Source organism: Methanoregula sp., from assembly GCF_041663825.1.
Lineage (GTDB): Archaea > Halobacteriota > Methanomicrobia > Methanomicrobiales > Methanospirillaceae > Methanoregula.
In genome coordinates this window covers 1-55,762 of sequence record NZ_JBAYLY010000006.1, presented here as the reverse complement: position 1 = coordinate 55,762, position 55,762 = coordinate 1, and the positions used below count along the sequence as shown (strand labels likewise).

General features: G+C 55.3%; 60 protein-coding genes and 1 pseudogene (1 of these 61 cut by a window edge). 43 read left to right on the top strand and 18 right to left on the bottom strand.

The window, feature by feature from the left end; translation table 11 throughout:
- The 7 genes from WCX19_RS04235 to WCX19_RS04205 all read left to right on the top strand — a co-directional run.
- Nucleotides 1-221 carry the 3' portion of a thioredoxin family protein gene (locus WCX19_RS04235; RefSeq protein ID WP_373005462.1) on the top strand. The gene continues 16 nt to the left of window position 1, outside the view, so the window shows 221 of its 237 coding nt (coding positions 17-237); its start codon lies off the left edge, out of view; its stop codon occupies nucleotides 219-221.
- A 4-nt stretch (nucleotides 222-225) separates the two neighbouring features.
- Complete coding sequence (locus WCX19_RS04230) at nucleotides 226-684, top strand: putative zinc-binding protein (protein ID WP_373005460.1); 459 nt, start codon at nucleotides 226-228, stop codon at nucleotides 682-684.
- A gap of 20 nt (nucleotides 685-704) precedes the next feature.
- Complete coding sequence (locus WCX19_RS04225; RefSeq protein ID WP_373005458.1) at nucleotides 705-1,004, top strand: ferredoxin-thioredoxin reductase catalytic domain-containing protein; 300 nt, start codon at nucleotides 705-707, stop codon at nucleotides 1,002-1,004.
- On the top strand, nucleotides 1,001-1,348 hold the full coding sequence (locus WCX19_RS04220; protein WP_373005456.1) for a putative zinc-binding protein: 348 nt from the start codon (nucleotides 1,001-1,003) through the stop codon (nucleotides 1,346-1,348). The genes WCX19_RS04225 and WCX19_RS04220 overlap by 4 nt, the downstream gene beginning before the upstream one ends.
- The gene (locus WCX19_RS04215) at nucleotides 1,345-2,034 is read left to right on the top strand and encodes a DUF166 family protein (protein ID WP_373005454.1); all 690 of its coding nucleotides are present in this window, start codon (nucleotides 1,345-1,347) and stop codon (nucleotides 2,032-2,034) included. The genes WCX19_RS04220 and WCX19_RS04215 overlap by 4 nt, the downstream gene beginning before the upstream one ends.
- 4 nt (nucleotides 2,035-2,038) lie before the next feature.
- Entirely contained in the window at nucleotides 2,039-2,998 is a 960-nt protein-coding gene (locus tag WCX19_RS04210) for a permease (RefSeq protein WP_373005452.1), read from the top strand.
- Nucleotides 2,999-3,105: 107 nt separating this feature from the next.
- Nucleotides 3,106-3,804: a tetrahydromethanopterin S-methyltransferase subunit A gene (locus tag WCX19_RS04205; protein WP_373005450.1), complete on the top strand. Its 699-nt coding sequence runs from the start codon at nucleotides 3,106-3,108 to the stop codon at nucleotides 3,802-3,804.
- Between the two features lie 444 nt (nucleotides 3,805-4,248).
- Here the strand turns inward: WCX19_RS04205 and WCX19_RS04200 are convergent, their stop codons facing one another.
- On the bottom strand, nucleotides 4,249-4,905 hold the full coding sequence (locus tag WCX19_RS04200; RefSeq protein ID WP_373005448.1) for an NAD(P)/FAD-dependent oxidoreductase: 657 nt from the start codon (nucleotides 4,903-4,905) through the stop codon (nucleotides 4,249-4,251).
- Nucleotides 4,906-5,012: 107 nt separating this feature from the next.
- Between WCX19_RS04200 and tsaA (WCX19_RS04195) the strand changes: the two genes are divergently transcribed.
- Nucleotides 5,013-5,423, top strand: coding sequence for a tRNA (N6-threonylcarbamoyladenosine(37)-N6)-methyltransferase TrmO (gene tsaA / locus WCX19_RS04195; RefSeq protein WP_373005446.1), 411 nt, complete (start codon nucleotides 5,013-5,015; stop codon nucleotides 5,421-5,423).
- Nucleotides 5,424-5,651: 228 nt separating this feature from the next.
- Here tsaA (WCX19_RS04195) and WCX19_RS04190 read toward each other — a convergent pair whose 3' ends face one another.
- A complete protein-coding gene (locus WCX19_RS04190; RefSeq protein ID WP_373005444.1) occupies nucleotides 5,652-6,923 on the bottom strand; it encodes a cation:proton antiporter in 1,272 nt (423 codons plus the stop codon).
- 629 nt (nucleotides 6,924-7,552) lie between these two features.
- Between WCX19_RS04190 and WCX19_RS04185 the strand changes: the two genes are divergently transcribed.
- Complete coding sequence (locus tag WCX19_RS04185; RefSeq protein ID WP_373005442.1) at nucleotides 7,553-9,367, top strand: KUP/HAK/KT family potassium transporter; 1,815 nt, start codon at nucleotides 7,553-7,555, stop codon at nucleotides 9,365-9,367.
- A 120-nt stretch (nucleotides 9,368-9,487) separates the two neighbouring features.
- Here the strand turns inward: WCX19_RS04185 and WCX19_RS04180 are convergent, their stop codons facing one another.
- Genes WCX19_RS04180 through WCX19_RS04155 form a run of 6 tightly spaced genes read right to left on the bottom strand, consistent with a single transcriptional unit; the run spans nucleotide 9,488 to nucleotide 15,607 of the window.
- A complete protein-coding gene (locus WCX19_RS04180) occupies nucleotides 9,488-10,222 on the bottom strand; it encodes a YkgJ family cysteine cluster protein (RefSeq protein ID WP_373005440.1) in 735 nt (244 codons plus the stop codon).
- On the bottom strand, nucleotides 10,216-11,079 hold the full coding sequence (locus WCX19_RS04175; protein WP_373005438.1) for a DUF6544 family protein: 864 nt from the start codon (nucleotides 11,077-11,079) through the stop codon (nucleotides 10,216-10,218). Before WCX19_RS04175 ends, WCX19_RS04180 begins: the two co-directional genes overlap by 7 nt.
- On the bottom strand, nucleotides 11,079-12,125 hold the full coding sequence (locus tag WCX19_RS04170; protein WP_373005436.1) for a mechanosensitive ion channel family protein: 1,047 nt from the start codon (nucleotides 12,123-12,125) through the stop codon (nucleotides 11,079-11,081). Before WCX19_RS04170 ends, WCX19_RS04175 begins: the two co-directional genes overlap by 1 nt.
- Nucleotides 12,126-12,165: 40 nt before the next feature.
- Nucleotides 12,166-13,017, bottom strand: coding sequence for a putative beta-lysine N-acetyltransferase (gene ablB, locus WCX19_RS04165; protein ID WP_373005434.1), 852 nt, complete (start codon nucleotides 13,015-13,017; stop codon nucleotides 12,166-12,168).
- Nucleotides 13,007-14,467, bottom strand: a complete 1,461-nt coding sequence (gene ablA / locus WCX19_RS04160; protein WP_373005432.1) for a lysine 2,3-aminomutase — start codon at nucleotides 14,465-14,467, stop codon at nucleotides 13,007-13,009. The genes ablB and ablA overlap by 11 nt, the downstream gene beginning before the upstream one ends.
- A 15-nt stretch (nucleotides 14,468-14,482) precedes the next feature.
- Nucleotides 14,483-15,607 (bottom strand): KamA family radical SAM protein, encoded by a 1,125-nt coding sequence (locus WCX19_RS04155; RefSeq protein WP_373005430.1) that lies wholly within the window; start codon nucleotides 15,605-15,607, stop codon nucleotides 14,483-14,485.
- 296 nt (nucleotides 15,608-15,903) lie between these two features.
- Between WCX19_RS04155 and WCX19_RS04150 the strand changes: the two genes are divergently transcribed.
- From WCX19_RS04150 to WCX19_RS04140, 3 genes are all read left to right on the top strand, one after another.
- Nucleotides 15,904-18,330 (top strand): plasma-membrane proton-efflux P-type ATPase, encoded by a 2,427-nt coding sequence (locus WCX19_RS04150; RefSeq protein ID WP_373005428.1) that lies wholly within the window; start codon nucleotides 15,904-15,906, stop codon nucleotides 18,328-18,330.
- A 108-nt stretch (nucleotides 18,331-18,438) separates the two neighbouring features.
- Entirely contained in the window at nucleotides 18,439-18,825 is a 387-nt protein-coding gene (locus WCX19_RS04145) for a cupredoxin domain-containing protein (RefSeq protein ID WP_373005426.1), read from the top strand.
- Between the two features lie 180 nt (nucleotides 18,826-19,005).
- Entirely contained in the window at nucleotides 19,006-20,832 is a 1,827-nt protein-coding gene (locus tag WCX19_RS04140) for a chloride channel protein (RefSeq protein ID WP_373005424.1), read from the top strand.
- Between the two features lie 68 nt (nucleotides 20,833-20,900).
- On the opposite strand, the gene WCX19_RS04135 is transcribed toward WCX19_RS04140, so the two are convergent.
- Both WCX19_RS04135 and WCX19_RS04130 read right to left on the bottom strand, forming a co-directional pair.
- Nucleotides 20,901-22,115, bottom strand: a complete 1,215-nt coding sequence (locus WCX19_RS04135; RefSeq protein WP_373005422.1) for a cation:proton antiporter — start codon at nucleotides 22,113-22,115, stop codon at nucleotides 20,901-20,903.
- A 448-nt stretch (nucleotides 22,116-22,563) separates the two neighbouring features.
- On the bottom strand, nucleotides 22,564-22,680 hold the full coding sequence (locus tag WCX19_RS04130) for a YHS domain-containing protein (protein WP_373005420.1): 117 nt from the start codon (nucleotides 22,678-22,680) through the stop codon (nucleotides 22,564-22,566).
- 217 nt (nucleotides 22,681-22,897) lie between these two features.
- On the opposite strand from WCX19_RS04130, the gene WCX19_RS04125 reads away from it, so the two are divergent.
- Entirely contained in the window at nucleotides 22,898-24,160 is a 1,263-nt protein-coding gene (locus WCX19_RS04125) for an APC family permease (protein WP_373005418.1), read from the top strand.
- A gap of 65 nt (nucleotides 24,161-24,225) precedes the next feature.
- Nucleotides 24,226-24,516: a DUF4405 domain-containing protein gene (locus WCX19_RS04120; protein WP_373005416.1), complete on the top strand. Its 291-nt coding sequence runs from the start codon at nucleotides 24,226-24,228 to the stop codon at nucleotides 24,514-24,516.
- 20 nt (nucleotides 24,517-24,536) lie between these two features.
- On the opposite strand, the gene WCX19_RS04115 is transcribed toward WCX19_RS04120, so the two are convergent.
- Nucleotides 24,537-25,388, bottom strand: a complete 852-nt coding sequence (locus tag WCX19_RS04115; protein ID WP_373005414.1) for an MBL fold metallo-hydrolase — start codon at nucleotides 25,386-25,388, stop codon at nucleotides 24,537-24,539.
- Nucleotides 25,389-25,526: 138 nt separating this feature from the next.
- Here WCX19_RS04115 and WCX19_RS04110 point away from each other — a divergent pair, with 138 nt between their 5' ends.
- Nucleotides 25,527-25,754, top strand: a complete 228-nt coding sequence (locus WCX19_RS04110; RefSeq protein ID WP_373005412.1) for a hypothetical protein — start codon at nucleotides 25,527-25,529, stop codon at nucleotides 25,752-25,754.
- A 124-nt stretch (nucleotides 25,755-25,878) separates the two neighbouring features.
- On the opposite strand, the gene WCX19_RS04105 is transcribed toward WCX19_RS04110, so the two are convergent.
- Nucleotides 25,879-26,544 (bottom strand): cytochrome c biogenesis CcdA family protein, encoded by a 666-nt coding sequence (locus tag WCX19_RS04105; protein WP_373005410.1) that lies wholly within the window; start codon nucleotides 26,542-26,544, stop codon nucleotides 25,879-25,881.
- 154 nt (nucleotides 26,545-26,698) lie between these two features.
- Complete coding sequence (gene hgcC, locus WCX19_RS04100; RefSeq protein ID WP_373005408.1) at nucleotides 26,699-26,989, bottom strand: HgcAB-associated protein HgcC; 291 nt, start codon at nucleotides 26,987-26,989, stop codon at nucleotides 26,699-26,701.
- A gap of 224 nt (nucleotides 26,990-27,213) precedes the next feature.
- Between hgcC and modA the strand changes: the two genes are divergently transcribed.
- The 14 genes from modA to WCX19_RS04030 all read left to right on the top strand — a co-directional run bounded on the left by modA (nucleotide 27,214) and on the right by WCX19_RS04030 (nucleotide 38,269).
- Nucleotides 27,214-28,056, top strand: a complete 843-nt coding sequence (gene modA / locus WCX19_RS04095; RefSeq protein ID WP_373005406.1) for a molybdate ABC transporter substrate-binding protein — start codon at nucleotides 27,214-27,216, stop codon at nucleotides 28,054-28,056.
- A gap of 26 nt (nucleotides 28,057-28,082) precedes the next feature.
- Complete coding sequence (gene tsaA / locus WCX19_RS04090; RefSeq protein WP_373005404.1) at nucleotides 28,083-28,589, top strand: tRNA (N6-threonylcarbamoyladenosine(37)-N6)-methyltransferase TrmO; 507 nt, start codon at nucleotides 28,083-28,085, stop codon at nucleotides 28,587-28,589.
- Nucleotides 28,590-28,609: 20 nt separating this feature from the next.
- A complete protein-coding gene (locus tag WCX19_RS04085; protein ID WP_373005402.1) occupies nucleotides 28,610-29,383 on the top strand; it encodes an ABC transporter permease in 774 nt (257 codons plus the stop codon).
- A 5-nt stretch (nucleotides 29,384-29,388) separates the two neighbouring features.
- On the top strand, nucleotides 29,389-30,456 hold the full coding sequence (locus WCX19_RS04080) for an ATP-binding cassette domain-containing protein (protein ID WP_373005400.1): 1,068 nt from the start codon (nucleotides 29,389-29,391) through the stop codon (nucleotides 30,454-30,456).
- Nucleotides 30,457-30,580: 124 nt separating this feature from the next.
- On the top strand, nucleotides 30,581-31,663 hold the full coding sequence (locus WCX19_RS04075) for a sensor histidine kinase (RefSeq protein WP_373005398.1): 1,083 nt from the start codon (nucleotides 30,581-30,583) through the stop codon (nucleotides 31,661-31,663).
- A 94-nt stretch (nucleotides 31,664-31,757) separates the two neighbouring features.
- Nucleotides 31,758-32,117: a hypothetical protein gene (locus tag WCX19_RS04070; protein WP_373005396.1), complete on the top strand. Its 360-nt coding sequence runs from the start codon at nucleotides 31,758-31,760 to the stop codon at nucleotides 32,115-32,117.
- On the top strand, nucleotides 32,114-32,494 hold the full coding sequence (locus WCX19_RS04065; RefSeq protein WP_373005394.1) for a DUF134 domain-containing protein: 381 nt from the start codon (nucleotides 32,114-32,116) through the stop codon (nucleotides 32,492-32,494). The genes WCX19_RS04070 and WCX19_RS04065 overlap by 4 nt, the downstream gene beginning before the upstream one ends.
- Nucleotides 32,495-32,588: 94 nt before the next feature.
- The gene (locus tag WCX19_RS04060; RefSeq protein WP_373005392.1) at nucleotides 32,589-33,305 is read left to right on the top strand and encodes a DUF169 domain-containing protein; all 717 of its coding nucleotides are present in this window, start codon (nucleotides 32,589-32,591) and stop codon (nucleotides 33,303-33,305) included.
- 176 nt (nucleotides 33,306-33,481) lie between these two features.
- On the top strand, nucleotides 33,482-33,628 hold the full coding sequence (locus WCX19_RS04055) for a DUF5320 family protein (RefSeq protein ID WP_373005390.1): 147 nt from the start codon (nucleotides 33,482-33,484) through the stop codon (nucleotides 33,626-33,628).
- Between the two features lie 23 nt (nucleotides 33,629-33,651).
- On the top strand, nucleotides 33,652-35,247 hold the full coding sequence (gene atwA, locus WCX19_RS04050; protein WP_373005618.1) for a methyl coenzyme M reductase system, component A2: 1,596 nt from the start codon (nucleotides 33,652-33,654) through the stop codon (nucleotides 35,245-35,247).
- Nucleotides 35,248-35,292: 45 nt separating this feature from the next.
- Complete coding sequence (locus tag WCX19_RS04045) at nucleotides 35,293-36,174, top strand: Mrp/NBP35 family ATP-binding protein (RefSeq protein ID WP_373005388.1); 882 nt, start codon at nucleotides 35,293-35,295, stop codon at nucleotides 36,172-36,174.
- A 47-nt stretch (nucleotides 36,175-36,221) separates the two neighbouring features.
- Nucleotides 36,222-36,569 (top strand): hypothetical protein, encoded by a 348-nt coding sequence (locus WCX19_RS04040; protein ID WP_373005386.1) that lies wholly within the window; start codon nucleotides 36,222-36,224, stop codon nucleotides 36,567-36,569.
- Between the two features lie 63 nt (nucleotides 36,570-36,632).
- Nucleotides 36,633-36,971: a cupin domain-containing protein gene (locus WCX19_RS04035; protein ID WP_373005384.1), complete on the top strand. Its 339-nt coding sequence runs from the start codon at nucleotides 36,633-36,635 to the stop codon at nucleotides 36,969-36,971.
- A gap of 128 nt (nucleotides 36,972-37,099) precedes the next feature.
- Nucleotides 37,100-38,269 carry a TIGR04083 family peptide-modifying radical SAM enzyme gene (locus WCX19_RS04030; RefSeq protein ID WP_373005380.1) on the top strand — a complete coding sequence of 390 codons (1,170 nt, stop codon included), beginning with the start codon at nucleotides 37,100-37,102 and terminating at the stop codon, nucleotides 38,267-38,269.
- A 41-nt stretch (nucleotides 38,270-38,310) separates the two neighbouring features.
- Here WCX19_RS04030 and WCX19_RS04025 read toward each other — a convergent pair whose 3' ends face one another.
- The gene (locus WCX19_RS04025; protein WP_373005377.1) at nucleotides 38,311-38,517 is read right to left on the bottom strand and encodes a hypothetical protein; all 207 of its coding nucleotides are present in this window, start codon (nucleotides 38,515-38,517) and stop codon (nucleotides 38,311-38,313) included.
- 135 nt (nucleotides 38,518-38,652) lie between these two features.
- Here WCX19_RS04025 and WCX19_RS04020 point away from each other — a divergent pair, with 135 nt between their 5' ends.
- Entirely contained in the window at nucleotides 38,653-40,719 is a 2,067-nt protein-coding gene (locus WCX19_RS04020; RefSeq protein ID WP_373005374.1) for a M13 family metallopeptidase, read from the top strand.
- A gap of 58 nt (nucleotides 40,720-40,777) precedes the next feature.
- Entirely contained in the window at nucleotides 40,778-42,265 is a 1,488-nt protein-coding gene (locus tag WCX19_RS04015; protein WP_373005371.1) for an MFS transporter, read from the top strand.
- A 92-nt stretch (nucleotides 42,266-42,357) separates the two neighbouring features.
- Here the strand turns inward: WCX19_RS04015 and WCX19_RS04010 are convergent, their stop codons facing one another.
- The 3 genes from WCX19_RS04010 to WCX19_RS04000 form a co-directional block, all read right to left on the bottom strand.
- Nucleotides 42,358-43,707: a cache domain-containing protein gene (locus WCX19_RS04010; protein ID WP_373005368.1), complete on the bottom strand. Its 1,350-nt coding sequence runs from the start codon at nucleotides 43,705-43,707 to the stop codon at nucleotides 42,358-42,360.
- Between the two features lie 313 nt (nucleotides 43,708-44,020).
- Complete coding sequence (locus tag WCX19_RS04005) at nucleotides 44,021-44,617, bottom strand: antibiotic biosynthesis monooxygenase (protein WP_373005365.1); 597 nt, start codon at nucleotides 44,615-44,617, stop codon at nucleotides 44,021-44,023.
- A 151-nt stretch (nucleotides 44,618-44,768) separates the two neighbouring features.
- Nucleotides 44,769-45,152, bottom strand: a complete 384-nt coding sequence (locus WCX19_RS04000; RefSeq protein WP_373005362.1) for a VOC family protein — start codon at nucleotides 45,150-45,152, stop codon at nucleotides 44,769-44,771.
- A 590-nt stretch (nucleotides 45,153-45,742) separates the two neighbouring features.
- On the opposite strand from WCX19_RS04000, the gene WCX19_RS03995 reads away from it, so the two are divergent.
- From WCX19_RS03995 to WCX19_RS03970, 6 genes are all read left to right on the top strand, one after another.
- A complete protein-coding gene (locus tag WCX19_RS03995) occupies nucleotides 45,743-46,840 on the top strand; it encodes an AAA family ATPase (protein WP_373005359.1) in 1,098 nt (365 codons plus the stop codon).
- Nucleotides 46,837-47,523, top strand: coding sequence for a DUF4276 family protein (locus WCX19_RS03990; protein WP_373005356.1), 687 nt, complete (start codon nucleotides 46,837-46,839; stop codon nucleotides 47,521-47,523). The genes WCX19_RS03995 and WCX19_RS03990 overlap by 4 nt, the downstream gene beginning before the upstream one ends.
- A 261-nt stretch (nucleotides 47,524-47,784) precedes the next feature.
- Nucleotides 47,785-48,021, top strand: a complete 237-nt coding sequence (locus tag WCX19_RS03985) for a hypothetical protein (protein ID WP_373005353.1) — start codon at nucleotides 47,785-47,787, stop codon at nucleotides 48,019-48,021.
- 220 nt (nucleotides 48,022-48,241) lie between these two features.
- On the top strand, nucleotides 48,242-48,970 hold the full coding sequence (locus WCX19_RS03980; protein ID WP_373005350.1) for a hypothetical protein: 729 nt from the start codon (nucleotides 48,242-48,244) through the stop codon (nucleotides 48,968-48,970).
- A 107-nt stretch (nucleotides 48,971-49,077) separates the two neighbouring features.
- Nucleotides 49,078-49,581 carry a hypothetical protein gene (locus WCX19_RS03975; RefSeq protein ID WP_373005347.1) on the top strand — a complete coding sequence of 168 codons (504 nt, stop codon included), beginning with the start codon at nucleotides 49,078-49,080 and terminating at the stop codon, nucleotides 49,579-49,581.
- Between the two features lie 14 nt (nucleotides 49,582-49,595).
- Nucleotides 49,596-49,727, top strand: a complete 132-nt coding sequence (locus WCX19_RS03970; RefSeq protein WP_373005344.1) for a hypothetical protein — start codon at nucleotides 49,596-49,598, stop codon at nucleotides 49,725-49,727.
- Between the two features lie 246 nt (nucleotides 49,728-49,973).
- On the opposite strand, the gene WCX19_RS03965 is transcribed toward WCX19_RS03970, so the two are convergent.
- Nucleotides 49,974-51,041 (bottom strand): hypothetical protein, encoded by a 1,068-nt coding sequence (locus tag WCX19_RS03965; RefSeq protein WP_373005341.1) that lies wholly within the window; start codon nucleotides 51,039-51,041, stop codon nucleotides 49,974-49,976.
- Nucleotides 51,042-51,270: 229 nt separating this feature from the next.
- Here WCX19_RS03965 and WCX19_RS03960 point away from each other — a divergent pair, with 229 nt between their 5' ends.
- The 6 genes and pseudogenes from WCX19_RS03960 to WCX19_RS03935 all read left to right on the top strand — a co-directional run.
- Nucleotides 51,271-51,483, top strand: a complete 213-nt coding sequence (locus tag WCX19_RS03960; RefSeq protein ID WP_373005338.1) for a hypothetical protein — start codon at nucleotides 51,271-51,273, stop codon at nucleotides 51,481-51,483.
- A 249-nt stretch (nucleotides 51,484-51,732) separates the two neighbouring features.
- Nucleotides 51,733-52,365, top strand: coding sequence for a LysE family translocator (locus WCX19_RS03955; protein ID WP_373005335.1), 633 nt, complete (start codon nucleotides 51,733-51,735; stop codon nucleotides 52,363-52,365).
- Between the two features lie 163 nt (nucleotides 52,366-52,528).
- Nucleotides 52,529-52,972 (top strand): MarR family winged helix-turn-helix transcriptional regulator, encoded by a 444-nt coding sequence (locus WCX19_RS03950; protein WP_373005333.1) that lies wholly within the window; start codon nucleotides 52,529-52,531, stop codon nucleotides 52,970-52,972.
- On the top strand, nucleotides 52,969-54,081 hold the full coding sequence (locus WCX19_RS03945; RefSeq protein ID WP_373005330.1) for an ABC transporter ATP-binding protein: 1,113 nt from the start codon (nucleotides 52,969-52,971) through the stop codon (nucleotides 54,079-54,081). The genes WCX19_RS03950 and WCX19_RS03945 overlap by 4 nt, the downstream gene beginning before the upstream one ends.
- Entirely contained in the window at nucleotides 54,081-55,166 is a 1,086-nt protein-coding gene (locus WCX19_RS03940; protein ID WP_373005616.1) for an ABC transporter permease, read from the top strand. Before WCX19_RS03945 ends, WCX19_RS03940 begins: the two co-directional genes overlap by 1 nt.
- A gap of 224 nt (nucleotides 55,167-55,390) precedes the next feature.
- Nucleotides 55,391-55,762 (top strand): annotated as a pseudogene (locus WCX19_RS03935) (hypothetical protein); the annotation flags it as partial.

Genomic DNA, 55,762 nt, shown 5'->3' with positions numbered 1-55,762 from the left:
TACTCGGGACCGGCTGCGCAAAGTGCAAACGGCTCTTTGCAAACGCCGAACAGGCAGTCAAGGACCTGAAGATCACAGCAGAGGTCGTCAAAGTGGAAGACCTTGCCGAAATTGTCGGGAGGGGCGTTATGCTCCCGCCGGCGCTCTTTATCAACGGCGAAGTGCGGTCGGAAGGCAGGATTCCGGACGTGAACGAGATCAGGAAAATGCTGACGGAGTAAAACAATGACAGAGACACCCAAATGTTCATGCGGAGCAAATGAACCAAAACGGATCATTATACCCTGTGCCGGGCAGGCAAATGTCGGACAACTGACCAACCTTGCCGCACTCCAGCTGACTGAGGAAGGGTATGGTAGTATTGCCTGCGCTTCGCTGCTCGCGATCGGTGCTGAAGGATTGGTGAAGAGCGCAAAGAATGTCGATGAAGTTCTCATCCTCGACGGCTGCCCGATGCAGTGCGGGAAGAAGATTGCAGAGGCGCAGGGGGTCCCGGCAGGGCAGTACCTGGTCATGACGGAACTCGGCATCACCAAGGGACCCTCAAAATCCTACACGAACGACGACATCGAGAAGATCGTCGCTGCGTGCTGGAAGGGAGAGGGCCGGATGACAGATGCAGCGACGCCGGGGAAAAAGACCGGCGGGAAAAACAGCGGGTGCGGCTGCGGCGGAACCTGCTGAGGGTGAACGGTACAGCTGCTATGACCAGTGAAGACGAGATCCGGGCGTGGGCACAGGAGTATGCCCAAAAGAACGGCTGGGTGCTGAACCCGGGTACTAAAATACTGGATACCGTTATTCGCGGTCTTGTCCGTAACAAGACAAAATTTGGGGAGCAATACTGCCCCTGCCGGCTCCGGTCCGGTGACAAGGAGAAGGACCGGGCAATTATCTGTCCCTGCATCTACCACAAAGACGAGATTGCAAAAGACGGGCACTGCCATTGCCAGCTCTATTACCGGAAGGATACCGCAGAGCCGGTGACCGGGGAAAAAGAATGACCGTTGCCCTTGTCACCTGTTCCGGCATCTCAAATACCGGCAAGCTCACCACACAGGCAGCCATACTGCTCATGCAGCGTCGGCCGGGGCACTATGTCTGGATGCATGCAAAGCAGTCCGCCGCAACGCTCGAAGCGGAGATCGGGGACGCCGAGAAGGTGATCGTGATCGACGGGTGCACGGACTGCTGTGCGAAGAAAAAACTCTCTGCCTCCCGGCTCGCACCCGACTGCCATATTATCGCTACCGATCTCGGGATCGAGAAGAAGGGCATGGGCGACGTGCAGTATGACGAGATCGAGAAAGTCGTCCGTGCGGTTATGGATACGGAGGCATCGTCATGAAAATCGGTATTGTATCTGACGGAAAATTCGGCGACCGGGCCTATGAGATTATCCGGGAACGATTCCCGACGGAATGGATTCTGGCGCCCTTCCCGCAGAGCATGGTCGTTGATGACCTCGAACTGACTCTTCCCGACTGCGATCTCTACATCTCGTACGTCCGCCATCCGGACGTAGCCCTCGCGATTATCGAGAAGCAGAAGCCGGTTATTCTCGGCGTCAGTTTCGGCCCCGGGTTTCTCCGGCAGGCAAAAGGGGTAAACGAGAACGTCATTGCGCCCGTAACCATGTGTTCGCTTGAGGACAATACCTGGGTGCCGGCAATCAACGAGTATGCGAAAGTGTTCGGGAAACCTTCGTTTGAAGTGAAGGTGCAGGACGATGGCACCCTCGAAAGCCTCCGGGTGATCCGGGGATCTCCCTGCGGTTCGACCGTTGAAGCAAGCGCGGAACTCCCCGGTACCCGGCTCAGCCCGGAACAGCTCCAGCACTACGGCCTGCGTATCTGTCATTTCTGCCGGGCGCCCCGGTTCGGGAAGACCTGCGACAAGGAAGTGGCAGGACTGCTTCATGTACGGGAACTGATCCGGGGGGTTACGGCCTCCGATGCAGCGACCGGCGAGCGGCTTCGCCCGTTCACCGAAGAGATGGAGAAGATTCTAGCTCAGAAAATAGCCGGAGGATAATAAAATGCTGGACTATTTACAGGTATTTGCCGACTGGGTGACCTATTCGATCCTTGGGCTGTTACAGGGAAGTCCCCTCGCATCGTCCGTGAACTTCTTCATCTACGATTCGATCAAGGTCACGCTGATGCTCGCCGTGATCGTCTTCGGCGTTGCCATCGTCCGGACGTACATCACTCCCCAGAGAGTGAAGAAATGGGTGGCGGGTCGTACTGAAGGGGTGGGCAACGTGGTTGCCGCCCTTCTTGGTGTCCCCACGCCGTTCTGTTCGTGCTCGGCGGTTCCGCTCTTCATCGGATTTGTCGAGAGTGGTGTGCCGCTCGGTATCACGTTCTCGTTTCTCATCGCCTCGCCGCTCATCAACGAGATCGCCGTTGCCATGCTGTTTGCAATGTTCGGCTGGCAGATTGCGCTCATCTACATCGTCTCGGGCCTTGTCATCGCGATAATCGCCGGCATCATCATCGGGCGCCTCCACCTCGAAAGCGAGGTTGAGGAATTCGTGTATAAATGTAAGCTTCACGACCTTGCGGAAAAAGCGATGAGCTGGAAGGACCGGCTCACGTTCGCAAAGGGGGAATCCCGGGATATCACACTGAAAGTGCTCCCCTACATCCTCATCGGTATCGCCATCGGGGCGATCATCCACGGGTATGCCCCGGCAGATTTCCTCGCGACCATTGCAGGCCCGAATAACCCGCTCGCCGTCCCCATTGCAGTGCTGATCGGTATCCCGCTCTACTCAAACGCCGCCGGGATGATACCGATCATGGAAGTCCTCACGGCGAAAGGAATGGCAATGGGAACTGCACTTGCGTTCATGATGGCGGTCATCGGGCTCTCGCTGCCTGAGATGATCATCTTAAGGAAAGTTATCAAGCTCAAATTAATCCTGATCTTTGCAGGAATCATGTTCGTGGCGATCACCATGACAGGATACCTGTTCAATGCACTCCTCGGGTAAAGAAAACCTGACTATGAAGCGGGAACCGGGATTAAAAGAAACATTATTTTGATACGTCGCACGTATTCCACAAAACGAAGATTCAGTTGGCCGACAGGATCCAAATCATGCTGAAAGTAAAACCTCATCCGGATTATCCTCCCGAAGAGGGGCGGTACCTGCGGGGAAATGATTATTCCCCGGCGGCAGTTATCATCATCCTTACGTACGATGCCGAAGCGATCCCGCCCGAGATCGAGAAACTCGTGCGGACCGGCGTGGAAAGCGGGGCCGCACTCTCCGGGACGCTCCAGACCGCAAATATCGGGATCGAGAAGGTCATCTGCAATATCGTTGCAAACCCGAATATCCGCTACCTCATTCTCGGGGGTCCCGAATCCGAGGGGCACAAGACCGGGGATGCGATCAAGGCGTTATTCCGGAACGGGGTGGACGAGAAGAAACGCATCATCGGCACGACAGGACTCACAGCAGTGCTCTACAATGTCCCGGCCGGGTTCATCCAGCGGTTCCGCGAGCAGCTGACGCTCGTGGACTGCCAGTTCCAGGACGAGTCCGTGATCCGTAAAGCGGTCTGGTCGTGCTTCCAGGAAAAACCGGTGGACTTTCGCGGGCAGTCGCTTTTCGATCCCGGGGCTTTCCCGGAGCCCCCGCTCGGCGGGAAACTGACATGGAACGTCACGCAGCCGTGGGCAGAGCCGGGCGATGACAGCGAACGCAGGGCGAAGCAGAGGGCGCTCGATATGATCGAACGGCTTAAAAAGAAGCAGGGAAAAGAGGTTTCTTCACCGGATGAAAAGGTATGAACCACCCGTCCCTGTTGATGTCGTTTGGATGATCGAAAATAAGCCCCATACGGGCTCCGTTTCCTGTCCCTATCTCCGGGTCAATACCGAAAAAACCCGGATTACCTTCTTTTTGAGTTCCTGTGGAGAATACGCCAGAATCCGGCCCTGTTTGCCAAAATACGGCAGGTTTGCCCCTCGCCAAATGACCCTTAATGGCCTTTCTACAGCCCCGGTTTTTGCCACGTATTTTAGTCCATCCAGCCCGGAAAAAGGCCGCCAGAACGCGAATATGAGGGTCGTTTTTTCCGGGGTGCCGTTTTTTATTGGAAAGCGAGGGATGGGAAGAACGGTGTTTTCTCTGGAGGGTTTAAAAAAGACAGGGACTACCGGTAAAAATTATGCAGGGGAGTATTTCCTTTTGCTATTTCCCGCCGTTGCGGTTGCACATTAGATACCTGTCCTTTACTCCGCTTTCCCTGCATCCAGCCACGCCGTCCCCACCCGCTCCAGGAACCGGGAGGTCCGCTCTTTTGGCCTGGCATGGCACTTGTAAAAGGTAAGCAGTCTCCGGATTAGATCCCGTACCTCATCGGAAGACAGGCCGGTCGCGACCTGCACGCCCTGCCGTGAGTTAAACCCGCTGTGCCCGCCGAAGAATACCGTCCATCCCTTTGCAGAGCCCATGATGCCGATATCCCGGACACGACTCTCCCCGCAGCAGCGAGGGCAGCCGGAGATACCGATCTTGATCTTTGCCGGGAACTCTTTTCCCGCACATTCATCGGAGATCTCCCGGGCGAGGCAAAGAGAATCCTGCGTGCCGTTTTTACAGAACGCGATGCCCGGGCAGGACTGGACATACCGCACGCCGGGCGTGATGGAGGCCGCACCGAGGTCACCCAGTTCTTTTCTGATCGGTGTTATATCTTTTTCCTGCACTCCGACAAGCAGGAACCGCTGTCCCGACGTGATCTTGATCAAGGGGATCCGGAACTCTTTTGCAACCCGGGCGATCGTTTCGAGATCTTCCGGTGTTACGACACCGGCCGGGATCCGCGTCTGGAGTGCATAGGTTGTGCCATCCCGCTGGAGTTTTGCGCCATAGGTGGTATCGGTCATGATATGCCCGGATACACATGACATTTTGATCATGAATATGTTGGGTTTAAGGGCTACCTGTTTAATGCAATACGGGGATAAGAGTCAGACAGGGGTGTTGTGGAAGTATGAATTTTACTATTCAGCCGATTGGTTATGTGCGGTCTCCGTATAAGGAGAAGAAGGATGCCCCCCGGCAGGGACGGCTCTCGGATACGGTTTCGGAGATCGTTATCGAAGAGAAATATCTTCCCGGGCTTGATGATATTGAGAAGAAATCACATCTTATCGTCCTCTCATGGTTCGACCGTGCAGACAGGACAATGCTCCGGGCAAGCCCCCCTCATGATCCTGTTGAACACGGAGTTTTTGCTACCCGGTCACCCAACCGTCCCAATCCGGTTGGATTTTCTGTGGTTGACCTTATAGAACGTGACGGAAATATCCTGCGGGTGCGCGGGCTCGATGCGCTTGACGGGACGCCGGTGGTAGATATCAAGCCCTATTCACCGGATATTGATTGCGTAAAAGACAGGTGAACGAAAAAACGGGGGCACCGTTGTCGAATCCCGTTGCACTCATCGGCTTTAGAGCGCTCGCCACCGGGGCGGCAAAGACCTGCCCGTTAGATTCACTGCGGGGAATGAACACACAGGGAAAGAAAGCAAAAAAAACGGGACAGGGATCAACAAAAGAGCCTTCTTTTTTTAAAAGAAGCGTTCCTTAAGGGAGCGCCGGATACCGGGAAAGAACAATGAAACGGGTTGTCAGCTGGTCTCCGGCGTTTTCCCAAACGCCCAGAACAGTTTCCGGTACGCCCGGGAAAACGCCGTTCTCTCTAAGAGGAAGATCAGGATCGAACAGGCAAGGATGGAGAAGAAGATCACGATGTACGTGACATCCTGGATGGTCTGCCCGGCCGCAATCCCGGCTTCAAGCGGCAGGGAGGCGAGGACTGCGGCGGCAAGCCCTTTTGGCTCCATAACAGAGACAATCGCTGCGTCAGACGCCGGGATGCTCCGGGGGATCGTGAGCCAGACCATCACGATCCGTGCAAGGTAGATGACGATGGTGATGAGGGCGCCCAGGTAAATGATCGACATATTGGAGAAGTGGATCGAGATCCCGATATAGATGAAGAAAAATGTTTTCAATAACGAGACGAGCTGGGCAAAGAACTCCATCTCGGTGGGGGTAAGTTCGACCTGCGTGACGGTATCTCCCAGGAACGGGATGATCTTCTCTGCCTTGAAATAATTCAGGTTCCCGAATGTCAGGCCGAGTGCAAGCGCTGCGATTGCACCGGAGAACCCGAGCAGGCTGACAAACCCGAAGACAATGAAGACAAATGCCGGCGTGATAAAGATACTCTTGATGCTTGCGAGATTATGGTAGACAGACGACCACCAGACACCGGCAATTACCCCAATGATGATCGCAATGAGGAAGGTGGCGATAAAGTTGCCGGCAATGTGGCCGACGTTGAAGTCCTGGAGTTTCACCATGTCGAGGAGGGCCAGCAGTACAACGATGCAGATCACATCGCTGAGCGCGGATTCCAGCGCGAGGATCGCTTTTGTGTCGTTTTTGATATTGAGATAGTTGGTAAACGGGATGACAACCGCAGATGAGGTGCCGCCAAGGATTGCCCCGAGTATGCAGGATTCGAGGAGCGAGAAACCTGCCAGGTACTGCATGATGACGATACAGATGACCGTAATAACGACGAAATTAACGGCCGTGATCGCCAGGGACCCGGTGATTGACTTTTTTAAGGTCTCTATCGTGATGTGCAGTCCGCCCTCAAAGAGGATGATAGCAAGCGTGACCTGGGTGAAGATCGGGCCGACAACACCGAATGCCGAGGGTTCGACCAGATCGAGCAGGGGGCCGACCACGATCCCGATGGCGATCAAAAAGAGTACATCGGGAATTTTTGTGATCGTGAAAAAACGCGAGAGGATGTTGCCGATGAAGATGAGAAGCCCGAGAAAAAGTACGATTACTGCTGCATCCATTGCTTTCTGATTAGATCGCAAGAGGCCAAATAAGTTGTTGATAGTCCCGGTGATATATTGCACCGGCCGGTTTTATGCTCCTCTGATGGCCGGATCAGGATCTAAAACCCTGACTCGCCGTTTTTAAAAAACCCAAAACAAAAAAGAGATCAAGAATCCGGCCTTTAGGGTTCCTATGAAATCCATTAAAGAGCCACAATCCGCCCCGGAACTACAAATGCTGATTCTGTCCGGGAACTTCAGATTGTTGGCGGAATCCTCGACCTTATCCATATAGTTGGGCTTATCCTTCAGCGGATCCTGTAAATAATCTAAAAAAGGCTCTGTAGAATTGCTTTTTTTATGAGATATTATTACTCCCCTTCGCGCCAGCCCAGCCCCCGTTGGGGGCGGGGGTGTATGTGATACCCGGGTATTACCTGTACAAATCATGTGTTTTTGTGTACAGGTCATACGACAATACTATAGCAACCGGGGCGCCATGAGCGGAGGGGCGGAACCCCTTGAGCGTCAAGTAATTCTTAATGGGTTCTACAGAGCACTAAAAAGTATAACTATTCTTCCTGTTTTTAACAGAGCCAGAGAGACGAAACATTGCCTGGCAAAACCAATCCAAAAGGTTTACCACGGTCGGGTGAAGAGTATAACTCATGACCGAGACGGGGACTTCATCTTCGAAAATCGTTAAGTCCCTCGGTCTTGTATTCGGGGATATCGGGACGAGCCCGATCTACACGGTCGGGGCAATCCTGCTCTTCCTGCTGCCGACAACAGAAAACATCCTGGGGCTTGTATCTCTTATCACCTGGACGTTGTTTACCATCATCACCGTCCAGTACATCTGGCTTGCCATGTCGCTCTCCGATAAGGGCGAAGGAGGGACGATCGTTCTCAAAACGATCCTTGATTCCCTGTTGAAACCCGGTATCATCGCATCGGGTGTATCCGTTCTCACGATCCTCGGGATCGCGCTTTTCATCGGGGACGGCGTGATTACGCCCGCGATCAGTATCCTCTCGGCAGTTGAAGGGATCCGGCTGATCCCCGGGTTTGAAGATATAGGCGGGATGACGATCCTGCTTATTGCCGCTCTCATTGCCATCGGGCTTTTTTTCTTCCAGAAGAGGGGAACCGACCGCGTGGCATGGACATTTGGCCCGGTCATGGTGATCTGGTTTGGCGCGCTCGCGATATCCGGTGTGATCGCGATTCTTGGCGCCCCCCGGGTACTCTTTGCGTTAAGCCCGACATTTGCATTCGGATTCATCCTCGAAAACGGCTGGGCCTCGCTCATCGTAATGTCGGCGGTGATCCTCTGCGTCACCGGGGGAGAAGCACTCTATGCGGATATGGGACACCTCGGGAGGGAACCGATTGTCAAAGGCTGGGTCGTCGTCTTCCCGGCACTCCTGCTCAGTTATCTCGGACAGGGCGCGTTTGTTCTCCAGACCGGTAATACCCACAACGTTCTCTTCGCGATGATCAACACCCTCAGCCCAGTGGTCTATGTCCCATTCCTTATCCTGAGCGTCGGTGCCACGGTCATCGCATCGCAGGCGATGATCTCCGGGATGTTCTCGATTGTCTACCAGGGCATGACCACCCGCATCATCCCCAAGATGAAGATCGAGTATACCTCGCCTGAACTGCGGTCCCAGATCTATATCGGTGCGGTCAACTGGATGCTGCTTGCCGCAGTGCTCGTGGTGATGTTTGAATTCCGTTCGTCGGAAAACTTAGCGTCCGCGTACGGCCTTGCGGTTTCAGGTTCGATGGCAATCTCCGCACTCATGATGGCGATAATCTTCCTGTACCGGCACAAACCGGTGAAGATGGCAATCGCCGGGGCGCTCATCGTCGTTGACGGGTTGTTCTTCATCTCTACGCTTTTCAAGATCCCGCACGGTGCGTTCTGGTCGTTTATTATTGCCGCCATCCCGCTCATCGTCATCGTCACGTTCATTCTCGGGCAGGAGAAGCTCCACGCGATGCTCAGGCCTCTCCCGCTGGATGAATTTCTTCCCCGGTACCGGGAGAATTTCGCATGCCTCCCGAAGATTCGGGGAACGGCACTGTACTTTGTGGGGGATGCGAGGAAACTGTCTCCCTATCTCTCCCAGGTCTTTTTCCAGAACGAGATTATCTATGAAAACAATATCCTTGTCTCGATCAAGGTCACCGAGAAACCGTTTGGTATCAGCACCGCGTTCGAATCAGATCTTGCCCCGGGCCTCCATCTCTTCACCGTCACCGCAGGATATATGGAAATCGTTAATGTCGTCGGACTGTTAAAGGAGCGGGCAATTGATGAAAAAACAATTTTCTATGGCATCGAGAATATCGTGAGCGATAAACCCCTGTGGAGACTCTACGGGGTTATCAAAAAGAATTCCCCGCCGTTCGTACAGTTCTATGCTCTTCCCCCGGAAAAGATCCACGGTGTCGTGACAAGGGTTGTGATGTGACGGGATGTACCCCCTTTGGAAAATACCGGGAGAACGTTATCCCTTTTTGGACAATCCGATATTCTGGCAAAATCGGGATTTTCACTAAAAAACAGGTTTTCCGGATCGGTCAGCAGCAGGTTACTGTTTTTCCGGGCAGGATGCCCTCATCCGGCAGTCTTCGAGTTCCCCGGCATGGAACACTTTTATATCGACCGGCCGGCCCTGCCGGATCCGCTGCATTCCCTGTTTGTGCATCTCCGGATCATGCCGGAGGGTACGCGTCGTAAAATATTCGTGGATGGTTTCGAGAAACGATATCTGCTGGCAAAGAAATGCATTTTCATATTCCAGGATCTCCCGCGCGAGGGAAAGGCACTCGTCTTCCGGTATGGCCTCATGGTACCTCCCGTGCTCGTTCATCCGCGAGAATGTGCACCACGATACGATTTCTGCCCGGCCGGCTTCGCGGCGGAGCATGTGCGGGTAGATCCGGCAGACAGAGAACCGGCGATCGTAGATCCTGCACCGGTCCTCGTGTAAAAATCTACAGGATCCCTTGTCATCGCCGTCCATACGGAGCGCATAACCGGAGACGTACAGCGTGCCGTTCTGGTCGCAAAACTCCGGGTCCGGGGCGGGCACGTACGCACCGGGGTCGATCGCCCTCACGGTCTCAACATCCCGGTCCAAGAGGAAGATGTGCCGGTTGACGGCACGGGTGCAGCAGGTTCCGCAACGGTTGCACGTAAATCCGATCTGCCGGATCTCCTCTGCAAGGGTCGCAAGCGGGTAACCAAAGAGCCGGTTCTGCTCCTGCACCAGGGCGACGATGCGGCAGGGAATCGGGACATCTGCTTGTGCGGGTATCAGCATCCCCCCGGTTGGATCCTTTTCGGTATATCAAATTCGATGCCGGTAAGGGTGTACTCGGCCTGAAGATAGTCCCCTCCCGGGAGGAGCAGCTCGGATGCGGTCTTCATAGGTATCTGGTAACCGCCCACATCCGTATACCCCGAGAAGCTGCTCGAAAAAAGACCGGGGATCCGTCTGCCGGTTTTCGGGTGTGTTGTCTGGCACGCCTCGATACTCTTAATCCATCCCGCATCGTCGAAACGGACAAATGCTTCAACAGACCGGTCCTCGTCCCGAATGATCGCTTTTACCATCGACTCGTGGACCGGTTCCCAGCTGATGAAATGGGATGCCTTAAAAATCAGGGGAAAGAGTGGCGTGCCTGCCAGGTACCGGAAAAGCGAGCTGTCCTCAATTTCTCCGGTGCGTGCCGTGCAGAGCGGGAGGACCGAGAACAGGTGGAGTTTCATTCCCGCTTCGTGACGGATATAGTAGTGAAAGGCCTCAAGCCAGATTCCCGGGGCCCAGGCAATTTTCGCATGCCCGACAAATCCCGGTGTCGCAAGGGAAAAAAATGCCTCGCCGGACATGTTCATCCACCTCCCGGTTTTCCCGTAACGGATCCTGCCGGCATGCCGGATATGCACGCACCCGGCCGAATCCCGGTTCTCTCCTGCTGCCCGTGACCGGTACCATGTGACCGGCCATGGAGCTGACGGGAGGCCGGCGACCGCAGACAGTGGCGTATTCAGGACGATCAGACGAAGGTAGCGAATCTGTTCCTCGATCATAAGGGTAAAGAGCCCGCTGCCTACGACGATGATAAGAATAAAGACTGCCAGGCCCGAAAGTATCCCGATAACCAGTCCGACCGGCATCACTGCCCTCCTGTCGTTCGCATCCGGATATCCACCTGCCTGAACGGGATCTCGATCTTCTCGTCCCGAAACCGCTCATCGATACGGAAGTTCATGTAATCCTGCACGTCCCAGGAGTAATCGTAGTTGTTGGTCCAGAGGAGGAGCTGGCCGTTTAACCCCGACTCCCCGAATTCGAGGAAGTAGACCGACGGCCCCGGGTCGGCAAGTACCCACGGCGTCTTTGTCTGGGCTTCCCGGGCGACTTCGAGGAGAATTGCCTTGACCCGGGGCATATTCGATCCGTACGCGACGGAGAACGGGATCCGGACCTTGAGTTTAATGTCCGGTTGCGCGTAGTTGACGACAATGTTCGAAGTTATCTTCGAGTTTGGGATCGTCACTATCTGGTTGTCGAGCGTTTTGAGGCGCGTGCTCCGCGGGCCGATACTCACGATATCCCCAAAGTATTCGTCGAACTTTATCCGGTCGCCGATCACAAACGGCTTGTCCATGGTGATGATCGCGCCGCCAAAGAAGTTGGACAGGAGGTCCTGGGCAGCGAGCGCGACCGCGAGGCCTGCGATCCCGGCGCCTGCAAGAAACGGCGTGATGTCGACATTGAACGTCGCAAGGATGAGCAGGAACGCGATAAACCAGATCAGGTATTTTGCGGCAATCTCTAAAATTGGGATGATCCGGTCGTCGAGGTCCGTATCGGTCTTTTCTGCAATGACCGTGCCGTAGGTACGGATGAGGTTATAGGAGAAGACCGAGCAGATCCAGGCACCGAGCAGGATAAAAAATGCGGTGATGATCTGGTCCGTGATGAGCCAGCTTAAGGTATCCGGGACAACATCGAAGCGGGTCAGGGCCGCATAGATCGAGACGGCGATGATCGCGACCACGAGCGGCCCCCCGATCGCATTGAGGATGATGTTGTCAAGCTGGGTGTCCGTGGCGTCAGCCTTCTTTTTGAGCCAGCGGAGAACCAGGTGGGCCGCACCTGCGAGGGTCAGCCCGAAGATAACGGTAATGGCTGCGTGGAAATAGCCGGGATCCATCATGGTACCACCGGTGTCCCGGGTCCCGTGAAGAGGGGTGTGCTCATGCCTGCCGCCTCACAGGCCTCTTGTACCAGACATTCATGCTTTCGAGCGTCCCGCAGATGTTGGTGTTGTTTAAAAGCGTGCCCCCGTACTGGTATCCTGCGCGGGCAAACGTCACGTTCATCGGGTACGAGGTTGCACGGGCGATCGTGTAACTGATAAGGATCCCTTTTTCTTTCAGGTATTCTTCCATGGCATGGAGCAGGCAGCCGGCAAGGCCCTGACCCCGAAACGAGAGAGACGTGGCAAAGTCGGTCATCTCCGCATTTTTTGCGCCGTCATTTACATCGCATGAGGCCACAGCCACAATCTCCCCCTCGTGCAGGACACAGAAATAGCGGACATCCTCTTCCAGGGTCTGCCGGATAAACGCGGGATCGAAGACGGGAAACGGGTAACTCTCGAACGTTTCGCGGTAGAGTGTCGCAATCCTCTCCGCATCTTCGGGTGCAGCCTCCACGAGCGAAAAACCCCGGGGCAGGTGCGGCTTGTACTCAGCAGGGATATGCGCCCGTGCTTTCGCAAGAACGTCGGCAATAAGATCGGGGGAACGATTCAGAGCGCGCCCCGGCACGGTAAATTTTCCCATGAAAAGCGCGGTCTCAGACCCCGCGTAAAAGCCGGGAACTTCGGCCTCGGTCACGTATCCGGCCGAAATAAAGGGGTCTTTTGCATGCTCCGGAACCCGGATTACGATCTTCGTGTACCCGTTCTTCTCCACGAGCGCTCCCAGACGGGGAATAATTTCAGGGATATCTGATGGATCCAGACGCATCACGTAGGCCCGGTTGTTGAAATGCCCGTGCTGGACGCGGCTCTCGCCGATTTTTTCAACACTGTCAGGCATCATCGTTTAGCCTCCTCTCCATCCGGTCGGTATTCTCCGGGACAAGTGTCGTTGTCGTATCGTAATCGGCCAGCAGTTTTGCGACACCGACCACTTTTGATTCATCTGCGCGATTGATGTTCAGCTGGAGCTTGCAGGCTGCGCAATCGCCGTTGCAGAAGATCCGTTCATAATTTGCCGGCTCCTCGTAGGTGCAGATCATCCCCTCGTAATTGCGAAGGACTACCTTGTGCACAGACCAGGTCAAGAGGTAGTTGGGAAAGACCGGGATCTTTCCCCCGCCACCCGGTGCATCGACCACGTACCGCGGAACGGCAAACCCGCTCGTGTGCCCGATCAGGTTCTCCATGATCTCGATCCCTTTTGAGACCGGCGTGCGGAAATGGCTGATACCTTCCGAGAGATCGCACTGGTAGAGATAGTACGGGCGGACGCGGTTTTTGACCAGCTGGTGGACGAGTTCTTTCATGATCCTCGGGCAGTCGTTGATGCCGGCAAGGAGCACCGACTGGTTTCCGAGAGGAATACCGGCGTCGGCGAGTTTTGCGAGCGCGGTCCGGGCGGATTCGGTCATCTCCTTTGGGTGGTTGAACTGCGTGTTGACCCAGAGCGGGTGGTGCTTTTTTAAGACTGCTACGAGGTCATCGGTCACCCTGTACGGTAAGACCACCGGCACCCGGCTCCCGATCCGTATTACCTCAACATGCGGGATCGCCCGGAGCTCGGAAAGGATCCAGTCAAGGTAATCGTCACTGAGCATGAACGGGTCGCCACCGGAGAGGAGGACATCGCGGATCTGCGGGTTTTTCCGGATGTAATCGATCCCTTCAAGGATCTTTTTCCGGTCCGGGATCGAGTCCACGTCCCCGACTTTGCGTTTGCGGGTGCAGTGCCGGCAGTACATCGCGCAGGTGTTGCTGACCAGAAAAAGGACCCGGTCGGGATACCGGTGGGTGATGCAATCGCACGGGCTGTCTTTCTCTTCAGAGAGCGGGTCTGCCAGCTCGTAGTCCTCGACTATAAGTTCCTTGGGTGAGGGGAATGCCTGCTTGAAGATCGGATCGTTTTTGTAATCGTTCACATCGATGAGCGAGAGGTAGTACGGGGTGATGCTGAGCGGGAACTTCGCGATGGTCTTTTTGAGTTGTTCCTGCTCGGTCGGTGAGAATTTCAGCCCGAGCAGCTGCTGGAACGTGTCAAGATCGCGGATGGCGTGCCTGACCTGCCAGCGCCAGTCCTTCCAGTATTCCGGGACATTCCCGGTCTCTACTGTTTTCCGGAGCAGTGCCGGATCGCCGGGGGTCTCTGCGCCCTGGGAATATCCTTTCAGGATGGAGACGAGATCTTTTACCGTACTTTTTACCTGCCCGCTCAGGTGCCGGAACGTGAGGGGACGGTCTTGGGGGCCGGCACTTTGCCGGTCCCGTCCGGGGGAATCGGATGGTGGGGTCATTTCCCGGTTCCTCCCTTAGAACAACCACATTTTCTTTGGCTCGAAGTCCGTCAGCGCATGGCGGTAGTCGTCGAACCACCGGGCCACCGGGTTGGTTTTGAAGACCATGAACTTCCCGATGTCGGCCGGATCGGCTGACTGGTGGTACCGCATAAAGATATGTGAGGCGGTCTTTCCCACGATCTCGATCTTTCCCGTGGCATGGGACATGACAAACCGGGCCCTCTTCGCAAGTCCCGAGCACGCCTGCCAGGATTTCTGGAGACACTCGTAGGATTGCTCGACCGGGACCTGGAAGGACCGGTTGCCGGTGGTCGGCCGGCACTGGAACACATAGTAGGGGGGGATGCCGGCAAACGAAAGCCGCCTGAAAAGCGTGGTCAGGGTTGCCGGATCGTTGTTGACCCCGTCTAATATCGGCGTCTGGTTGACGAGGATAACCCCGGCGTTACGGAGCGCTTCTGCGGCCTGCATCGATACTGCCGTCAGCTCGCGGGGATGGTTGAAATGCGCCATTAAGTAGATGCGTTTCTCCGGTGTGCTGTACCGGGAGAGGACGGCAAGGAGCTCCGGGTCGTTTAAGATCCGGTACGGGTTGTACGCCAGCATCTTGCTGCCGATCCGGATGATGTTAACGTGTTCGATCTCCCGCAGCTCTTTTAAGATTGGCTCGATCTGACGCGTCGCAAGTGTGAGGGGATCGCCACCGGTTAAAAGGACGTTTGTTATCTCCTTGTGCTCCCGTATGTATTCGATATTATCGGAAACGTCCCGCACGGTTTCGCGCTTGCAGGACATAAAAAGCCTTTTCCGGAAACAGAAGCGGCAGATCCCGCCGCAGACATCGGTGAGAAGCAGAAGGCCGGTCTGGTCATATTTGTGCTGTAGGCCGGGTTTTTTGGTATAATCCTGTTCATGCGAAGGATCGGCAGATCCCCCGTCTTTGAGTTCCTGTATGTCAGGAATAACGATCCTGCGAACAGGGTCGTGGCCGTCTTTCCAGTCAATGAGAGAAAGGTAGTACTCGTTCGCACGGAACGGGAAAAGATCCGTTACCGTCTCCATCTCCTTTCGGTCTTTGGGGGAGAGCCCGACGAGGTTGTCGAGCTCTGAAACAGATGTCAGATACTTTGGAATCATGGTTCACCTGATGTAGGGGTGGTCTTCTCTGTCCGGGAAAGGACAGAAATTTGATTTGTGTGAAATTTTCAGATTGACATTAACAGGAAATGCATAGTACCCAAAATCACAAATCAGCACGTGCCTTTTATGGCTCATCTTTTAAACCCTTTGTGTTATTCCATTATACATGACGGAAAAGCCAAACTGGGCTTTAAAAACACAGGAAAAGGTTGTGTCGGCAGGGATTTTTCTTTTGTAACAAACGGGACGATCACAGGTATTACAATGGCGGGAAAACAAAGATCTCGTTACCTATGTCATCAGGTCGTACGATATCCGACGATATGCAGGCGGCATCGCCCGGCCCCGCCCCGGGGCCCGTGAAAGGACTGACCGGTGCCGACGTCGTACGTCTCCGGGAACAGTACGGCCCAAACGATATCCCTGAAGAAAAGAAAAACCCGCTTCTTAAGTTCCTCACCTACTTCTGGGGCCCGATCCCCTGGATGATCGAGGCGGCGGCAATCCTCTCGGCCGCGATTTCGCACTGGGAGGATTGTGCCATCATCATCCTGCTGCTCATGACCAACGCGGTCGTCGGGTTTTTCCAAGAGAGAAAAGCGGAAAATGCGATCGAACTCTTAAAAAAACGGCTCGCGCCCAATGCCCGCGTGCTCCGTGACGGGACCTGGCAGGAGATCCCGGCCCGCGAACTTGTGCCCGGGGATACCGTCCATATCCGGCTCGGGGATATCGTGCCGGCAGATGCCGTGCTTGGCACGGGATCCTATCTTCTTCTCGATGAATCGGCACTGACCGGCGAATCCCTTCCGGTCGAGAAAAAGACCGGCGATACGGTCTACTCCGGGTCCATCGTCCGCCAGGGCGAGATGGATGCAAGGGTTACCACCACCGGGGGAAACACCTTTTTTGGCAAAACCGCCCGGCTGGTCCAGGCAAAACCTCCCCGAAGTCATTTCCAGGCTGCGGTGCAAAAGATCGGGAACTATCTCATCCTCCTCGCGATAGTGATGGTCAGCATCATTTTTATCGTTTCACTCATAAGGTCAGCCTCGATCCTGGAAACACTTCAGTTTGCCCTCATCCTTGTAGTGGCGGCAATCCCCGTGGCGCTTCCTGCGGTGCTGACGGTGACCCTTGCCGTCGGTGCCGTGGCCCTTGCAAAACGGGAAGCGATTGTCAGCCGGCTCACGGCTATCGAAGAGCTGGCCGGCATGGATATCCTCTGTGCGGATAAGACCGGGACCATCACGCAGAACGCCATCAGTATCGGTGAGGTAAGGACCTTTCCCGGGGTTTCTGAGCAGGACGTCATTATCGCGGCGGCACTGGCTTCAAAAAAAGAGAGCAACGATCCCATCGATACGGCGGTTTTTGCGCGGTACGACCGTCTCGCCCTTCCCCCGGACAGCACCGGTCCTGAAATCCTGGCATTTGTCCCCTTCGATCCGGTTGCCAAATTCTCAAAGGCAACGGTCCGGGACGGATCGGGCCGGTCGTTTGACGTGGCAAAAGGAGCACCGCAGGCGATTGCGACCCTCGCCGGGACGGACGGGATTACAGCAGCGACGCTGGACGAATGGGTCACGGCATTTGCACAGAAAGGATTTCGTGCCCTCGGGGTAGCCCGGACCGACAGCACCGGGGCATGGCAGTACCTTGGCCTGATCGGCCTGTTCGATCCGCCCCGGGAGGATTCAGCGGCCACGATCACCGAGGCAAAAAAACTTGGCGTGAACGTGAAGATGGTAACCGGGGATCACATTGCCATTGCAGAAGAGATTGCCGGGCAGGTGGGCCTTGGCCGGAACATTATTCCCCGGACTGCACTGGTCGCCGGCGATGGAAAAGAGTCCCAAAACCAGCTGGAGTCTGCCGACGGGTTTGCCCAGGTGCTGCCCGAAGACAAGTACCAGATCGTAAAAGTCCTGCAGGGCAGCGACCATATCGTCGGGATGACCGGAGACGGCGTGAACGATGCGCCGGCACTCCGGGAGGCGGATACCGGCATTGCAGTCGCAGGCGCGACCGATGCGGCAAAGTCTGCTGCGGATATTGTCCTCACAAAACCCGGGCTCTCGGTCATCATCGATGCGATAGAGCGGAGCCGGGAAATATTCCGGCGCATGGAAAATTACGCAGTCTACCGGATTGCAGAGACGGTCAGGGTCCTGATCTTTTTAACGCTCTGTATTGTGCTCCTGGACTTTTACCCGGTCACTGCGCTCATGCTCGTCGTGCTCGCGATCTTAAACGACCTTCCCATCATGATGATCGCCTTCGACAACGCCCCGGTCGCACCAAAGCCCGTCCGCTGGCAGATGAACCGCATCCTGACCCTCGCAACGATCCTCGGGATTCTCGGGGTTATCTCCAGTTTCATCCTCCTCTGGGTGGCACGGGAATATTTCCATCTCGATGCCGGTGTCATCCAGACACTCATCTTCCTTAAGCTCGCGGTCGCCGGCCATATGACCATCTATCTTGCCCGCACCGGCCAGCAGCATTTCTGGGAGCGCCCGTTTCCCTCTCTTGCCCTTTTTGGTACCGCCGAACTTACCCAGATCGCAGCAACACTCATCGCGATCTATGGAGTTTTCATCATGACACCCATCGGGTGGTCTCTTGCGCTTATTGTCTGGGGGTACGCACTGGTGTCATTCCTCGTAAACGACCAGATCAAGGTCTGGCTTTTCAGGAAGATCCATCCCTATTCATAACACCGGTGCGGCCCCGGCCGGTGCCGGTTTTTTTGGCAGTTTTTTCCCGTTGCCTCATCCCCGGGTATCCGTGAAAGCATTTACCCAAGGACTGCCCAACCTCTTTTCATGTATACCAGAGCCCGTGAGATTGCCCGGACCGGTGCCGTGCTCTTCGTCACGATTGTCCTTCTCTTCGCTGCCGGCTGCACCGGTTCGTCCCCTTCGCATACAACCCCCCGTAAGGAATATGATCCCCAGACCACAATCCTTATCGGGAGTTCCGGTGTCAATCCCCCGGTCCTGGTCGTGGACAAAGGCGTTACCGTTACCTGGCTTGATACTGACATGGAATACCACACGGTCGCATCCGATGAGAATGATCCGGACGCCTTCATGTCGCCACCTCTCTTTAATAACGAAGAGTTCCAGTGGACCTTTACCATTCCCGGGACCTACAAGTTCCACTGCACGGAAAACCCGGCCATCAAAGGGACGATTATCGTAAACCCCTGAACCGGATCGTCGTTTGGTCTTTTCTCTTTTTTTAGGGAGTTCCCTGCAGGGCCGGGATCTCACGGGCAGGGATAGTGCTCCGTTTCATCTCTCTGTTTTTTGCCCGGAGAACCACAGCCGGATATGGATAAGAACGATGAAATAGTATCGGGCAAAACATACAAAAACCCGTGATATTCCATGACGTTTTCCTTCCCTTCCGGTATCACGCCGACAAAACGGGTTATCCTCATCGCCCTCGTTGTCGGTGTCATTGCCGGGTTCGGCTCGCTCCTTTTTTTTGAGGGGCTCAAGTGGGGAACGGCATTTTTCATGGGCTACCTCCTCCAGTACACGTACCCTCAGGAGGGCCAGAGCGTTGCCGCGATCAGCCAGTGGTCGGGGCCCCCGTCGCTCATGCTCCTCGTCCCCATCCTGATCTTCGGGAGCCTGCTCACCGGGATTCTTGTCACCCGGCTTGCGCCGGAGGCAGAAGGCCACGGCACCGATGCGGCAATTAAGGCATTTCATGGAGAAGGCAGGATCCGGCGACGGGTTCCGCTCGTAAAAGCGGTCACGGCCATCCTCACGATCTCGACCGGGGGGAGTGCGGGACGGGAAGGTCCGTCTGCCCAGATCTCGGCAGGGTTTGGATCGATGGTCGCCGATATGCTCGGCCTCTCTCCCCGCGAGCGGAGGATCGCACTCACCACCGGGATCGGGGCAGGGATCGGGACGATATTCAAGGCGCCATTCGGGGGAGCCGTGCTCGCGGCAGAAGTTCTCTACACCCGGGACTTTGAATCCGATGCGATTGTCCCGGCATTCCTCGCCTCGGTGATCGGCTATGCCATCTTCGGATTCTTCGAAGGTTACGCGCCCATTTTTTCACTTGGAGCGATCGTGTGGAATGTGTACCAGATTCCCCTCTTCCTCCTGCTCGGTGTCCTGTGTGCAGCGTTCGGCCTCATCTATATCTTTCTCTTTTACGGGAGCCGCGACTGGTTTGCTGCCCAGTTCAAACGGTACAATCTCCCGTTGTACTTAAAACCGGTCTCGGGGGCGGTCATTCTTGGGGTTCTTGTCGTTCTCCTCGCATTCATATCCCCCGAAGCAGAGACACTGGGCCTTGCCTCCCTCGGGTCGAGCTACGGGTTTGATCAGCTCATGTTCTATTCCATGCTCCCGCTCGCTGTTGTCCTGCTGCTCCCGTTTGCGAAGATCATTGCCACCTCCCTCACGCTGGGGAGCGGCGGGAGCGGAGGCGTGTTTGCCCCGGGACTGACTATCGGTGCCGGTGTCGGCGCGTCGCTCGGCCTCATCCTCCACCTGTTCTTCCCGGCCTATGTTCCGCTGGAAACGATCCCGGTCTTTGTCGTTGTCGGGATGATCGCCCTGTTCGGGGCTGTGGCCAATGCCCCCATCGCCGTTTTGATCATGGTCGTCGAGATGGTCGGGAGCATCACGATCCTGATCCCCGCAATGGCAGCAGTTGCGGTCTCGACCCTGCTTACCGGGGAAAAGACCATCTTCCGGCAGCAGGTACCGACCAAAGCGCAGTCCGGTGCACACCGGGGGGAGTACGACCAGAAAACGCTCGCACGGATCCCGGTCCGGGACGCCATGATCCCAAAGGAAAGCGTCATCACATTTTCCCCGACCCATACACCTTCAGACGTCCTTGATACCATCGGAAAAACCGGGCATACCGGTTTTCCCGTCATCGATGAAGGCCGGCTCGTGGGGATTGTCACGAACCGGGATGTGCGTTCCCTTAGTACCAGTGATGGTGGGTGCCCCACCCTGCGGGATGCCATAACACCGGCACCTCTGGTGATTCATCCGGACGATTCTCTTGAATCTGCCCTTGCGATCATGGTTGGCCACGATTTCAATCATCTCCCGGTTGTGGAAAAAGAGTCACCGGACACGCTGGCCGGGTTTCTCACGAGGACCGATATCCTGAGGGCGTATGCCCGGGCCAGTCATCTGGCAGCCTGCAAAAAAGAAGAAAATTCCCTCTCCTGAAATTGCTCACGTAGCCCCGTCACATACGGGAGCCTGAACCATGATCGTAGCTTACAGGTTCATCGGGGTTATTCCCCTTCAGTGACACACTGCCCCTTTGAATCATAGGTTTCAGGATCCCCTTTAAAGAACCAGTTCCGGTAGATGATCGGCGTAATTATCGTGGTGAGCAGGCTCATGAGCACGAGGGCGACATAGATCCCCTGGTCGATGACGCCGGCTTCGAGCCCGAGGAGCGCCACGATCATCGCCACCTCGCCCCGGGGCGCCATGCCGAACCCGACGATGAGCGAGTCTTTTCTGCACAGGCCCATGAGCCGGGCCGGGATCCCGCACCCGACGACCTTGGTGATGATGGCAACAAGGGTGAGGACGAGAAGGAAGAGCAAAATCTCCGGCGTCAGCGCCTTGAGATCGGCAATGATGCCGAGCGAGACAAAGAAGATCGAGGCAAAGATGATCTGGAGATACTCCGCCCCCTCTTTGAAATTTTTACTGTGGGTCAACTCCACGCTTTCAAAGGAGACGCCCGCGATGAATGCGCCGACGATGGCTGAAAGCCCCACGGCTTCTGCGCACAGCGCGTAGAGGAATGCGATCATCATGGCGAAGATGAAGATAAACTCGGGGAATTTTTTGCAGAAACCCGTGGCGTCCAGCCTTTCTACGTATTTGCTGACCACGAAGATGCCCAATGCGCCGCCAATAACAATGAATGCCACGGCCTTTATCGCGACAAGGGCGATCCCCCCGGCCGTGATCGTCCCGCTGACGACATCCGTGCTGATGGCAAGGGCAAGGAGGCTGAGTACGTCGTCGATGACCGCTGCACCGATGATCGCCTTTGCAGCCGTTGACTGGAGCTGGCCGAGTTCTTTTAGGACGTTTGCCGTGATCGCGATACTGGTCGCCGTCAGTGCGGTCCCGATGAAGATCGCGCTCGCGGTATTAAAACCGAATGCGAGCGAGAGCCAGTAGCCGCCGATCCATGGGATAATGACCCCTATCCCGGCGATCACCCCGTTTCTTATCGAGAGGATTTCCCTGACATTGAACTCAAGCCCGATGACAAAGAGCAGGATCACTGCGCCCAGCTGGGCAAGCCCCTGGACGAAATCGGTGTAGGTGATGAGACCGAGCGCACTCGGACCCACCAGGAGCCCGACGAGGATGAGGCCGATGACCGCCGACTGGTTGATCCGGGACGCGATGAGGTACCCGCCGAGTGCGACAAAAAGGAGCAGGCTCATCTGGAATTCCGGGGAGGTAAGGAGAGATTCCATCTGGTGTTACCTTGGGATGAAAAGTAAAAACCTTTTCTGGTTTTTTACCAGGAAACAGAAATGATGGGGGTCGGAACCCTGAAGAAAAACAAGCCCAATTCGGGCTCATTTTCCCGTTTTTGTCGCTGATCCCATGCCGGAAAACCCCGTATATCCCTTTTTTTGGGTTCCTGTGGAGAATACGCCCGAATAGTGCCCCGTTTGCCAAAATACGGCAGGTTTGCCCCTCGCCAAATGACCCTTAATGGCCATTCTACAGCCCCGGTTTTTGCCACGTATTTCAGTCCATCCGGCCTGGAAAAAGGCCGCCGGAACGCGAATATGAGGGTCTTTTTTTCCGACGGAGGCCGGGAAAAAGAGGGGAAGTCTCGGAAAACCAGTATAAACGAGAGCGTTTCAACAGGAGCCTTCTTTTTGAGAATCGCTCCTTAAGGGAGCGCCGGATACCTCACGCGTACTTTGCCGGATCCGCATCAAATTTCTTCTTGCAGGCCGGGGCGCAGAAGTAGTATCTCTTTCCCTTGTATTCGCTCGTGAGCTTTGCCGTCTTTTCATCCACGGTCATTTTACAGATGGGGGTCTATCGCCATACTTATACCTCAGGAATCTTCCTTGTCATGCTGATGGGAAATAGGTTTTCTCCGGGACAAACTGCCCTTGACTATAATGGCTGACAGCATTCCGGCACATCCCGAACTCTCGGGAGAATCTGAATGTGGGTCTGCTCTTTTTTTTAGCAATCTCTATACCGCACAACAGTGATTGTCTGTTGTCTGGAACCTATGACCCAAAAGCCGGCAGATCACGGGCACCTGAAACGGGAGATCGGCCTTTTTGATGCGACTGCGCTTGGCATCGGGGCGATCATCGGCTCCGGCATTTTTATTGTCACCGGCATTGTCGCCGGGATTGCCGGGCCGGCGATGATCGTCTCCATTATCATTGCCGGCGTCATTGCGGTCTTCTCGGCAATGAGTATTGCCGAGCTGGGGGCCTGTCTTCCAGAAGAAGGCGGGACATATGCATACGCACAGAAACTCATCTCCCCGTTCGCGGGATTCATCGCCGGGTGGATCTGGATCTTCTCCAACGTCTTTGTCGGCGCGGCAGTCTCCCTCGGGTTTGCGCATTACTTTGTCGCGCTCTTTCCCCCGGTCCCGGTAAAAGTCGTCGCCGTCGCAATCTGCCTGATCTTCCTCATCATCAATTACCTGGGCCTGAAAGGGTCGATCCTCTTTAACAACATCCTTGTCATGGCAAAGATCCTGATTCTTTTGTTCTTTGTCGCGTTCGGCCTGGGATTCCTCCGGCCGGGGACCTTCACTCCCTTTGCCCCGGAAGGATCGATGGGAATCCTCAGCGGAGCGGCCCTCATCTTTTTTGCCTACACGGGATTTGCCCGGGTCACTATCATGGCCGAGGAAGTAAAAGACCCGGAAAAAACCGTCCCCCGTTCCATTTACCTCGCGCTTGCCATCTCGACGGCCGTCTACCTCCTTGTGAGCCTTGTCGCCGTTGGCCTTGCCGGGGCACCGGCCCTTGCACACTCCGGCTCGCCCCTCGCCGATGCAATCGGGATGACAGGAAGTTCCGGGGCGATGATGGTGATCGCACTGGGGGCGATGATTGCAACGGCGAGCGTGCTGCTGACGACAATCATGGGTATCTCGCGGATTGTCTTCTCCATGGCCCGCAGCAATGATCTGCCGGGCGTATTTGGCAGGATCCATCCCCGGTTCAGCACACCCCACTACGCCATCGCAGTTACCGGGGCCTGCATGGTTGCCGCTCTCCTTCTCGCCGATCTCACGCTGGTCGTCTCGGTCAGCACGTTCGCCATGCTGCTGTATTACCTGATAGCCAACATCGCCGCACTCCGTCTGCCCCGGGAACACCGGCGGTATCATCAGGCTGTACCGGTTGTCGGGGCGTTGAGCTGTGCCGGGCTTATCGTATTTCTCAGTCCCGCATCGTGGATCATCGGCTGCATCGGCCTTGCGATCGGGGGGGCCGGGTTTATTCTCCGCAGGAAATCCACTTCCTGATGCCCTGCCGCATCCCATCGCATTTATTATTCCGGATGCCCTCAGACAACCAACAGGGAACTATCATGAAACGCGTCACTGTTAATGTACTGGTCGATATCGGCTGCCTGATCACGTTCATCCCGTCGCTCATCACCGGGCTTGTACTGTACTTCTTCCTGCCTTCGGGGAGCGGAAGGGGTGGGAACTGGACCACATGGATGGGGATCACCCGGCATGACTGGATCCTCTGGCATGACATTGCAAGCTTTGCCTTTGCCGCCCTGCTCGTCCTCCACCTGATCCTGCACGTGAAATTTTTCCGGCATATAAAAAGGTACCCGAAACCGGACGAAGAACCCGACGCGGCAGAATAAGAAAGCAGGATACCCGGGTTCTACCATTCAATCCTCGTCCCCACTCCTGTTTCCTGCATGGGACAATAGGTCGCAAGGACGAGCTTTGCCGGAAGCGACGTGCAATGGCAGGCATGCAGGGCGTCCAGGTGAAGGCGGTTTAAGTATTTCCCCGTCTTTGCAAGCTGTTTTGGCTTTGGTGAAATGAGGTGCAGCCCGCCGATAATATCCGCTACCCGGTTCTCCCCGCAGACCTCCCGGGCATATTCGGTTATGTTGCAGATCCCGGCATGCGAGCAGCCGGTGATGATGACGAGCCCTTTCGCTGAACGAAATGCGAGAGCGGTGTCATCGATCAGGTAATCCGGTTCTGTGTTCCCGCCAGGAGTGTGGATCGTCCGCTTCCCCGGATCTCCCTTTTCGAATGCAAATCTCCGTGGTATCTCGCCAAGGAACACAAGGTCCTCCGTAATCCAGACCGGTTTTTCGGACAGGCTTGTCGGGAACTGTTGTCTTGCCTCATCTTCACTCATCGACGAGCCGTTGTTCACGCCATCTTTTTCTTTTGGCCAGAAGCAGCGGGGGTGGGCGATGAGGCGGGGCAGCCGGGGCTGCTTCCCCTCCGGTGTTGCTCCGGCGAGGTACCGGGAGAGTTCGGGAAGCCCTCCGGTGTGATCGATATGTCCGTGCGAGAGGATGAGAAAGTCCAGATCCCTGAGGCTGATTCCCATCTTCTCCGCATTTGTAAAAAACAGCCCCGATAAACCGGTATCAAACAGGATCTTCTTTTCAGCGGTCTCGATGAAAAACGAGAGCCCGGCCTCACCCATGAAATCACGATCCGTGAGGGTTGTATTATCGACAAGGACGGTGAGGGAGAGCCGGGAGGTCATGGTGACATATCAGGTGAAAGGAGAATTAGCCTTTTCGTTTAAGGTGGGGGTAACCGGTCAGGTTGTGTCAAGGTACGAGAGTTTAAATGATTTATGCGCATATGAGTAATTATAATAAAACAACTCCAGCGAGGTACCATGACAGAACCAATAACCAGCACTAAAAAATCAGCCCCCGTCCGGCGGGGATGCATCGACGAGCACACCTGCGCCTGCGGCGAGAAACACGAAGAGCCCACAGGAGAGATCAGCCACCGGGAAGCCTGCACGTCCCCTAAAAAATTCGGTGAAACCTGCTGCTGCCAGTCCGAAGAGGAGGCTAAAAACGCCAGCCACCCCTGCGGACACGGGCCGCGCTGCCACTGATTACATATCTTTTTTTAAAATAAATTACCGGCACGAAACACCGGATCACGGTCCAGAAACTCCGTATCCGGGAAATGTACTATTCCCAACGAAAAAACGGGGATTTTCTGGTCCCGGCTGACATTCAGTGAAATGCCAGGTACAGGAAATACACGCCAATCGCGATGATAACAATCCCGATAATCCGGTCGGCAGCATCGCCACTCACCCGTGCTTTCTCCTTAATCTTCTTACCAATTGCACCACCAACGGAGCTGATCACAATCAGGGGAATGGAGAGGCCGATTGCATAAACCAGAATGGTCAAAAATCCCTGGAACATGGTCTGGTAAAGTGCGATGTACGTAAGCACGATGATAAGCATGGGAGCTCCCCGGCCAACCGTGATCGCGCCAAAGGAAAGCCCGAGCAGGAATGCACCGGTTATCGTGTAGGATGTCGGCACCCGGAAAAAATTGAATATGCTCCGGATCGGCGGTTTATAGACATGGAGTAGTTGGAGTCCCATCACGATCAGGAGAATTCCGCCAATCAACCACGCGATGGTGCTATTGAGAAATAAAAGATATTTCCCGATAAATCCTGCAATGATCCCCAGCGGCAGGAGCACAAGAATCGTACCGATACAAAAGGACACGACAAGCTTGAGGATTGTGCCAAAGGACAACTGCGTATTCCCGCTTGTCAGGTACCCGATCAGGCCAAGGCACAGTACACTGTTACAGGGACAGACCCCCGCAATCAGCCCGAAGATGAAGATCCCCAGAAGAGACGGGTCGAAGGCTGCCATATCAGCCCACCGTACGGATGAACAAACCAGAAAAGAATTTTTGCAGTCTCAAAATCGACTGGCAGGAACTGTCACAGAGATGAAATGGGATTCCTGATACATTGCAAAACCGGTTACAAAAGGATGTGATCAAATTCATTTCCCGTTCCTCTCCTTACTTCTGGCCCGGGAGCAGCGGTTCGAGAAGATCCTTGAGCGAATCATTCAGGTTCTCGACTTTTGTAAGGGCAAGACAGCAGATCTTCCCGTTTTTTCCCCAGCTGATCAGGGCGAATTTATCGCCGGTATTAATGCCAATTTTTTCCCGGACGTCTTTTGGGAGAATCATCTGGCCGCGTTCATCGATCGATAAAACCGCTTCCAGTTTGCACGTTGCATCGGGGCCGCATTTACATACCGAGGTTTCCAGGCTCCCGCCCACCCGGATTTCCTGTGTTTTTATCATGGGTGCTTCCGGATAGAGACTGCATTCTTATGATAAATATACTTTACCAGTAAAATCAGATTTTCCTGATAAGTTAGAGACAAACCTTGCCGGAGAACGGAAAATACCGATTCATCTATCGAGGCGCCCGGGAAAAACAAGCAGGTAAACAGATTAATTTAATTATTTGATTTCAGCAACACAAATCATTACCTATATTACTGGTTTTCGCGCATATGTGAAGTATGAACTATTTACGTCATGGAACTATTCTTGCCATCCTGATCGTCTGCCTGCTCGTTGCAGCAGGATGTACATCGACCAGTTCGTCAGCCACAGGTTCCGGCCAGTCGGCCGCAGTCACCACACCTGCTGCATCGCAGGGAAGCATCCTTGTGTACGCCGGCGCCGGGCTCAAGGCGCCGCTGGATGAGATCGGCCCGCTCTTCACAGAAAAAACCGGCATTGCCGTTCAGTACAATTACGGCGGGGCCGGGACGCTCGTCTCCCAGATGAACCTCACCAAAAAGGGTGACGTCTTCATGCCGGGTTCAACCACGGAATTCAAGACCGCAAAAAGCCAGGGCCTTGTCAATGAAAGCAAGCTCGTCGCCTACCATATACCGGTGATCGCGGTCCAGAAAGGAAACCCGAAGAACATAACGACGCTTGCAGACTTTGCACAGCCCGGTCTCAAGGTCGCCCTTGGCGATGCCAATGCCACGGCTATCGGTAAAGCCAGCACGAAAATGTTTGCCGCCCTCAACATCAGTGCAGCCGTTGAAAAGAACGTCGTGTCACGCACGCCAACCATCAACGAACTCACCGTGATCATGCAGACCGGCCAGGCCGACGCAGCGGTACTCACGCTCGACCAGTACGATGCGAAAACGATGGACATGATCACCATCCCGCTCAGCCAGAATGTCGTTTTGATCACGCCGATCGGCGCGACCACGTTCTCAAAGAACACGGATGCAGCAAACCAGTTTGTCAGCTTTGTCGCATCCGATGACGGGAAAGCGATCTTCGCAAAGCACGGCTTTGTTACGTACCCGAACGCGACCTACGCGAATGTCACACCGTAACCTGATACCCGTGAGGCCTCGCGCACATGAACGTTGAATATACACCCATCGGGATCGTCCACTGTCCGCTCTGCACACCCGGAGAACCGCCGTTCCAGAGCAGGTTCTCCACTTTTAAAGGGACTATCGAGATCTACCCGGAGTACGTGGAGGGGCTCAAGGACGTGGAGGGCTTCTCGCACCTTATCGTTCTCTGCCACTTTGACCGGGCACAGAAACGGGCGTTGCGCGAACAGCCGTTAACCGATGGCAACGCACAGCACGGGATCTTTGCCACCCGGCATTTCAACCGGCCAAATCCCATCGGGATCGCCTACGTGGCGCTTGACAAGATCGATGGCGGGACGCTCCACGTCACCGGCCTCGATCTCCTTGACGGAACCCCCGTCCTCGACATCAAGCCGTACATCCCGGCCTTTGACAGCATCCCGGACGCAAATCCCGGCTGGGTCTCAGAAGAGCATGTCGGGCGTCTCAAAGCGTCATCGGCACAGGCCTGCAAACATGCCGGGACACCGGCACGGCATGCGTGAACAGTAAAAGGGGGCAACCGATGCGCAGGTTTTCCCTTGCCCTCACGTTTTGTATCTTTCTTGTCATCGCGGGAGTCCTTGTAGGGCTGGTCCTCTACCCGCCGCTGCCGGCGCTTGCGGCAAGCCTTGCCAGCCCCGAGATCCGGTTTGCCATCGGGCTGAGCCTGCTCACGAGCACGATCTCGACTGCCATCTGCGTGGCCCTTGCCATTCCTGCGGCCTATGCACTCGCACGATACGAGTTCCCGGGGAAAAAGGTTGTCAGCCTCGTCCTCACGATCCCCCTCGCGCTGCCGCCACTCGTAGCCGGTATCGCACTTCTGCTATTCTTTGGAACGACAACATGGGGAAGACTGCTTGAATCCATGGGATTCGAAGTCATCTTCACGCCGCTTGGGATCATCGTCGCGGAAGTATTCGTCAACCTCCCCTACATGATCCGGATCCTCAAATCCTCGTTTACTGCGGTCAACCCCCGGTACGAGAACGTGGCAAAGACACTCGGGTGCACGGAGACCGGGGCGTTTTTGCAGGTGACCCTCCCGCTCGCACGGCCCGGCCTTGTGGCGGGGACGACGATCACGTGGGCAAAATCCATGGGAGAGTTCGGGGCGGTCCTGATGCTTGCCGGCGCGACCATGATGCGCACCGAGACGCTGCCCATGGCGCTTTACCTCAACATATCGGCCGGGGACCTCGACATGGCCGTTGCAGCCTCGGTGATCCTGATCCTGATCTCGCTTTTCGCACTCTTTGTTGTCGAACACTTTTCCGATGAGGCACACGTGTTCTAGGAGGGATGATGGCGCTGCACGTTGAATCGGTCTCAAAAACGCTCGGGGCATTCTCCCTGCACGACATCTCCTTTGACGTAAAAGAGGGGGAGTATTTCGTGATCCTCGGGCCGACCGGTGCGGGAAAAACGATCGTGCTGGAAACGATCGCCGGCATCCATACACCGGACATGGGAACGATCTGCTGGGACGGCGAGGATATCACGCACGCAGAACCCCGGGAGAGGAACATCGGGGTCGTATACCAGGACTACATGCTCTTTCCCCACCTGACGGTTGAAGAAAACATCGGGTTTGGCCTGCGGCAGAAAAAGATGGCGCGCGAACGCATCCGCGAGGCCGTTGAAAAAACCGCCGGCCTGCTTGGCATTCCTCACCTGCTCTCCCGGTACCCGGTCACGCTCAGCGGGGGCGAGCAGCAGCGGGTGGCCCTTGCCCGGGCGCTGATCTTAGAACCCCGGGTCCTCCTGCTGGACGAACCGATGAATGCGCTGGACTCTGCCATGCGCGAGCGCATGAGAAAGGAACTGGCGAGGATCCACCGGCTCACGGGCACGACCGTGATCCAGATCACCCACCATTTCGAGGACGTGTTCGCGCTTGCCGACCGGGTCGCGATCATGAATAACGGGACGATCGTGCAGGTGGGGGAACCTGCCGAAGTGTTCTGGCACCCGAAAGATACCTTCGTCGCAGAATTTCTCGGGATCGGGAACCTGATCAAAGGCGTTGCACGCAGGGCCGGGAGTCTTATTGAGATTGGAGCGGAGGGCGGCGTTAGTATCGTTGCCGCATCAGGGGACGAAGGGGACGTGGTCGCAACCCTGCACGCGGAGGATGTGATCGTATCAAAAGCCCCGTTTGCTTCAAGCGCGAGGAACTGCCTGCCCGGGACCGTGACCGAACTCGTGCCCTCGGGAAGCACGATTAAGATCGTTATCGACGTAGGCTTTCCCCTCGTGGCCCTTCTCACCCGGGAGAGCTGCCGGGAACTGGAAATTGCCCCGGACAGCCGGGTGTATGCGACATTCAAGGCTTCGGCGGTCCACGTGATTCCGGTCAATGGGAAATAGGGCCGGACCCGGGTCCGGGCTCAGTACCCTCCCTCTTTTCATGTGCCTTGTGACCGTTTCGCGAGACATATATAGCGCATATGTCCCATAAATTTGAGGCAATTTTTTTTAAGAGGATGATGCATTGAACGACAGCGCTACGACAGGGTCCTGGTACACCACTCCGGCACAGCTCAAACTCCCCGTATTCATCCTTCTCATCCTTACCGGTATTTTCCTTGAAGGGTTCGTGCATTACCGGTATGGCATCCCTGTCGTGTACACGCATTTTTATTACCTGATCGTGGTTGTTGCCGGGCTCTGGTACGGGAGAAAGGCAATCGGCGTTGCCCTCTTCTTCGGGGGTCTTCACATCGCCGTGAGCTGGCTTGCGGCCACAACCTTCCCGTTCGATGCGCTGCTCCGCGCCCTGATGCTCCTTGTCGTGGCAGTTGTCGTCGGGACAGTTGTGGAGCAGATGAACCGGTACCGGGACCAGGTGCTGGTGCAGAACCATGAGGTAAAAGAGATGAACGTCCAGCTCGATGCCTCGCAGAAGGCACTCCTTACCGCGAATAAAAAGTTAAACCTGCTCTCCAGTATCACGCGGCACGACATCAAGAACCAGCTCACGGCGCTGCTCATGTATATCGAACTTTTAAAAATGACGGATCAGGACCCCGGACTAAAAGACACGATCGATAAGGAAGAGATCGTGGCAAACAACATCCTGCGCCAGATCGAGTTTACGAAGAATTACGAGGAGATCGGGGTCAATGCCCCGCAGTGGCAGAACGTGACGCAGCTGGTATCCCGTATTGCACCGGTCCTGGAACATACCGGTGTGCATCTTTCGGTTCTTACCGGCGATCTCGAAGTATACGCAGACCCGCTCCTCGAAAAAGTATTTGAGAACCTTGTCGACAACTCACTCCGGCACGGGGAGCATGTCCGGCATATTACTATCAATTCCGAGAAACGCAAAACCGGTCTTGTCCTTACATACAAGGATGACGGGGCAGGAGTCCCGGCAAAGGATAAGGTCAGGATATTCGAGAAGGGATTCGGGAAAAATACCGGTCTCGGGCTGTTTTTGACACGGGAGATCCTCTCGATCACCGGGCTCTCGATAACGGAATGCGGGCTGTTCGGTGGCGGCGTGCTCTTTATGATCCTGATACCGGAAGGCTGCTACCGCGGGGGAAAGCCCACCCCGGCTGGGGCCTGACCGGACGGCCAGTGATCGGGTTTTAAGTATTTTTGCGCATATGGGTAATATAACACCGGAACGGTACGAAAGTCACCATACGGAGGTGGATTTTATGAAGATTGCACCACCTTTTTTCCCGGACCTGCTGGAACAGTTCATGAGCGAATGCGATGACGCTGAGCACTGGATCACTGTGCAGGAGTTCCGTACCAGGATGTCTCTGGACAAATCCTCGGCCCATGCAATTGCCGGATTTTTACAACGGCTCCACAATAACCCGTCAGTCCCCTACCGGTATACCGTTGCACGGATTGAAAACGTTACAGTTGACCAGCCGTACCATCGGATCATCCGGCGCTACCTGATCCGGGAGAGACCAGTGCAAAGAAGAGGATGTGCCGGGAAAATGCCGGACCTCCGGAATGTTTCCGGTACTACAGTTAAATCCCGGCAGGGGAGAATAATTAAATGACGACTCCTATGGAACCGGACGGGATCACCGGTATACCAGAATGCCACCGCCGTGGCAGGCCCCGAATCCGCCGTATTATTGAAAGCGGGACTGATTCACGCTGCTACGAACCGCGCTGTTGTCCGCACGAAGACGGCATTGTGATCTCGCTCCAGCCCGAGGAGATCGAACTCATCCGGCTTGTCGATCTGGAGGGACTGGAACAGGAGGAAGCGGCAGAAAAACTCGGGGTCTCCCGCAAGACCGCATGGCGGGACCTGCACGAGGCCCGCCGCAAGATCGCTGATGCGCTGGTAAACGGGAAAGGAATCGAGATTGCCGGCTGCCAGAAGGCAGCGGAAGGCCGGTGCCCGAAGTGCCCCCGCAAAATCCCCTGATTTTTTCCTGGCTTTTTTGGCAGTTCCATCATCTTTAAGTGTTTTCGCTCATATGGGTAATTACCCCCGAACGTGGGAATGCGAGGCAACGATTATGAGTAACGAACCGATGAAAATACCCGTGAATTATGCTGAGGCAGCAGAAGCGCTGAAATCAATACTGGGCCTGAAAGGATCGCCGGTAGCCATCAGATTCGCCCCATCCAAAGAGGATATCCCGGCCGGGATGGCGGAACTCGACAAGACCATCCGGCACTGTACTATGGTTAACCTGGCCCGGACTGAGGGAAAGATCTTCTACGCGCCTGCCGACAAGCATGAATGCAACGGCGGCGCATGGTCGCTGGGTCTCAAGGAGATAACGCCAACCTTAAAGAACGGCGAATTTTACTTCAAGCTGGGAAAATTTGACAGTGCAGCCGCCTGCAAACGGACCATCGAGAAGGTCACGCATCTGGGCCCGGGCGAGACGTATGCCACGCTCTATGCCCCCTTAGAGAAGACACCGTTTACCCCGCAGGTTATCCTGATCATAACAACGCCCCGGAACATGCTCAAGCTCGCCCAGAGCACGCTTTTCAGGCTCGGCGGGAGGATCTATGCAGAGTTCTCCGGCATCCAGTCGGTCTGTTCGGATGCGACAACGCAGACCTATCTTACCGGGCGGCCGAACTTCTCGCTCGGTTGTGACGGATCGAGAAAGTTCTCCGGAATTACCGATGACGAGATGGTGATGGGCTTCCCGGCCGAGATGCTTCCCGAGATTACTGCCGCACTGAAGATCGTGATCGGTGCAGCCGGTTCAAAATAAGAATCTGATACGCGATCATGGCGGAAGAGGGAAAACCGGCGTGCCGGTGCCATGTGGCAACCGGGAGATGCACGTGCGGATCTTCCTCCCGCGTAATTCCTTTTTTAGTACTTGATCCTTAAATCTTTATGCTCATATGTGTAATAATCCCGGCAGAGAGATTGTGAGGATTTTTTATGCCGAACTATGACGGGACCGGGCCGCTGAAACGAGGAAGGGTAATCGGCCGGGGACGCGGGGTCTGTAAGAAAGGTACTGATGACTGCACACAAAATGCAGAGAAGAAAAAAGCCCCGGTCCGGAACGAGACTCCCGGGGAATGAACCGTATCCGAGAAGATGAGATGATGCCACAACCATTCATCAGCGTGAACGACCTCTGCATGGACTTCGACGATACGAGGGTCTTAAACAACGTATCGTTTGAGATCCCGGAAGGGGAGATTATGGGAGTCATCGGCCGGAGCGGCGCGGGAAAAAGCGTCCTGATGCACCTTCTCCGGGGCGTCGAACAAGCGCCGACCAAGGGCTCGATCGTCTACCACATGGCCGCCTGCAACCGCTGCACCTTCATGGATGTGCAGAGCCGGGCCGGGGGCCGGTGCCCGGAGTGTGGCGGGGACCTGGTCGCGGTGGATGTCGACCTCTGGGACGAGAAAAGCAACGGGATGAAGTCCCGGGTCATGAACCGGACCGCGATCATGTTCCAGCGCACGTTCGCCCTGTACGGCGACGACCGGGTGATCGAGAACGTGCTGCATGCCCTCGACGATATCAACTATCCTCAGGATCAGGCCATCAACCGGGCCGCCGACCTGATCGACCAGGTCCGGCTCTCGCACCGGATGATGCATATCGCCCGCGACCTGTCGGGCGGAGAGAAGCAGCGGGTGGTGCTTGCCCGGCAGCTCGCAAAGAACCCGGCGATGCTCTTTGCCGACGAACCGACCGGCACGCTCGACCCGGAGACCGCACACCTTGTCCACGAGATGCTTATCGATGCGGCAAAGAAAAACACGATGGGAATGGTCGTTACCTCGCACTTCTCGAGCGTGATTGAGGAGATGGCCAACCGGGCGATGCTGCTCGTCAACGGGGAGATTGCCTCCATCGGTTCCCCAAAGGATGTGATCCGGTCTTTTGCAAAAGACTACCATGAGATCGAAGAATCGGCACCGCCTGCTCTCGGTGAAACGATCCTCTCGGCCCGGGATGTCTCCAAACGCTATATCTCGGTCGACCGGGGCGTGGTAAAAGCGGTGAACATGGTGACGTTCGATGTGGCAAGAAAGGAGATCTTCGGGATTATCGGAAAGAGCGGGGCGGGCAAGACCACGCTCTCCCAGATCATTGCCGGCATTATCGAACCCACGAGCGGGGAGATGAACGTCCGGATCGGTGAGGACTGGGTCGATATGACAAAACCCGGTATCGAAGAGCGGGGCCGGGCCAAGGAGTATATCGGCCTCCTCCACCAGGAATACGATCTCTACCCCCACCGGACGGTCATCGACAACCTGACCGATTCCATCGGCCTTGAATTCCCGAAGGAACTGGCAGTCCGAAAAGCGGTTATCACTCTTCGGATGGCAGGTTTTACCGAAGAGAAATCACGGGAGATCCTCCCCCGGCTCCCGGGCGAGCTCTCGGACGGCGAGCGGCACCGGGTCGCGCTCGCACAGGTGCTCATCAAGGAACCCCGGCTCGTGATCCTCGACGAGCCGACCGGCACCATGGACCCGATCACCAAGCAGGACGTGAAACATTCAATCTTACATGCCCGCGACGAGATGGACGAGACCTTCATCGTGGTCTCGCACGACATGGACTTCGTGCGGGACATCTGCGACCGGGTCGCCCTGATGCGCGGCGGGAAGATTATCCAGACCGGGAAAACTGCCGGGATCCTTACGCAGGTTACCGACGACGAGAAGAGCGATTGAGAGTGAAAATTTCAAAGATTCGAGATATTAGGGACTCAAACGATCATGACACCAGACCCACACACTATCGAAAAATGCGATGAGAATTGTTCCTCCTGTGCCTCCGCACAACCGCACAGCGCCCCAAAAGGGCTGCCGCCAAAAGCAAAGATCGATGTGAAACACGTCATCCTCGTTTTGAGCGGGAAGGGAGGCGTGGGAAAATCCACCGTCTCGGTGAACCTTGCCTATGCCCTCGCCAACCACGGGAAAAAGGTCGGCCTGCTCGATCTCGATTTCCACGGCCCCAACATCCCCAAAATGCTCGGGATCGAAGACCAGCGGCCGACGGTCCTTGCAAAATGCATCGAGCCCGTGCACGTGACCGGGAACCTTGCGGTCATGTCTATGGCATTCCTGTTGCCGGATACGAGCACCCCGGTGGTCTGGCGCGGCCCGATGAAGATGGGGGCAATCCAGCAGTTCCTCGCGGAAGTGAACTGGGGAGCGCTTGATTATCTTGTCGTCGACCTGCCACCCGGCACCGGCGACGAGGCGCTCACAATCGCCCAGCTGGCCCCGAACGTGCGGGGAGCCGTGATCGTGACGACGCCGCAGGATGTCGCGGTCATGGATGCCATGAAAGCGGCAAAGTTCATTGAGAAACTGGAACTGCCGGTCATCGGGGTTATCGAGAACATGAGCGGGATGGTCTGTCCCCACTGCGGCGACATCATCAACCTCTTCAGCGTCGGGGGCGGGAAGAAGGCGGCAGAGGACCTCGGCGTCCCCTATCTTGGCGCGATTCCCCTTGACCCGGAGATGGTAAAGGCCGGCGACGAGGGGCGGCCGTTTATTCTCCGGCACGCAGGTTCGCCGACCGCAAAAGCCGTGGACGAGGTCATGGAGAACCTCGTGGCGCAGATCGAGTCCGATCAAAAAGAATGACCGACACCCGGGATCACAGCCAACTATAGAGAAGACTCCACATTACCATGAGAAAATATCCTAGAATCCCGGAACTGCTGGAACAGTTCATGCAGGAACAGGAAGCGGATGAGCAGTGGATCACGGTGCAGGAACTCCGGGACCGTTTCGACCTGACACGGTACCAGTGCAACACCGTCTCAGGATTTTTGAGACGACTGGAATTTGGCACGTTCGGCCGGTTTTCCTACCGGGTGATCAGGATCGAGCACGTGAAAGGGGCCGGGCCCTCGGATCCCCCGAAATGCCGGTATCTCATCAAACGAAAAGACCTCACCAGGACCGGTATCCCGGATAGGATGGATCAGACCTGCGCACGGGTGCGCTGTTCAGTAAATCCCGGGGTATCCCAATAGAAGAGGATACCATTATGTACCACCTGCTCGCATGAGGAACATACCTGAAGTGAGGAAATTGTCATGAAAATCACAGATGTATCAAAAGTAGTATCGGGACCAAACCCGCATCACGTCGATGCACGGAAGATCTATGACACCCCGCATGCAATGGCGGTTGTCATCACGCTCCAGCCGGGCGAATCATTAAAGAAACATATCACACCGGTCGATGTGTTTTTTTACGTACTTGAGGGTACGGGCATTGTTGAGATTGGCGACGAGAAGCAGACCGTCGGAAAAGACATGCTGGTCGAGAGCCCGGCACGGGTTCCCCACCGCTGGACAAACGAGAGCTTATCGGTGTTCCGGGTGCTGGTCGTAAAGGTGCCAAAACCGGTGGAAGAGACAAAACTGCTCTGATACACTGATGAACCGGCATATCCGGCCATCGGACGATTCTCTCTTTTTAGCAGTGCATTTTTTCTGCTGAACCGCACGGCCTGGGCAGAATAACAACAATTATACTCTGACGAACGGAAAAAAAGTTAATGAAAAACCCGTTCCACGTGATGATCATCCCGACGCTGGGCTGCCCCGGCAGGTGCAAGTACTGCTGGAGCTCGGAAGAGGGCTCGCCCGTGATGAAGCCGGAGACTGTGGCGGAGATCGTGGAATGGCTCAAAGGAGTCGACAGGGAACGGGTCACGTTCACGTTTCACGGCGGGGAGCCGCTGCTTGCAGGGGCGGACTTCTACCGTAAGGTACTGCCGATGCTCGCGGAAGGGCTCGCCCGGATGCACCCGGAGTTTGCAATGCAGACGAACCTCTGGCGGATGACGCCGGAGATCGCGGATGTGCTCGCGGCGTACCACGTGCCCATCGGGTCGAGTATCGACGGACCCGAGGCGATCACGGATTCGCAGCGGGGGGACGGTTATTACGAGAAGTGTATGCGGGGCTATGAGATTGCAAAGGCCCACGGCCTCGACGTGCGGTTCATCTGCACCTTCACGAACAAGTCGGTGAAGAAGAAGGAGGAGATCTTCCGATTCTTCCTCGACAAGGGTTTTACCCTGAAACTGCACCCGGCCCTGCCGTCGCTCCGGTCGGAGAACCCGAAGGAGTGGGCGCTTGAGCCGGCGGAGTATGGCGATCTGCTGGTGTATCTCCTCGACCAGGCGCTCGACCACATGGGCGAGATCGAGGTGATGAACATCAACGACCTCTGCCGGTGCGTGTTCACCCGGCGGGGGAGCGTCTGCACGTACGTAGACTGCATGGGGAGCACGTTTGCCATCGGACCCGACGGCAGCATCTACCCCTGCTACCGATTCGTGGGGATGCCGGAGTACGTGATGGGGAACGTGGCCGACAACCCGACCCTCGAAAACCTGATGGCGTCGCCGGCGGGAAAACTGATGCTCGCGTTTAAGGACTACGTGGATACGGCGTGCGGGAAGTGCAAACACATCAAATACTGCCGGGGCGGGTGTCCCTACAACGCGATGGCCCCGACACCGGGAAGGATCGAGGGGGTCGACCCGCACTGTGTCGCTTATGCCCGGATCTTCGATGAAATCGGCGGACGGCTTAACAAGGAGATGTTCGATGCGCCGCAGATGGAGATGGGGGGATTCGGGATGACGCCCGTGCAAAAACCCGTGAAACCTGCAAAGCCCGGCGTGATGGCGCTGATGCGGAAGAATGCGATGCGGTGATACAAGAAACAACGGATAAAAAAGAAAAATATGAGGGGATTTTACGCGCTCTTCGCGCTGGAGTTCTTGCTTGCGGTCGCAGACTTTGCAACCGGCGCATTCTTCGCGGCTGCTGCAACCTTGTTATTCTTCTTTGACGTAGTGATCACTTCCTTTTCGTTCTTTTGTGGTATGTGCCACTTATTGTTGTTCTCTTCATGCCGGGATATACGCTTTCTTCTCGTGTAGGAATTCCGGGTGTTTTGCACGGTTATTTTCGCAACCGGGACACGGAGAACGCACCGGCAGGTACCGAACCATGAGGCGGGGAACTGGAGTGGAGTGTATCAGGTGCCAGCTCGGCCATTACCCTTATTCACCGGTAAAAAAGACACGTATGCACTGTGAAACGCGTGATATTGATCCTGATCGTGATCCTCTGTCTGGTATCGGCCGGGTGTACGAGTCCCGCAGGTACCGGGACAAACCTCACGGCTGCCGCCACACCGGCACCGGACACCGGGTTTGTCCTGAACCCGTCTGTCCGGCCGGGTGACGATTTTTATGCCTACGTGAACGATGCATGGCTTGAAAAGCACCCAGTTCCGGCCGACAAAAAAAGTTACTCGACATTCTCCGAACTGGGCGACACCGTAGACGATGATCTCCATGCCCTCCTCTTAAACGCGTCAAACACAACCCCCGTTAGTGCAGACCGGAATATCACCCTTATCGGGCAGTTCTACCGGTCGGGAATGGATAACGCGACGATCGACCGTGAAGGACTCCAGGGGCTGTCCGACGATCTCACGATGATCGACGCGATCGATTCACGAAGCGATCTGACCAATGCCACGATCACGCTCCTCGCACACGGGGACAGCCCGGTGTACTTGTATTATGCAGAGAACAATCCCAGGAACAGCAGCGAGATGGTCCCGGGCCTCGAACAGGGCGGGCTTGGGATGCCGGACCGGGACTATTACCTGAGAACGGACAACCAGAGCATTGAGATCCAGGACGCGTACCGGCGTCACATCGCCCGGATATTCGAGCTTTCGGGCGAGACTGTAGAAAATGCTACGGCTGATGCAAGTACCGTCTATGCCATGGAAACGATGCTTGCCGGGTCTCATTACAGTACAGAGGAAAACCGCGATCCCACCAATACCACCAACCTCTATACTCCCGCCGAACTGGAAGAACAGTATCCCGCGATCGGATGGGAAAAACTCGTTTCCCTCCCGGGATCCGGGCCGACAAGCCAGGTAAATATCCACCAGCCAAGGTACGTAAAAGAGCTCAATACCCTGCTCCAGACTGCCCCCCTTGCTGACTGGAAGGTCTACCTGAAGTACCAGCTGATCAATGGCGCATCCCCGTACCTCAGTCACTCTTTCGAAGAGGAGAGCTTCGCGTTCTACAGCACAACGCTCAATGGCGTGGAGGAGATGAAACCCCGGTGGAAGCGTGTCGAGACAACGGAGAGCGATCTCTTAAGCGATGCCGTGGGCAAGGCATATGTCGCTGCATATGTCGATCCCCGGACCCGGGAGATGGTATCGGCCATGTTTGTTTCCCTCCGGCAGACCCTTGACGAGAGGATCTCTAACCTGACGTGGATGGGCAATTCCACGAAGGTTGCGGCCCATGAAAAACTGGCGGCGATGCGGGAGAAGATCGGGTATCCTGACACCTGGATGGATTATGCCGGTCTCAACCTCTCGGACTCCTATGTCTGTAATGTCCGTTCCGTCCAGGCGTACAACTTCATTTACGGGCCCACTGGCCTGTCCCGGATCGGCAGGCCGGTTGACCCGAATGTCTGGTATATGTCCCCGCAGACGGTAAACGCCTATTATAACCCGACCACAAACGAGATCGTGTTCCCCGCTGCGATCCTCCAGCCGCCGTTCTTTGACCCGGATGCAGACTCCGCACACAATTACGGGGCTCTCGGCTGGGTGATTGGCCACGAGATGACGCACGGCTTTGACGACCAGGGCCGGCAGTACGACAAGGACGGGAACTTAAAAGACTGGTGGACGGCAGAGGATGCGGTAAACTTCAACAACCGTACCCACCTGATCGTGACCGAGTACAACAACTTTGAAGTCCTCCCCGGGCTCTACAGCAACGGCAACCTCACGCTCGGGGAAAACATCGCGGATTTCGGCGGCCTGACGCTCTCCTACCATGCGTGGAAGGAGACAGCGACCCAGTCGCCGGGGATAGCGGCATCCAACCATACGGCAGACCGGGAGTTCTTCTTCTCGGCCGCACAGACATGGAGGGAGAATGCGAGGGATGACGCACGGCGCACCTGGGTGTATACCGATCCCCATTCCGATACCAAATACCGGGTGGACGGTGTCGTCTTTAATATTCCGGAATTCTATGAAGCCTTCCCGGAGGTCCGGCCCGGCGATGCCCTGTACCGGAATGCGAGCGAGCGACCGGTCATCTGGTAACTTTTTTAGGAGAAGATCCGCCGCAATCCTCATCTGCTTTCACCTACCATTTCAACAAATGGAAACTCCGGACAGCGGCAGCAACAAGAAGGGCTTTGGCCTCCTCATCCTCTCCATCTCGCTTGCAACATTCATGGCAAGCCTTGACGGCACGATTGTCAACATCGCACTCCCGACGATCTCCGAATCGTTCAAGATCTCGACGACCACCGTGAGCTGGGTTGCGACGTCCTACCTGCTGGTGATGGTGGGCTGCCTGCTCGTCTTCGGGAAGATCTCGGATACGATCGGGTACAAGAAGATCTTCCTTTCCGGCTTTGCCATTTTCACGCTCGGATCGCTCTTCTGCGGGATCCTGCCGGAGATTGTTCTCGGGTTCCCCTCGCTCGTAGTATCCCGGATGTTCCAAGCCGTGGGCGGGGCGATGATCATGTCGGTTGCCGCTGCCATGATCAGCACCTACATTCCCATGGAGCAGAAAGGAAAGGCGATGAGCATCATCATGCTCTTTGCGGCGCTCGGGACAGCGATAGGCCCGACCATCGGCGGTATCCTGACCCAGTACCTTTCCTGGCACTGGATCTTCTTCATCAACGTGCCGGTCGGGATCTTCGCGATCCTCCTCGGGGCAAAGGTCATCCCGGCGTCGCAGCCGGTGCCGGGCCACGGCGGGTTTGACAGGCTGGGCGCCGGGCTCGCGTTTGTCGGCCTTGCGTCGCTCGTCTTTGTCGTCTCGGAAGGGGAGTCCATGGGCTGGACGTCCCCCATTATCCTGTGCACGACCGTTCTCGCGGTCGTAACCCTTGCCTGGTTTGTCCGGCAGGAACTCGGGGTTGCCGATCCGCTCCTCGACATCCGGCTGTTTAAGAACCGGAACTTTTTCCTGACCAACCTGCTCCTCTGCCTGGTTTTCTTAAGTTTCTCCGGGATCAACTACCTCCTGCCCTTCTACCTGGAATATGTCCACAGTTACGACACGTCAACCGCCGGGCTGATCATGACCTCGCTCTCGTTTGCGATGATGGTCGCGGGTCTCATTGCGGGCGTGACCTTCAACCGGGTGGGGGCGCGCTGGCTCTGTATCCTCGCATGCATTCCCCTGATCGTCGGCTACTACATGATGACACAGCTGCATGTCTATACCTCCACCGGCTTTGTGGTCGGAAGTCTCGCCCTGATCGGTTTCGGGCTCGGCCTGATCGTCACCCCGGCGACGACCATGATCATGATGGCGGTTTCAAAGACAAAGGCGGGGATGATCTCGAGCCTGACCAGCCTTGAGAGGACCGCCCCCCTCACGATCGGGATTGCGATCTTCAACCTGCTCCTCATCGAGGGGGTCATCCGGATCGCCAAGAATTACGATGTAACCTCAAAATCCCCGGCCGATATCCAGGTACAGGTGCTCTCCGCCGGTTTCGATCTCGCATTCGTCCTCTCGCTCGTGCTGGGCATCGTGATCCTGATCATTGCCCTCGTGGTAAAAGTGGAGATCCACCCGGACTATGCCGAGGAAGGGGAGACCCCGGCCGTGGATGTGCTCTAAGTCGCCATTCTCTTTTTTTAAAGAGGGCATACCAGCCCAAAAATATACGATGTTTCCGGGGTAATTTTTCCTGCGGCTGGGATCCCCGGTAGTTATTTCCGAAGGATGACAGGACCGGGTTCCATGTATCGTCCGGCACCGAGCATCCAGGTACCGTCAACGTCAGTCACGTAGCTGATCTTGAGTTCAGTGGTATTGGTCGCCGGGTTCACCGAGTAGTACTCGACCATCGCAGTCCCGTTTCTGGCGCCGTTGAGCATGGCCTGTACATGGTGTGTTCCCAGGGGATCGGTCGCATTGAGCCGGTTTGTCCCGATCTGGTCGGGGCGGTACGGCCATGAGAGCACCGTACCGTTGTAATCATAGCTAAAGACGTAGAGGTCGTCTTTGATGAACGAGCCGTTGACGTTGTTGAACCCGGCAACTGCTTTTTCTTTCCCATAGGTCTTCGCATAGGCTTTAGCGTCCGCGACAAACTGTCGGAGTTCCTGGTCGACCAGCATATCCTCGCTCGTATAGATGCCCGCCCCGATCCAGTACGTGTCATCGACCGGGCGCACGTAACTGATCTTGTATTTCACGGTAAAATTATCGGACGGATCCGGGTATTGGTACAGGAGATATCCTCCGCCGCTTTTCGCGAGCGCGATCTCGGTCCGGGTGTAATACCTGCCGGAATTGTCCTGGAGGTTATAGAAACTGGTGCCGACAAGCTGTGGCTGGTAGAGCAGGGCAAGGGCATGGCCGGAATAGTCCAGCGCGTAGATATAGACGTCGCCGACGACAAACGGGCCGGATTTGTTGGAGAATGCAGAGAGTGCGGCAGCCTTCCCGTTCTTCTGTGCGTAGGCTGCGGCATTATCCACAAAGTCCTTGATCTCCTGATATGTCAAAGGAGCATTTGGGGATGATGCAACGGCGGGTTCAACGGGCCCCGTGTATATCCCGGAACCAAGCCACCAGGTATCGTCTACCTTCACCCCGTATCCCAGTTTTGTTTCAAGGGTCCGGTTGTGTTTGGGATTGACATAGACAAACGGGTAAAAGCCGCTCCCGTTCCGGACTACATTACCCATATCCGTAACAAAAATGCCATTGGCACCCTCACGCTTTTTCCCGACTGCCTCAGGGTTTACCGGATGGGCGAGGGTTGTGCCGTTGAAATCATAGGCATAGATGTAGAGTTCGCCACGGATAAACGAACCATTCGGGTTGCTGAATTCTACAAGGGCTTTCTCTTTGCCCTGTGCTTTTACATAGGCGACTGCGCTGTCCACAAAGGCGACGAGCGTTTCATTGGTGGTGTAGTTCCCCTGCGGGGGGATGGCAGTACTTACCGGAGTTGAGGGGGTTACGTCAGACTGAGGTTGTGTGCAGCCGGCGCTGGACAGGAACAGGCCGAGAACAAGCACGCACAGGAGAGAGCTTGACGCCGCTTTCATAGTACTCAGGTGGTGTATATTCCCTCTTAACCAAATCGATTCGGTACTCTCATTGTGGAGGGTTACAACGGACCATGAACACCGGCAGACGGCCCCCGGCTCTGACCCTGTAAGGAGGGGGGAGGGTCTTGCGATTATGGTCCCGGGGGGACGCTCCCGGTTGTCCTGCAAACGAGGAGAATGTGCCACTTCTCCCGCAGGGATCGCGGGGGAGACCGGCTGACCGGTCCTGACCGGGGAACAATTTTCCTGAAAAAAAAGATTCCTTGTTCCTCCGGAGATGTGCCAGAACCATTTACAGTGGGTGCAGGTATCAGCCGCTCTTTTCTGCACCGGAGGTGAGGGTCTCGGCGGGGAACAGCCAGCGGGCGAAGAGCTGTGAGGCGAGCGGCATCACAACCCACGTGAGCAGCACCACGAGGAGAGAGACAAATACCACTTTCTGGACGAGGAACGGCTCGGCATCAAGGAACGGGCCGGTGAGGATCGAGATGATGATCGAGACCGGCAGGGCAGCGATCCAGGTCACGACGGCCTGGCGGGCTTTTGTCGGCGGTTTGAGGACGTTTTGCCCGGGGAGCGTGAACCAGGTCTCAAGACCGGTGAGCAGTTCCGTGCGGGGCGGTGCAATCGTGAGATTCTTTTCGGTTGCCAGCCATGCGAGATACGTCGGCGAGGTATGCCACCGGTCGAGTTCTTTCTGGGATGCGAACTTGTAGACGATCCGGTACACGCCGTCGTGGTATTTTCCCGGCCGGAAGATCGAGATCCCGAGGTTGGCGGGGATTGAAGTAAACTCGTCCATGTGTTTTTTTAGTTCCGCTTCGAACTGCGGTTCGCAGCCTGCTTTTACGTAGTGGATACGTACGACCGTGATCGGTGTTTCAGGAGATGCAGCCAGTTGTGTCACCCTTGTCCGGGTATTCTGGTGGTTCCTGCTTAAAGCTGTCGAAAATATCCGGTGCTTCCGGGAACGGCAGGAGTGGGAAAAAGGGAAGCCCTGCTGAGGACACACCGGATGGATCCGGGCAAAAAACAGAAAAGGGAGACTTCCGCCCGGCTCACGGTGTTACGGGTGTCCAGAGGCCGATGAGGTTTCCTTCGGTGTCGAGGATCATCGCGGTCAGTCCGACGCCCGGGATCGCGGTGACGGGCTGCGCGATCTTCCCGCCGAGCATCTCCACCTTCGAGACGATACCTTCGATATCCTCGACCCGGGCGAAGTCGAGGATCGGTTCGTTCCGGTGCCGTTTGTACAGCCCGCCGGTGTTGAGCGCGCCGGGTTCTGCCGGCCCGGTCGTGATGTCGTGGTACTGCATCGCCGCTATTCCCATGGTATCGGCGGCAGGTGCCGGGTCTATCTTCCAGCCGAGGAGGGCGGTGTAGAAGTGCCGTGCCCGGTCGACGTCGTCGGCCGGGATCATGAAGTGGGAGAGGTTTGCCATGAAAAAGAGTGGGGATCTTATGCTATATAGCAGCAGGGGCCGTTTTTTTCGGACAAGGGGGGGGAGGGGTACCCCCACCCCCCTCCCCCTCTTTCATTCAAAGTGGGGGTCACCCTCCCCCCTATGTGGCCGGGCAACCGGGGGGCACCCCCTCCCCTCCGGTCCCGGCCGGGCCAGAACACGGACCCTGCCAGAAATCTGCCAGCGCCCGCATCTCACGACGGTAATTCCGCGCGAACCACAGGTTTTGGCTTTGCAGGAAAGGTGCGGTTTTCTCGAACAAGGGGGGAGGGGGGTGATCCCCTACCCCCCGCCATCTCTTTTTTTTAAGTGGGGGCCACCCTCCCCCCTATGTGGCCGGGCGAGTGGGGGGTACCCCCTCCCTACTGCTCTCCAATAGCAGATGAAATCAGGAAAGAAAATCGTGGGGGTGTTCGAGGGTCTAATGCAGATGGTATTTGGTGGGGAATTGGTGGTGTGATTGATGGCCATTATCAGATTTACCTCAGAATGAACATACCCTAGCTCGCATTGATAGCGATACTGATTTATGATTTCGATAAGTAATTTAGTATCATCACCGGTTGATTATGACTCTCTCAAAAATCGAGATTAAAGGGTATAAATCAATACAAGATCTTGATTTGGATCTCAAATCACTCAACGTACTCATTGGTGCTAATGGATCAGGTAAAACGAACTTTATTTCAATATTTAAGTTTCTTAACCAACTTACCGAAGAAAATCTGAATCTTCATGTTAAAAAATCTGGAGGGGCAGATTCATTCTTGTATTATGGCCAAAAGCATACACCCCATTTAGATATTACTTTGAATTTTGGTGCAAATCTTTATCAGTGTAGGTTGGCTCCCACAATAAACGATTCATTTATTTTCGAAATGGAGGAGGTTGCATTTCATAATAAAGGGGTCTATGATAATCCACTTTGGCGCTCATTGGGAACCGGGCATCAGGAAACATTATTGAATAGTCCTTCATTGGATGTAAGTCCGAGAAGAATCTCAAATTATGTTCTTACGTATTTGAAAAGTTGGAGAGTGTATCATTTCCATGACACGAGCGATACAGCCCCTGTAAAACGTCAGGGTGATATCAATGATAATTTTTACTTAAGATCTGACGCTGCAAATTTAGCAGCTTATCTTTACAGCTTAAAGAAAACACACCCAAATCATTACCAGAAAATCCGTGATACAATCCAGTTGGTCGCTCCATTCTTTGATGATTTTATTCTTAGACCAATGCCAGACAACGAAAAAAAGATCCAACTTGAATGGCGGGAAAAAGGATCAGATTATCCATTCCTCGCATATCATCTCTCTGATGGAACATTACGGTTTATGTGTCTGACAACATTACTTCTCCAACCGAGACCGCCATCAACAATTCTCGTTGACGAGCCAGAACTCGGATTACATCCGTACGCGATAAACACTCTAGCGTCCCTTATAAAGAGTGCTGCTACCAGGACTCAGATAATCATTTCAACACAATCTGTGCCACTCGTCAATCAGTTTAACCTTGAAGACCTGCTCGTTGTCAATCGCAGGAATCAGGCAACCGTTATTGAACGGCTCAAACCAGAAGAATTTGCATCGTGGCTTGAGGACTACTCAGTTGGAGAATTGTGGGAAAAGAATGTAATCGGAGGGAGACCCTCCCGATGACTTCAGAAATAAGGATAAATATTGTCACCGAAGGTCAAACAGAAGAGACCTTCGCCAATATGGTTCTTGTAGATCACCTTCAACAATTCAGAATTTTTGATGTCCGGGCTCATAGTATCACGACAGGATATAGCGATGGAAGACCCCACAGGGGGGGTTTTCTGAGGTATGATCATCTAAAAAAGGATATTCTTCGATGGCTCCAGCAAGATCATAATGCATTTGTAACGACCATGATTGACTTGTATGCACTACCTATGGATTTTCCAAACAGGAATCAATTTATCCACACTCCCGACCCGTATAAAAAAGTAGAGAGCGCAGAAAATGAGTTGGCAAAAGACATCAATAATCCACGATTTATTCCAAATATCCAACTTCATGAATTTGAAGCAATTCTCTTCAGTAAAGTTGAGCAAATTCATCAATCGATGATTGCATCAGGCAGCACACCTTCCGAGCTTCGTAAGTTACAGGCTATCAAGGCGGGTTTTCCTTCACCAGAATATATCAACGACAATCCGACCACCGCTCCCTCGAAACGAATTAGACAAATATACCCTTCTTTCCAGAAACCAACGGATGGGATTATCATTGCGAAAAATATTGGAATCCCGACAATACGGAGAGAATGTACCCATTTTGATAAATGGTTAACAAGGTTAGAATCACTTTCACAATGACGAAAGAAAATTAATACAGTGATCGATATCACACCCATAGAACTAATTTTCCCTTGTCTTTGAGTTTGTAATGTCCCCCCATCGCCAAAATCCCCCTATAATTCACCTTTTTATCCGGACATCCCCGCGGTTCAATCAGCTAACCCACAGGTTACACCCATCCGGCCCCGCACAAGCCCCCGATTTCTCCAATAACTACCAAAATATTCGAATCCACCGCAGAGTATATACCATAAAATAACCTTCAGAGAATAATCACAAATGACCCAGGATTTCTGCACACGGATAACGAGGAAGATCGCGAAGATCGGGTACGAGAAGAAGGTTGCCCGCCGCCTCGCAACGTTCTGCTACCTCGCCATGACATTTACGTGCGGGCTCTTCGGGCTCTTTTTGGGAGAGAAAGCACCGATCTACCTGATCGCCAGTTCCGGGATGCATGTTGCGGGTGCCCGGGCCGGTACCGTATCGCCCGCCTTTTCTATTATACGTCGGTGACCGCTGGTCCGGACGTGGCTGGTACGTGCCAGTAACAGATTGTGAAAAAAACGGCTCCGCGTACCGCTTTTGCATAATCGAGTGATGGTTCCTGGCAAAGGGCCGGGGCTGTCGATTCCTTTTCCGGGCCGGCGTTTTTAACATTTTCGGAAGAGCGGACGCGCTCTTCCCCGTATCGCATGATGAATATCAGAATTTCAGAGAGGAAGTGAATCACCCTATGGAAGACATCAGTACAACCCACGAGGACGTGATTACACCGGGTGCAATTGCATCCGGTGCCACGTACAGCAACCGGATTAACCCCTGCGGAACCGTGAGCCACGAAAGCAGCCACGTCGCAGGTGAGACAACACCATCCCTTATTTTGGAGGAGGACACGAGACCGCAGCACGCCGGTACAACACCAGCCCCCCGCCGCCGCACCGTCAAAGGCCGGAAGTCCGGGAACGCCAGCCGCCGGAAGGACCCGGCCCCCGCTGGCCTGACCGCCCGGCCAAAAGAGAACTGGCAGCATGTCCCGAGAGGCACCTGGGAGGCGGCGGACCTCCTTGCAGCGGAGGGTTACATCGTCGGGAAAACAACCGGACCGACCCCGGTCTTCGATCTTGTAGGACGGTCGCCGGACCAGGCGATCCTCGTCAAGATCGTCCGGCCCCGGCAACCGGTCACCGGCGCCGCACGGGTGGCAGAGCTCTACCTTCCCGAGATCCTCACGCTCCGGCCGTATTACCGCCTGGCCTCGGACATCATCGAGCTCTGGGTCTTCTCAAAAGAAGCCGGCCTGCTCCGGTACCGGGTCTTCGACTGGGGGATCGCAAACACGAAAACCATCACAAAAATCCTCAAAATCCCGCCCGCAAAGGCCCCCGTCAGGCTAAATGTCCCACAGAATCCAGCGGATCAGCAAACCCGCAACTCTCCCTGCCCGGTCAGCGTATCCGGGTAAGGAGAGAGCCCGGATTCCCTTTCTTTTTTCCAGATATATCCCCCAACCTCCTATAATAGTATGTCAACGGGCGCCCCGAGACAAAGAAAAAAAGGAGGCAGAAAAAAATGGCAGACTTCACACAGAACACCAACGTGAAGAGTGCGGCCCGCATACTTGCGGAGCCCATCACGGACATCGACGCGTTCAACGCGATGGTACAGTCCGTTATCCTGAACAACCCGTTCGGGTGTGTATCGTATATGAGCTCGGGCGCCAACCACCCACCCGTAGAAAAGACCAGGGAAACTTACACGGCACGGATCGTGTATAAGGACAGCAATGCAAAAGTCGTCGGCAGGACCGCAGAGACCTACAGCACGATCGCCGGGTTCAACACCGGGATCGCAGCGATCCTCGCAAACACCGCCAACACCACGGCCCACGGCGGCACACCGTCCCACAGCTCTGACGGTGACAGCTACTCGGCGACCCTCAAATGCCACGACCCCAACGGCGAGTTGTTCTACGTGAACTTCTCCCGGCAGCAGGTTACCATCTCGTCCTACGAGGACGACGGTATCCTCACCCGGATCGAGACCTGGGCAGACGGCGTAGCGGCGCTGGCCTGATAGGAGTAAGGGTCATGGACAACGAGCTTGTCATCACCGGGGCATTCCTCGGCACAGGACTGCTCGCGTATGTAGTCATCCCCGGTCTCCTCATCATGTGGGACCGGGTCCTCGACCACATGGAAAAGAGCGAAGAAAAAAAGTAAGGAAAAAGCCGGCGGGGAAAAAACCCCGCCGGGAGGCATATCCGCTCCCCCTCGATTGATGGGCGAGAGAACGTGTCCTCTCCCGGGTTACCCGGTTCTTCTCTTGCCCGGTACGTCAGCCGGTCTTCACGACAACGGGGCCCCGGTGCAGTAATTTTTTCGTGCCCCGGAAAGGCCGGGGCACGCACCCTGTTTTTACGGATAAAAAAATGGTAGTACAAAAAAAGGTCTGAAGCGTGCCGGAGTTTATCCCGACATCGAGCGTTCCCAGAGCATCACGACGATCTCAAACGCGATGAGAAGAATGACCACCCATTCGAGGAAATTCGAGTGCTGGATCCGCACCTCGTCGGACAACATCGAGTAGTTCTCCCGGATCACCTTGATCTTCCGGCTCACGCTCTCGCTCCACTGGCTGCTTCTCAGGATCTTTAAGGCCGTCGCATAGACCCGGGCGTAGTAGATATCCTCGGTCACCTTGATCAGGTTATCGACCTTTTCAATCGTCTCCGAGATCTCCGCAGAGCTCTTCATCTGGTGACGCATGATCGCATGGTACTGGCTGCCCCTGTTGAACCAGGACAACCGGTCCGCATGCTCGATATCGTCGTACATCCGCGCCATCTCACGGGTGAGCTCCCGGTCATAGTACCGCAGTTCGAGCACCTGCACGTTTGCAAACTCGATAAGATCGATAAGATCGGTCGGGCTCTCGGGGCCGCAGAGCAGGGCCGAGTCCCAGGAAATAACCGCAAGTTCCTCGTTTGAGTAGCTGAGGGAATTTTTCAGGATATCCTCGCGGATCTGGGAAGAGACGCAAGTCCTGTCCCCAAGGAGCAGCGGCACCGGGTCGATGGAATCGTCCCGCCGGTCGGTCACGTAGATTGTGTAATCCTCGTAAAAGTCCGGGTCGATTGCAAAATTCTTGATATGCGGCTTGATGATCTCCCCGAGGGTATTGAGATACTGGAGGAAGAAGTCAGAAAGCCCTTCCTGGCCGGCGAACCGGAACGCAATATCCTCAAGTTCCCGGTGGTCTGCATTCTCGTCATCGTAGATGAAACAGAGGCTGATAACCCCGATATCGTAGACACGGGCGACCGCGGAGAACTCGTACGAGCGCCCCTCCCGTTCCACCGTCACCGGCAGCATCCGGATCAGGAGCGGGGACGACTCGATCATAATGGATTTCGGCTTGACCCTGACAAAACTGGTACGGGCCGTAAAGTAATTCCGGGCCAGAGACTTCTCCAGCCAGTCGATATCGATCTCCCGACCGATATCATAGATGCGGTAAAACCGCAGTGAGATCATAATATTTTCTCCTTTCCCGGGAAAGACCCGGGATCGTATGCTTTTATTATTTCACTTTAAATCATCATAAACCCTCACACAGACAGTGCAATGCCTTCGTATCCACCGTTTTTAAGGGGAGAATCTCATATTTCCCCCGGGTTTTGGAGATATACGGGAAAGGGCGGAACATGTACATCCTCGCGGTGATTTATATCTCTGCAGCGCAAACCAACGATAGAGAGATTCCATGAGTACTGATTTTTTATCCCTTGCCATGGTTACCATACTCGGGCTCATGGCAGGTACCGCAATCGGCCTTTTTATCGGGTACCTCATGAAGCAGCAGCGATCCACGTGGGGGGATATGACCGGGCGCGAAAAAGCGATCAACATCGCGCTCGTCGTTCTCTGTTCGCTGATCTGCATTGCCGGTCTTGCGTGGCGCTTTCTCCTGAACTAAAGTCGCTGCACCCATACTGGTGCCCGCCCATTTTATCCTTCTGCTGCTCCGGGGACGGGACATAGTACAAAAAAGGCATCCCACAAGTAACATATTGATGATGCGGGACATGCAACAAGTAACGGTACAATGTCTGTGCAGGGACAACGATACGGTGCCCGGATGAGCCCGCTTTCAAAGACGTCTCGTGCGCCGTTCCTGCGGTGACAAAAACTTTGGCAACAGGCAGTGCTGTAAAGGTGCGTGTAAGTGGAGACCGAACTGTTTATTCATGGCATCATTCTCGGTATTGCCCTTGCCGCGCCGGTCGGCCCGATCGCGTTTGTATGCATCCAGCGCTCGCTCGCCAACGGGCGCCTGCACGGCATCATCTCCGGTCTTGGGATCGCCACGGCCGATGCCTTCTATGCAGCGGTGACGGCGTTTGGCCTTGCCCTTATCTCTGACTTCCTGCTCACCCGCCAGTGGTTCTTCCGGCTGTTCGGGGGCATTGCCCTCATTGCAGTGGGTATCCGGATCTTCTTTGCCGCGCCGCCCGATGCCACAACCGCTCCCGGAACCGAGTCGTACCTTGCCGATTATTCCACGATGCTTGCCTTCGCGCTGGCAAACCCGCTCACCATCCTCTTCTTTGCCATTATTATCCCGGGTTTCGGGGTTGTAATCAGCGGAAGTACCTGGGTGACCCCCACGATCTTTGTCGTCGGAGTATTCCTCGGGGAGGTGGCATGGTGGGTTTTTCTCTGCGGAACGCTCGGCTCCATGCGAAGCTACCTCACCCGGGAGCGCCTGCACCTGATCAACCGGCTCTCCGGTCTCGTGATCACCGCATTCGGGGTCGTGCTGCTCGCCACCCTGGTCGTGACTGGCTGGGTCACGTAGAAATCCGTCTGGCCGGGAAACCCTTTCATCTCTTTTAAACGAACCCGTTGCAAAACGCTACTGACGATATTTCCTCTGCCGGCATCCGCGAGTAATTTACAAACTGAATAGTTCACTTAATTAACTATTAACCGGATACATCAAAAGCAGGTGCTGAATTATAATGTCCGAAGATATCCGGGACCGGGCCGCAGAGGCCCTCATTGCCCTCATCCCCCTCTACTACAAGAACGTGATGCGGAACAGGCATACCAGTAACGGGGTGCTTGTCGCGCAGTGCCACTCCCTCGGGCTTCTCATGAAGTTCAAGGCATTGCCCATGTCAGAGATCGGAAACCGGCTCTACATCTCCCGGCCGTATATGACACGGCTTGCCGACCTGATGATTGAGGACGGGCTGGTCGAACGACAGGCAGATCCCTCAGACCGCCGGGTAATAAACCTCACGATAACCCCAAAAGGGAAAAAATTCCTCAAAGAATCCGTATCCAGGTACAAAAAAGACCTCCTTGAGAGTTTTGAAGGGCTTGACGATGAGGAACTCCGGAAACTGGGTACGGCGCTTGAAGACGCCTACCGGATCCTCATAAAAATAAACCAGGAGTGACAGCCCTGAACCTGTTTACCCGGGATAAAAAACCGGCAGCGAGTAATACCGGCTGGGTGAGTGTAGACCCCGACAGCGTCCCATCAACCCCGGGCGGAGTTTCTTCGGGAACCGACAACACCGCCATTATCCGTATAAACCATCTCTCCAAGGTATTCAAAAACAAGACAAAAACCGTAATTGCCGTAAACGATGTCTCATTTGAGGTACAACACGGGGAAATCTTCGGGCTTCTCGGGTCAAACGGTGCAGGAAAGAGCACGCTCATCCGGATCCTCACGACCCTCCTTTCCCCCACCTCGGGGCAGGCATTCGTGAACAACTACGATGTCGCAAAAGACCCGGAGAAGATCCGGGAAATCATCGGCGTCTGTGCGCAGAACTATACGAGCGATGTCGAACTGACCGCGTACGACAACCTTGAATTCTACGGGAAACTCGAAAATGTCCCGGACAGTATCCTCCCGGACCGGATCTGGGAACTTTTAAAAATGGCCGGCCTTGAGGATCGTGCCTACATGCCGGTCCGGACGTTCTCGGGGGGTATGAAGCGCAAACTTGAGATCGTCAGGGCATTCATCCACCGGCCGCTCATCCTGTTCCTGGACGAGCCGACGATCGGTCTCGATCCCGAAGCCCGCCGGGAAGTCTGGCAGCAGATCCTGATGCTCAACGCAGAGCACACGACGATCATTCTCACCACCCACTACATGGACGAGGCGGAAAAACTCTGCGGCCGGATCGCTTTTGTGGAGCGCGGCCGCCTGATCGCCCTTGATACCCTGGAAAACCTCCGGAAACTGATCCCGGCCGGCGACCTCATCGAGATTGGCGTGGACCATATGGACCCGGTGGCAGAAGAAGCGATCCGGAAGATCGACTTTGTCAATGCAGTGTCCGTTGTCGAACACGCGGTGACCATCTCGGCGACAAACGGCAGCCGGGTGATCCCCGCCATACTCGCCGTATTCGAGGATTACTCGATTCCCATTATCTCCATCTCGATCCGGTCCCCCTCGCTTGAGGACATCTTCATTTACCTGACAGGTAAGGGCCTTGACAGCGGAGAGGGGCATGAGACACGAGGGAGCGGGAGGCAGTTCCCGTGATGCGGAGTGCTCTTGCCATCTTCAAACGGGACTTCAAGAAGTTCCTGAGTAACCCGTTTATGATCATGATGACGCTTTTCATGCCCATCATGTATCTCGTCATCTTCGGGAACGCGATGGGCGGTACCATCAGCCACATCCCGGTAGGTGTGGTGCAGGAGGTGCCCCCTTACAACGATACGGCGCTCTTTACCAGCGCCTCCTACCAGCTCAACCATATCAGCCAGACCAACGCGGAAAAACTGCTGGATGTCACGATTTACGCAGACGAGGCAGCGGCCAAACAGGATCTGATTAACGGAAAGATATCGGCCGTGATCGTCATTCCTTCATCGGTCTCAAACGATAACGCTATCCGCCTCTATGTCGACAGCGCCGATTCCATCACCCCCCCGCTTGTGGAGGCGGCAGTAACCAGGGTACTTCTGGGACTAGGGAGCCACAACCCGGTCCTTGTCGACAAGATCTACGGGGACATCAAGTACCTCCAGTTCTTCGGCGTGGGCGTGATCATGATGGCCATCTTTACGTCTACCATGTTCGGAGGCGGGATCGCGCTCATCAAGGACCGGGAGAACGGGATCCACGAGGGGTACCTTGTCACACCGGTCAAGCGTTCCAGCATTATCTTCGGGATCATTTCGAGCGGGACCCTCCGGGCGTTTATCGCCGGGTTTGCCATTTTCTGGATCGATCTTTTAATCACCGGCATTGCCCTCCAGAGCTTCCAGGATTTCTTCCTTGTCGTGCTGGTGATCCTGATTGCATGCGTGGGCGTGACGAGCCTTGTCGTCTCCTTTGCATCCCGCTTTTCCTCCCAGGCGGAATATTCCTCGGTCATCGCGTTCTTCAACCTCATCCTTTTCATGACATCGGGGGCCTTTTACCCGGTGATCGGGATGCCGGGATGGCTGCGCTGGATTACCGTGATTAACCCGGAGTACTACGGGGTCCATGCCCTGCGAAGTATTATCCTGAGGAACCAAGGCCTCAACGTAATTGGCATTGATCTCATCGCACTGTTGATATTCTCAACAGCAATGATAATCCTCGGGATCGTCACCTACCGGCGTACCCTCGAATAGACTAAGGAGTAAAGGAAAAGGCACCGCACAGGAATACCAAGGGTTGTATACCGGATTTTCCTTATTGAGACGACACCTGAAAAATATCTTGAGGAATGCAAATTTTCAGTATAAACTGCGTATCAGGTGAAAATTTTGATGATACTGGTGAGGTTAGGATCGGAATATATATGGTTAGAATTTCAAAATGGACTAAGATTTATATAACATCTTCGAGGATCTGCATGAGTGAAATAAGCGGATACATTTTCCCCGGTACCAGGGATGCTGCGAAAGCTGGCAGCCGTTTTTCGGGGCGCCGCATCAGCGCCCTGCGGTTTCTGTGCCTTATATCGATCGTTCTTGCAGTGCTAGCGATCACCCCGGCACAGGCCGGTACGAAATACATGGCCGGAAACCCTGAACTGAACGCACATATCGCCGGGACCAACGAGTTTTCCCCGGGGGACGATATCAACATTCAGGTTGTCATTGAGAACACGGGCCTCAACCAGTTCAAGATCGTCAAATCCGGCATTGTCGACCCCAACGACCTCTCGAACACGGCAAAACATCTGACAGTGACCCTGGGAGCGGCAGATGCACCTGTCATTGTC

What these genes read in the sequence shown, in the direction of transcription:
- WCX19_RS04230 (WP_373005460.1), top strand. Translation starts at nt 226, where the DNA reads ATGACAGAGACACCCAAATGTTCATGCGGAGCAAATGAACCAAAACGG.
- WCX19_RS04225 (WP_373005458.1), top strand. Translation starts at nt 705, where the DNA reads ATGACCAGTGAAGACGAGATCCGGGCGTGGGCACAGGAGTATGCCCAA.
- WCX19_RS04220 (WP_373005456.1), top strand. Translation starts at nt 1,001, where the DNA reads ATGACCGTTGCCCTTGTCACCTGTTCCGGCATCTCAAATACCGGCAAG.
- WCX19_RS04215 (WP_373005454.1), top strand. Translation starts at nt 1,345, where the DNA reads ATGAAAATCGGTATTGTATCTGACGGAAAATTCGGCGACCGGGCCTAT.
- WCX19_RS04210 (WP_373005452.1), top strand. Translation starts at nt 2,039, where the DNA reads ATGCTGGACTATTTACAGGTATTTGCCGACTGGGTGACCTATTCGATC.
- WCX19_RS04205 (WP_373005450.1), top strand. Translation starts at nt 3,106, where the DNA reads ATGCTGAAAGTAAAACCTCATCCGGATTATCCTCCCGAAGAGGGGCGG.
- WCX19_RS04200 (WP_373005448.1), bottom strand. Translation starts at nt 4,905, where the DNA reads ATGACCGATACCACCTATGGCGCAAAACTCCAGCGGGATGGCACAACC.
- tsaA (WP_373005446.1), top strand. Translation starts at nt 5,013, where the DNA reads ATGAATTTTACTATTCAGCCGATTGGTTATGTGCGGTCTCCGTATAAG.
- WCX19_RS04185 (WP_373005442.1), top strand. Translation starts at nt 7,553, where the DNA reads ATGACCGAGACGGGGACTTCATCTTCGAAAATCGTTAAGTCCCTCGGT.
- WCX19_RS04180 (WP_373005440.1), bottom strand. Translation starts at nt 10,222, where the DNA reads ATGCTGATACCCGCACAAGCAGATGTCCCGATTCCCTGCCGCATCGTC.
- WCX19_RS04175 (WP_373005438.1), bottom strand. Translation starts at nt 11,079, where the DNA reads ATGCCGGTCGGACTGGTTATCGGGATACTTTCGGGCCTGGCAGTCTTT.
- WCX19_RS04170 (WP_373005436.1), bottom strand. Translation starts at nt 12,125, where the DNA reads ATGATGGATCCCGGCTATTTCCACGCAGCCATTACCGTTATCTTCGGG.
- ablB (WP_373005434.1), bottom strand. Translation starts at nt 13,017, where the DNA reads ATGATGCCTGACAGTGTTGAAAAAATCGGCGAGAGCCGCGTCCAGCAC.
- ablA (WP_373005432.1), bottom strand. Translation starts at nt 14,467, where the DNA reads ATGACCCCACCATCCGATTCCCCCGGACGGGACCGGCAAAGTGCCGGC.
- WCX19_RS04155 (WP_373005430.1), bottom strand. Translation starts at nt 15,607, where the DNA reads ATGATTCCAAAGTATCTGACATCTGTTTCAGAGCTCGACAACCTCGTC.
- WCX19_RS04150 (WP_373005428.1), top strand. Translation starts at nt 15,904, where the DNA reads ATGTCATCAGGTCGTACGATATCCGACGATATGCAGGCGGCATCGCCC.
- WCX19_RS04145 (WP_373005426.1), top strand. Translation starts at nt 18,439, where the DNA reads ATGTATACCAGAGCCCGTGAGATTGCCCGGACCGGTGCCGTGCTCTTC.
- WCX19_RS04140 (WP_373005424.1), top strand. Translation starts at nt 19,006, where the DNA reads ATGACGTTTTCCTTCCCTTCCGGTATCACGCCGACAAAACGGGTTATC.
- WCX19_RS04135 (WP_373005422.1), bottom strand. Translation starts at nt 22,115, where the DNA reads ATGGAATCTCTCCTTACCTCCCCGGAATTCCAGATGAGCCTGCTCCTT.
- WCX19_RS04130 (WP_373005420.1), bottom strand. Translation starts at nt 22,680, where the DNA reads ATGACCGTGGATGAAAAGACGGCAAAGCTCACGAGCGAATACAAGGGA.
- WCX19_RS04125 (WP_373005418.1), top strand. Translation starts at nt 22,898, where the DNA reads ATGACCCAAAAGCCGGCAGATCACGGGCACCTGAAACGGGAGATCGGC.
- WCX19_RS04120 (WP_373005416.1), top strand. Translation starts at nt 24,226, where the DNA reads ATGAAACGCGTCACTGTTAATGTACTGGTCGATATCGGCTGCCTGATC.
- WCX19_RS04115 (WP_373005414.1), bottom strand. Translation starts at nt 25,388, where the DNA reads ATGACCTCCCGGCTCTCCCTCACCGTCCTTGTCGATAATACAACCCTC.
- WCX19_RS04110 (WP_373005412.1), top strand. Translation starts at nt 25,527, where the DNA reads ATGACAGAACCAATAACCAGCACTAAAAAATCAGCCCCCGTCCGGCGG.
- WCX19_RS04105 (WP_373005410.1), bottom strand. Translation starts at nt 26,544, where the DNA reads ATGGCAGCCTTCGACCCGTCTCTTCTGGGGATCTTCATCTTCGGGCTG.
- hgcC (WP_373005408.1), bottom strand. Translation starts at nt 26,989, where the DNA reads ATGATAAAAACACAGGAAATCCGGGTGGGCGGGAGCCTGGAAACCTCG.
- modA (WP_373005406.1), top strand. Translation starts at nt 27,214, where the DNA reads ATGAACTATTTACGTCATGGAACTATTCTTGCCATCCTGATCGTCTGC.
- tsaA (WP_373005404.1), top strand. Translation starts at nt 28,083, where the DNA reads ATGAACGTTGAATATACACCCATCGGGATCGTCCACTGTCCGCTCTGC.
- WCX19_RS04085 (WP_373005402.1), top strand. Translation starts at nt 28,610, where the DNA reads ATGCGCAGGTTTTCCCTTGCCCTCACGTTTTGTATCTTTCTTGTCATC.
- WCX19_RS04080 (WP_373005400.1), top strand. Translation starts at nt 29,389, where the DNA reads ATGATGGCGCTGCACGTTGAATCGGTCTCAAAAACGCTCGGGGCATTC.
- WCX19_RS04070 (WP_373005396.1), top strand. Translation starts at nt 31,758, where the DNA reads ATGAAGATTGCACCACCTTTTTTCCCGGACCTGCTGGAACAGTTCATG.
- WCX19_RS04065 (WP_373005394.1), top strand. Translation starts at nt 32,114, where the DNA reads ATGACGACTCCTATGGAACCGGACGGGATCACCGGTATACCAGAATGC.
- WCX19_RS04060 (WP_373005392.1), top strand. Translation starts at nt 32,589, where the DNA reads ATGAGTAACGAACCGATGAAAATACCCGTGAATTATGCTGAGGCAGCA.
- WCX19_RS04055 (WP_373005390.1), top strand. Translation starts at nt 33,482, where the DNA reads ATGCCGAACTATGACGGGACCGGGCCGCTGAAACGAGGAAGGGTAATC.
- atwA (WP_373005618.1), top strand. Translation starts at nt 33,652, where the DNA reads ATGCCACAACCATTCATCAGCGTGAACGACCTCTGCATGGACTTCGAC.
- WCX19_RS04045 (WP_373005388.1), top strand. Translation starts at nt 35,293, where the DNA reads ATGACACCAGACCCACACACTATCGAAAAATGCGATGAGAATTGTTCC.
- WCX19_RS04040 (WP_373005386.1), top strand. Translation starts at nt 36,222, where the DNA reads ATGAGAAAATATCCTAGAATCCCGGAACTGCTGGAACAGTTCATGCAG.
- WCX19_RS04035 (WP_373005384.1), top strand. Translation starts at nt 36,633, where the DNA reads ATGAAAATCACAGATGTATCAAAAGTAGTATCGGGACCAAACCCGCAT.
- WCX19_RS04030 (WP_373005380.1), top strand. Translation starts at nt 37,100, where the DNA reads ATGAAAAACCCGTTCCACGTGATGATCATCCCGACGCTGGGCTGCCCC.
- WCX19_RS04015 (WP_373005371.1), top strand. Translation starts at nt 40,778, where the DNA reads ATGGAAACTCCGGACAGCGGCAGCAACAAGAAGGGCTTTGGCCTCCTC.
- WCX19_RS04010 (WP_373005368.1), bottom strand. Translation starts at nt 43,707, where the DNA reads ATGAAAGCGGCGTCAAGCTCTCTCCTGTGCGTGCTTGTTCTCGGCCTG.
- WCX19_RS04000 (WP_373005362.1), bottom strand. Translation starts at nt 45,152, where the DNA reads ATGGCAAACCTCTCCCACTTCATGATCCCGGCCGACGACGTCGACCGG.
- WCX19_RS03995 (WP_373005359.1), top strand. Translation starts at nt 45,743, where the DNA reads ATGACTCTCTCAAAAATCGAGATTAAAGGGTATAAATCAATACAAGAT.
- WCX19_RS03990 (WP_373005356.1), top strand. Translation starts at nt 46,837, where the DNA reads ATGACTTCAGAAATAAGGATAAATATTGTCACCGAAGGTCAAACAGAA.
- WCX19_RS03985 (WP_373005353.1), top strand. Translation starts at nt 47,785, where the DNA reads ATGACCCAGGATTTCTGCACACGGATAACGAGGAAGATCGCGAAGATC.
- WCX19_RS03980 (WP_373005350.1), top strand. Translation starts at nt 48,242, where the DNA reads ATGGAAGACATCAGTACAACCCACGAGGACGTGATTACACCGGGTGCA.
- WCX19_RS03975 (WP_373005347.1), top strand. Translation starts at nt 49,078, where the DNA reads ATGGCAGACTTCACACAGAACACCAACGTGAAGAGTGCGGCCCGCATA.
- WCX19_RS03970 (WP_373005344.1), top strand. Translation starts at nt 49,596, where the DNA reads ATGGACAACGAGCTTGTCATCACCGGGGCATTCCTCGGCACAGGACTG.
- WCX19_RS03965 (WP_373005341.1), bottom strand. Translation starts at nt 51,041, where the DNA reads ATGATCTCACTGCGGTTTTACCGCATCTATGATATCGGTCGGGAGATC.
- WCX19_RS03960 (WP_373005338.1), top strand. Translation starts at nt 51,271, where the DNA reads ATGAGTACTGATTTTTTATCCCTTGCCATGGTTACCATACTCGGGCTC.
- WCX19_RS03950 (WP_373005333.1), top strand. Translation starts at nt 52,529, where the DNA reads ATGTCCGAAGATATCCGGGACCGGGCCGCAGAGGCCCTCATTGCCCTC.
- WCX19_RS03940 (WP_373005616.1), top strand. Translation starts at nt 54,081, where the DNA reads ATGCGGAGTGCTCTTGCCATCTTCAAACGGGACTTCAAGAAGTTCCTG.